This is a genomic window from Ensifer sp. 2TAB8 (assembly GCF_052115125.1).
Lineage (GTDB): Bacteria > Pseudomonadota > Alphaproteobacteria > Rhizobiales > Rhizobiaceae > Ensifer.
This window is the reverse complement of the sequence record NZ_JBFRGB010000030.1, coordinates 1-57,671: the sequence shown is the minus strand read 5'-3', so window position 1 is coordinate 57,671 and position 57,671 is coordinate 1. Positions and strand designations below refer to the sequence as shown.

Here is a 57,671-nt window from a genome sequence, read left to right as displayed (position 1 = left end):
CCGGCCATGATGATGCGCGACAGGCGGTTCTCGGGATTTAGACCGGCATACAATCCGAGCGGAACACTGACCAGGGCCGCGACGACCATCGACAACAGAACCAGCTCCAGTGTCGCCGGCAAACGCCCCAGGATAAGAGAAACCACCGGCACGCCGTGCACGAAAGACGTGCCGAGGTCACCGCGCAAGGCATTCCCGAGGAAGGTGAAATATTGTTGCCAGACCGGCAGATCCAATCCCAACCGTTTGATCAGCGCCAGACGTTCGGCCGCACTGACTTGCGGCGGCACCAGAAGTTCAATCGGATCGCCAATGCCGTACACGGCAAAGAAAACGGCAACCGATACGGCAAGGAGTACGAGAACGCTCTGAATCAATCGCTGCAGAACATATGCAGTCATGCAAGTCACCCGAATGACGCTTTGGCACTAAAACGCGGCGCATTTCATCCTGTTGGCACGACGCGCCTTCGCGCCCGGATCGCGCACTGCCGCCCGATCCATCCTGGTTCGGGCGGCATGCGGCAAGTCACTTTTCCGGCTTTGCAGACATTGCAAGCGTGAACTGGTCAGAGCGACCCGTAAACGCGATGCCGGCCTTGTATGCCCAGACGGCGCTTTCAAAGTGCAGCGGGATGAAAGCATAGTCCTTGGCGACGACCTTGGTGGCTTCCTGAAGCAACTCCGAGCGCTTGTTGTCATCCATCGTCTCGACAGCTTCATAGATCAGCTTGTCGAAAGCCTCATTCTTGTAGCCGCCATAGTTCGAGCCGCCCAGCGTTCCGGCTTCGTTTGGAGATGCCGGCCATTGGCGCAGGAACGACGACGCTTCACCGCTGGTTGACGCCCACCCGCCAATCGCGACGCTGAACTCCTTTTTCGAGCGGCGCGGGAAGTAGAGCGCGCGGGTCATGGCGTCGACGTCAGCCTTGATGCCAACCTGATTGAGATACTGCGCCACCGCCTGGGTGATCTGACTGTCGTTGATGTAGCGGTCGTTTGTTGACGACAACGTCAGCTGGAAGCCATCCGGATAACCGGCCTCGGCCAAGAGCTTCTTCGCTTCAGCAGGATCATAGCGCAACTCCGGCGGGTTCGGCAGCGTTCCGAACATGCCCTTGGGCAGATACTCGCCTGCCTGTTCTGCCGCGCCATCCATCAAGCGCGAAATGATCGCATTGCGGTCGATCGCCAACGACATGGCCTCACGAACGCGCACGTCCTGAAGCGGATTCTTTCCATTGGCTGCCTTGACGAACGGGCTCTCCTCGCGGGCGACGTCCAGCTGATAGTAGATTACGCGGGTCGTCGGCGTGATTGTCGCGGCAAATCGCTTGTCATCCTTGATGCGGGCCAGATCGCGCGCGGCCGGATTTTCGATGACATCGTAGTCGCCGGCAAGCAGGCCAGCCAGACGAGGCCCGGCATTCGGAACCGGCAGGAAGCGAACGCCTTCCCACGGCTCCTGCGCTCCCCAATACTTGTCGTTGCGTTCCAGATCGATGGCCGAACCGCGGACGTAGCTCTTCAGCTTGTACGGGCCGGTGCCAATCGCCAGCTTGCCATCGTTGAAGTCGCCGACAACCGGCCACGCACCAGTAACGCCGCAGTTGTTTGCCGGATCGAAGCTGAGCTTGTCGTGCTTGACGATCGATGAGCTCAGGATGCTCACCGTACCCATGAATGTCGCAAGCAGCGGCTCGGGCACCTTGGTCGTGATGACGACGGTCTTGGCATCCGGCGCCTCGACGGAGGCGAAGTTGGCGGTGATATCGGCGAACGAGCCGGCAACCGCGGTTTCATTTTTCAGCGTGCGACAGAAGGTGAAGATGACGTCATCCGCCGTAAACGGCGTTCCATCGGAGAATGTGACGCCCTCGCGCAGCTTGAAGGTCCACTTGTTCTTGCCGTCGTTCTCCCAGGTTTCGGCAAGGGCCGGATGAAGCTTCTGCATTTCATCCTGCCGCGTCAGACCTTCGAAGATATGGGCGGCCAGCGCGTTGTTGGGCGTCAGATCATGATAGTGCGGATCGATCGCCGTCGGCTCCGATGCCAGCGCAACCTTCAGCGTTTCCGCATTGGCGATGCCGCTCAACAGGGTTGTTGCGAAAAGACTAGCCACGAAGAGATTTTTATACATTGATTACTCCGTTCCCCCGGAACTTATGGAAATTTGATGTATTTATTTTCATAATTAACGTATATGAAAATTTATTTACGTCAACAGCGGAAACCGTCATGGCAGCTACTTTGAGCCCGAAGTCCGAGTTCGCGAGCCGAATGGCCGCTGTCTATGCGTCGTTGAGCAAATCGCATCGCAAGATCGCGGATTTTGTTCTGGCGCGCCCGCTCGACGTGGTGGCGATGTCAATCGAGGGCGTGGCGCAGGCGAGCGGCAGCTCTACCGCGACGATTACCCGCTTCGTCCGTGCCGCCGGCTACAATGGCTTCAGCGAGTTTCGGGAAAAGATCGTCTCGGACTATCAGATTGCATCCGGCGATTTCGGCGAAGGCGCAAGGGACCCTGCCGCCGCGGACTTCGCGGATTCGATGCTGCACCGTCTGTTGACCGACAACGTCCGAAACATCCAAGACGCAATCTCGAACATCGAGCCGCAAACGGCCGGGATGTTTGTGGACGCGCTGACCGTAGCAAGGCGCATCATTATTCTGGGCTCGGGCGCGAGCCACTATGCGGCCGCCTATCTTGAGGAGGGCCTGGCGCTTTACACCGAGAAGAACGTTTCCAATGTCCTCTTGAGGGGGGCGACGCAGTACTCGAACAATGTCATCCGCACGATTAGCGACGGCGATGTCGTGGTTGCGATTTCCATGCCGCGCTATTCCAACAGCACTGTCGAACTTACGAAGGTGGYGAAGACCAGAGGCGCCAAGGTTCTGGTGATAACGGATAGCCCCACATCGCCATTGGCACCGCTGGCCGATGTCATTTTCTTCGCACCGGCGAAGAGCCGACTGTTGCCCAATTCACCTGCTGCGATATTCGCACTCGCCGATGCTCTAATAGCGACTATCGCAGGGAAGCGTCCCGACATCGTCGCATCGACGTTCGAAACTCCGCCCGAAGATATTTATCTCTGAAGTCTGGCTGAATGGCCGCCGCCTGGTGCAGGAGGTGATGCGTTCGCCACCAGGCGCGACAAACTTGCCTATTGATGTGGTCGCGCGAAAGAGCCATGTGAAGGCTATGCATATGGAAACCTTTATCAGGATATCGCGGCTAATCGATCAAGCACGCTCCGTTACCCGGAGCCGGCAACACTGATTCTGTAACACCGCCACAGACCCCGCCGCTCCGGGAATCCACTTCTCAAAAGTGCGTTTCATGTCATGTCGTCTCTACGGCATGTTGACGGAGTGTACCCATGCCCGTGTTCCGAGCCCGGCTGGTTTGCATCACTTGCAACCGGCATCTTCCTCTTTCCGCTTACCGTTGCCCATGGTGCAATACCCACGCCAACGGTGCCCGCTACGCCTCCAGCGCCATGCGCGATCGAGGGGCCCATCCGCCTGTCACCTCTTTGTATGGCGAGGAGGTCCGCGAATGAACGGCGTCACCCAGAAGGACGGGTGCGCTGCCGAGCAGTGTGCACCGGAAGAGTTGCAACAAGTCGGAGTTCTTCCTTGGCGAATTCGCAAGAATGGCGACGCGAGGATATTGCTCATCACGTCGCGCAGAAGTGGACGGTGGATCGTGCCCAAGGGGTGGCCCGGGAAGGGGCTCGCGCCCCGTGTCGCGGCATCACGAGAAGCGTTGGAGGAGGGCGGAGTTATCGGTGTCATATCGAAGGCGCCGGTGACGACCTACCGCTACATGAAATGTCTGGATGACGGCTCACGCGTTGCCTGCCGCGTGGCGGTGTTCGGTATGAACGTGCGCGGGACGCTGGTTGATTGGCGGGAAAAAGGACAAAGGACGCGGCGGTGGTTTTCGCTTGCCGCGGCGGCGGACAAGCTGGATGACAGAGAACTTGCCACGTTCCTGCGCAGCCTGAGTGCCGCATCTGAACGTTCGGAGTCACCGACCGACCTGATTGGGCAAACGTCTCCACTCGATGAGATTCTGATGTTGAGGCGCTAGCGCAGTGCCGGTTTTCCCGCCCGCCGCAAAGCGTCTTCGGTCGGTTCCGTCCACCTCCAGCCACAGGATCAGTCCCGCACGCTGATTGCCTGGCGTCACTACCTGCGATGGCAAGAGTGGCGCCAGGGGTCTCGCCGAGATTGAACCCTCGAATGCTGAGCCGACGGACGATCGTCGGCCAATCAACTCATGCCGAAAGAAGAAGCAATGCGCTTTAGATACAGTCACACCTTGCCGATCAGCGGTCCAAACAAGCTGCCCCGTTTCAAGCAATGGGCCGCCGAGAACATCCCGGATGTCGCCTTGTCCCTGCCTCCCCAGGTGCCGGTAAAGAGTACAGCCTTGACGGTGCGTCTCAGGTCTATCGAGGATCGTGCTACCCTGGTGGCGAAGCTTGAAGGCGTAGATCTCGACAACCGGAAGGCCGGATAGCGGTCTTATGGGCGGTTCAGAGACTGCGTCGGACGGCACGCGCAGACTTTTCCTGCCGACGCCAGTCCTTAAGCGGCGCCCGAACCGCCTGATATGTCGATGGCTTGCCGTAGCTCTCGGGCCGCGGCAAGCCGGAAAACCAGCCGAAGTGGACCGGCGCACGCCCTGAACGCGTGCGTCGTCGAGCAAGAAAGCAAGGAGACGACATGACGGACCCAACCCGTACGGGCCTCGAACGCCAGAGGTGACGAAATCAACCTTTAGGAGGTGTTAAGTAGAGATCGCACGGCCCGTCGGGGCCAGCGAGGAAATCGAGTTCTGTGAACATGCCACATCGGTCACCGATGCAAGATCGACGCTGGCGGCCCTCAGTCGATGGACTAACAGCCCGGCCCGCGGGAGTCGGGGTATTCCTCTCCGAGACTTTTACGAGCGACTTCAAGGCCAGTTCGTCTTCGAGGCGCGGGGCGCGATCGAAGTCAAGGGTAAGGGGAAAGTGGAGACCTGGCTCCTCAGGCTCTAGTGAGCCCGCGGTCATGGCATTGACCGAGCGAAGGCGTCACGTCCGCGCACGACGAGATGTCGGGCCTCGTACTCACGGCGTCGGTTCATCTCGTTCCTTTGGCGGAACAGCGTAAGGTTTTCCGGCGACGACCCAATCGCTTGGTGCGATCTCCGAAAATATCACCGTCGTACCGTTCGGGTGGACGCCGGCCTTTTCCTCGAGCATCTGCGTTATGGCCGTGGCGATCTCCATCTTGAGATCGTGACTGCGGCCGGGGAAAAGTTCTATTCTCACGATTGGCACGAGAGGTCCTCCAAGGATGGCATGTTTCCGGGGCACGGTCGTTCGCCGGGCCGCTGACGCCCTGACCGCGCGACAAGGCGACAGTTAGTCTCGGCTCAGGTCTTCGATCTGCCGTATCAGTTCAGACGGGACTTCGACCCCGCTTCGATGGCTTTCCAGCCGCGCCGCATGGCGACGGGCTGACGGTAGCCGAGCCCCGGGCTGTGACGTCGCTTCATTGAAAAATGTTTCGCCGATCGTCCTCGCGTCGCTGCCGAAGGCGGCGGGATCGATAACGACATAAAGTTCCCCGCCTGGAGGCGGGCCGCCGTCGGTTATGCCCAATCTCGCGACTTCACGACTGGTCTTCTCGCGGATCAATGGGCCGGCGATCAATTCGACCATCATCGAAAGCGCTGAACCCTTGTAGCCTCCAAACGGCAAGAGCGCGCCGGCCAGGGCCTCTGCCGGATCCGTGGTCGGGCGGCCTTCCGCGTCGACACCCCAGCCCTCGGGGATGCGTTCGTTGGCCAGACGCTTCAATTCGACTTCGCCCCGTGCCGCGGCACTCGTCGCAAAATCGAAAATGAACGACCCGCCATCGGGGCGCGGCCATCCAAACCCGATGGGATTGGTTCCCATCAACCGGCTTCTTCCGCCATGTGGCGCGACGGCGCACTGGCCGACTACGAAGCACCAGGCCACGAGGCCGGCATCGACGATCGGTTCGAGATCAGCCCATAGAGCTGAAAAATGGTGCGTGTTCCCAAGGGCCATCGCAGCTATTCCCTGGCGCTTGGCAACCGCAATCAACTCAGAGCGGCCCGCTTCGGCGGCGAGCGGCGCAAATCCGCGATCGCCATTCACATAGAGGACGCTTGCGGCTTGATGCTGAACCGAGGGGGTGGCGTGCCCGTTCGCACGTCCGGAGCGCACTGCCGAAACATATCCCGGCACGCGGTAAAGCCCGTGCGACCTGCAATGGTCCGCTTCCGCTCTCGTGACAACCTGTGCCACCGCCCGGGCCTGTTCTGCGCTGAAGCGAGCACTGTTGAAGGCACGCAACGACAGTTCATGGATGTCGTTGAGCGACATGTTGATGGTGGTCACGATGTCTTCCTCGAGCTGTTGCCATCACGAAGCCTGACAAGAATACAGAAAAAATACAAGAAGTATTTATCGTGAGCCGCGCTTCTTGATGCGGCGAGCTGGTAACCCCCTCTCGATCAAGCAGGTTAGGTAGCCAATTCGTAGCTGCCATACCCGCCGAACAAAGGTGGGAAGTGTCGGGGCCACTGCGGATCCTGCTTCCGTCAAAGCAGGGAGCGGGAGGACGCATCCGCGCAAAATTCCAGTCCATTCGACGACGAACTGGCTGCTATCGATGGGTTGTCAGGCCATCGATAGCAGCCAGAGCCTCCAAGTACTGGCGAGCAATATAGCGGGTGTCCAACAGGCACGAAGCCGGGGCTCGGCAATATCAACCTATCGGCTTGTTGCCGTGAGATCCTGGGCAGGCATGATGATAGTTGTTGGCAACTGCCGACGTTGCCATGCCAGCCTCCAAGCAGGCACCGATAAACGCATCCCGCGCGACCGCCGCCGGAACAGAGCGATTGAGCGCAGCGCGGCAGGTTATGACGGCCCGCTCATAGCCTTGTCCGTGACGTATGGGCCATTCATGTTCCAGAAAATCCAGCGCGTCGTACACCGAGGCGAAAATGCGGTTTGATCCTGACTGCAAACGAACAGACAACGGAACGACCCAAGGTATCTCAGGAAGGCGCATTGTGTCCTCCTTCCGCAGGTTAACATAATGAAAATATTAATAAAATAATACAACGACGGATCGCGTCGTTCAACAACGATGGAGCCTTCGCCGCGATGGCGAGGATAGTCATTTCGTCGTATCGGGCATGCGAATGCGGTAGAGACCAGGCACCGCCAATAGGCCAAGCATCTCGATGCCGCTCCTACCGTGGGTTCGCCTCCTMATCCCCGGGTATTAGCGCCACTCGTTTCCGATTGGCTCGCGAACGTACCGCTCTCGTCGCAGCAACGCGGAGGGTTTGCGTCGACGGAGCAGGCGTTCTTCGTTCTATACTCTGCCGGGGCTGGTATCATGGGCCTGACGGTGGTCATCGCGCGCAATCCCGTCCATGGCGCACTGGCGCTGATGTTTGTTCGCCTGCTCACCGCGCATTTGGACGCCCGACACGTTTAGCCGGGGTCGTCGCCGCAGTCGTTCCGATAGCCGGAGTGCGCTCCCGGGTGAGGAACGGAAACCGGAAGCACCGTGATCGATTTTCATTCCGCAATGCGACGACGACACTGTGCGAAAGCACGCTCAGGCGTCGATGCCCTTGAGAGAGTTGCCGAGGCTCACTGCGATACCGCTAGCGGACGCCGAGCATAATACAGCACTTGCGGCTTATTGAGCGATATTGGTCAGCAAGACCTTTCCTCATTCGCCTGGGCAATTATTTCAGCACAGACGCAGCGAAACCGCACGGAGATTTCGATGTCCTTGTTCATTGTGCACCATCAGCACTCACCCGACAGCTGCCCCGCGCGTGATCCGGCCAAGGGAGCTCTGTTACTGAACCATTTGAGCCGGCCGAATGCCGCTCGCCACGGTGTTGTGATCAGGGCCGAAGCCGTCGCAAGGGGCTCACATTCACTGTTCTTCATTGCGGAGGCGGCGGATGAGGTCGTTCTCCAAGCGTTTTTGGCGCCATTCCGTGAAGTCGGGGAGGTCGAAGTGACCGCTGCGACGACTTGCGCCGCGGTCGTTTCGAGCGGCGGGTGCGATGCCAATATTGTTGAAGGTTCTGGCGCGTTGGTCGACACGGCAGATGCTTGCCAGGATGCAATCGAGGCTGGGCTTCTCATACATCGTGTCAATCCGCTGAACGGCGAGACCTCGGTGCCGGACCTCGCGGGTGGTGCCGTGATGCCCAACGGGCGGTTCTACTTACGCAACCATTTCGATATTCCGCGCCTTGACGACGACGGCTATAGGCTTTCGATTGGCGGGTTGGTCGAGAGGCCGCTGAACCTGAGCATGACGGAGCTTCACAACCTCCATGCCGAAAGCCTCGTTGTGACGCTGGAATGCGCTGGCAATGGCCGCAGCTTGTTCGAACCGGCCGTGCCTGGCGAAGCCTGGGGTCTGGGGGCCGTCAGCACAGCCGAGTGGACGGGCGTTCCCTTGATGGAAGTGCTTGAGCGAGCTGGCCTTCAGCCCGGTGCGAAGGAGGTCACATTCCGCGGTGCGGACAGCGGGATCGTCGACGAGCATGGCGCGCCCGTTCGTTTTGAACGTGGCCTCAGTATCGAGCAGATCCGCGAAGCCGACGCCCTCCTTGCCTACGAGATGAACGGCGAGCCGCTGCCCTTACCTCATGGCTACCCTTTGCGGCTGATCGTGCCGGGATGGTACGCGGTCGCATCCGTCAAGTGGCTGACCGCGATCATCGTTACCGACCAGCCCTGCGCGGCACACTATCAAATGGAGAAGTACTGGTACCATTGGGTGCGGGAAGGCCAAGACGAGTGCGCGCCGGTGAAGCTGATGAACGTGCGAGCGCTGATATCTTCGCCTGACCAGGGAGAAAACCTGCCGCGTGGCGAGACGGCGATCCGTGGTGTCGCTTGGTCGGGCGGCGGGAGTATATCCAAGGTCGATGTAAGCCTGAACGGTGGCCCGTGGCGCGAGGCGCGGCTCATTGGTGAGCGGCGGCGGTCTGCCTGGCAATGGTGGGAGCTGATCACCAGACTTGAGCGGCCCGGCCCGCTCACCGTACGGGCGCGCGCCACCGACATGGCGGGCCGGAGCCAACCTGAACGCGCCGAGTGGAACCGTCAGGGCTACGGCAACAACTCGATCCACACGGTCGCGGCACAGGTAGTCTGAACGTTGCCGAGCAGTAGAGAGAAACGTGCGGCAAGGACGGGCCTCCTTCGATGGAGGCGGGCATGACAGTTCAGCCGCTTCCGGGCACAACGCTTTCATCGTCGTTGTCGGGCAGCGAACCGGTGCCCGGGGTTTTACTCTTGTCGGTGAGCCTGTCCTTGGCGTGAGGCCCGGCGGTCGGAAGATGCTCGCCGCCCGCAGACTCCTTGCCCGTTTCCTCTATCGCCTCTTGGGCTTTCTTGTCCTTGCTCATTCGGGAACTCCTCAACTCGCACAGGAGCAATCCCCGACTGGTGAAATGGTTCCGTTCACTGCGTGTGGCGTTTTCCCGTGTGGTCGACGCCGCTGCCGTCGGCGGTGTTCGGCAATGTGATGTCTACGCAGCCGTTCTGGAGGAAACGGAATGCCTTCGTCTCGCTGAGGCAGCTTACAAACCCGCCCGGTCAAATGCTTCCAGCGGCAACCTTAACGAAGCAGCAGGAAACCCAAGGTGCAGTCATTCCGGCAATCCGGCCATGCGATAGCCTTCGATGAATCGCTGGACTATCTGCGGGTCGCGGGCGGGCTGCGCGGCAGCCCAGTGAGCGATGGTGAATTTGGGGGCCATCGCCATAAAGAGAGCTGCTTCACGCATCGCCTCATCTCTGCGTCCGAGTTGGGCAAGGCTCGCTGCCAGTATGCGGCGCGAGGGACTGCGATAGATCGCCTCCATGCGCAGAATCCTGACGGCCTCTTCATATTGGCAGGCCGCGTAATGGGCGAACCCAAGCTGCCAATAGTACCACCCGGGCGGATGCGGGTTCATTCGGAGCGCTCTTTGGGCCAGTTCGATTGCTTCCGATGCACCACCTGCGAACGCCACAAGCTCCGAACGGATGGCGAGCGCATCTGCATTGTTCGGTTCCAGTCTGAAGGTGGCAGCGAACGCGGCATCGGACTCGGGCCAGCGCTTTTCATAGGCAAGCAAGTATCCGATAAACCAATGACTGGCGGCGTCGTTCTCGTCCAATGCCACTGCCTTGCGGGCCAGCTCAAGGGCTCGTGTCCGGTTCGTTCCCGTGGGTTCGATGCCCTGAGCCCACAATTGCCAGTGAACAAAAGCCAGCCAACGAAAGGCTTCCGCATACCCGGAATCGATGGCAATGGCCCGGCTCAATACGATCTCGGCCTCTCGAAGCGCTTCCGGGGAACTGTTGAACGCGGAGATCAAGCTTCGCCCGCGCACACAAAGATCATAGGCTTCAAGGCTCTTCGGGCGTTTCCGTGCGGGCGGTTGCGCAAAGCGTCCCACGAGGGCCTCGACGATCTTGTCCCCGACTTCGTCCTGAACGGCGAAGATGTCTTCGAGGTTTCGGTCGAAGCGTTCGGCCCAGAGGTGATCTCCGCCGGCAGCATCGATAAGCTGCACGTTGATGCGCACACGCCCGCCGGCGCGGCGCGCACTGCCCTCCAGGATATAGCGAACGCCCAATTCACGCGCGACCGATCGAAGGTCGGGTGATTTTCCCTTGTAGGCAAAGGTCGAATGCCGAGCGATGACGAAGAGGCCGGGATTTCTTGAAAGGTCGGTGATCAGGTCTTCCGTCAATCCATCCGTAAACACGTCCTGTTCGGGATCGCCACTGAAGTTGGTGAAAGGCAGTACCGCAATTGACGGCTTCGCAGGCAGCGGCAGCGCGGATTGTCCCTCGCGGCAATTCGGGGCCGATTCCGAGCAGAGGCGGTAGACATGAACCGGTTCCGCGATGTTCTTCAGGGACGTTGGTCCGAGGTCGTCAAAGTTGAGGACGAGCTTGCGGTTGACCTGATCTCGTATCGCCGCCGACACATAGATGGCGCCCGGGTCAGCGAGGCCTTGTAGCCGTGCGGCGATGTTGACGCCGTCGCCATAAAGGTCGCTGCCGTCTATGACGACGTCGCCGAGATTAATGCCGATGCGCAAGACGATACGCCGTGCGGCGGGGAGGGAAGCGTTGGCATCTGCCATCTTCCGCTGCAATTCGATTGTTCCTGACAAGGCGTTGACCGCGCTTGCGAACTCGAGGAGGACTCCGTCGCCCATCACTTTGACAATGCGGCCGCCATGAGCCCTGACGAGAGGCTGAAGAATCGTCGCCCGGCGCTCTTTTAGTATTGCCAGCGTCCCGACCTCGTCCTCCTCCATCAAGCGCGAGTAACCAACGACGTCTGCGACGACGATTGCAGCAAGACGGCGCTGGATGCGTTCTTCGGCCATTTAAGCGGCGGGCCCTAAACGGATTGCAATGCGCACGAGCTGAGACGTTTGCGTCCAACCCCCTCACATGGAAGCATACGCCTGCTGCAATCGCCGCGACAAGCGCATGCAGGAGGCGCCCGGGAGCCGGACACCGACCCAGTTGGTTTGTCGTCAGGGGGCGGGTCACGCAACTGTCACGCGCAGACTGTGCCAAATGCTGCTAATAAGTAGAATGCGATGCCGTTGTTCGAGTAGAAACATGCACCGATACCTGTTTCACGTTCACCTGCTTGGGCGGATTACCCGTGACTGCGTTGGATCTTTTCACGCCAACGACAGTCGTGCCGTGGCCTGTGGCAGGTCGTTTGCGGACAAGATCGCAGAAAACGACGGGCATCAAAGCGTGATCGTAACAGTTGAAAGAGCAGGTGGGCCCGTCCTCGCGCGTGTTACGGCAAGAAAGGGGATGCCTCCTTGGCAGTCCGCAAGCTCTCGGTTCGAACACGCCTGGAGGGAGCTTGCTGCCAAGATACCATCCAGCTTCCGGGCAAGGGTCGACTTTTGATTGGTGGGATGTGAGGCTGAAACCTGCCTCTTGCGGCACGATCGAGGTGCCTTCAGCCTTCCATGTTACGTGATGAAAAGACCTCTCCCGTTCAATCTGGTAATCGGCGGCGCGCTGGGTGGCCTCCTCGTGGCGACTGTGAGCCTCGGTTCAGTCTGGCACCCTTCGATCCGCTGAAGATCGATTTTGCCAACAAGCTGCAGCTGCCCGCGTGCTTCAGCCGCGGGCTTTGGCGATGGCGTTCTTCAGCCCGTCTTCATCCAGAACGCCTGGAACGATCGCGGACCCGATGATGAAGGATGGCGTGCCGGCGAAATTGAAGGCGAGGGCCTGACTGTAGTTGCGGTCGAGCAGCCCGGAAATCTTGGCGTTGTGCGTGTTCACGGCCGCCGTTAGCTCCTTCATCGAAAGACCCGCGTCCGTCAGGGCCTTTTCGATATCGTCGTGCGAGAGCCTTGCCTTGGTTTTCATCAGAGCCTCCATCGCCGGCCGATATTTGCCGATCTGGGCGGCTCCAAGCACGGCCTGTGCGGCGAAGACGGAGGCTTCGCCCAAGATCGGCCAGTCCTTCAGTACCAGCCGCACGTTGCCGTCGGCCTTGACCACCTTTTCGACCGTCGGATGTGCTTTCTTGCAGTAGGGGCACTGATAGTCGAAGAATTCGACGATGGTGACATCGCCCTTCGGATTGCCGAGGACGGGCGCGTCCTTGTCAAAGAATACCTCCTCCTTGGTCAATTGCTGGGCGAAGGATGATCGGCCTCCGACAAGCACGGCGGCGGCGGTTGCGACCGTGGCGGTCAGAACGGTTCTGCGGGTGAGCATCAGATTTTTCCTTGTGCGAATGGATTGGGGCCGAGAGCGACGGCGCGGGCGGCGATGGCGAGGATCATGCCGCGCAGGCAAACGGCGAAAGTCGGAAAGACCGGGGCTGTCATTCTGTCTGCTTCCTGTCCTCAGATGGAAAGGCGGCGAGCCGCTCGGCGATTGTCTCGCGGGAGATTTCGCCGAGATGGGTGGCGGCGAGCGTGCCATCCGGGTTGATGAAAAGCGTGGCTGGCAGGCCGATCGCGCCATAGTGCCGGGATAGGTCGGAAAAGGGGTCGACAAGGATGGTTTCCAGGTCGACGCCGGTTTGGCGCAGATAGGCTCCTATCACCGCACGGCTTTCGCCCTGGTTGGCGAAGAGAAAGTCGACCTCCGGATTGCTTGTGGCCATCTCAGCCATCATCGGCATTTCCCGCCGGCAGGGTGGGCACCAGCTTGCCCAGAGATTGAGAACCGCCGGGCGGCCCTTGCGGTCAGCGATGGCAAGGGTCTCGTCCCGTGCAAGCACGGCATAGGATGTGCCCGGGGCACGGGGTGCAGTCCCGCTATCGGTGAGGGTTGTAACGACGACCCAGACGAAGAAGCCGGCAGCGAGCGGCAGGATCGCCCAAGGTGTGGCTTTAGGTGCCTTTCGCCAGAGCAGCACGGCCGCGAGGAGAACGCCGAGGAGGCCGCCTGTCGGGGAAAAGCCGCCCTGCCAGATGGCGAGAACACGCAATGGCTCCTGCAGGAAGCTCTCGGCATGGACGAGCACATGCCCCGCCCGCGCGCCGGCAATTCCGAGAAGCGCCGCAGCTGTCGTAAAGGTTCCGAGCCGGTTGTCGACGCGGGCGGCAAGGAGGGAGCCGACCAGCATGAAGACGATCAGCCCGGCGATCACCGAAAATCGATCGGCGGAAAAGGCGAAGGGACCTATCGCGACGGCATTCATCGCACGCCGCCCTTCGCAGTCTGTGCCGCGTCCGCAAGCGCGGCGGGTGTGATTTCGCCGACAAGGCGGGTCCCGGGCGCCTCCTGCTTGCTGCTGTCGAAGAAGATCATGGTCGGCGGGCCGACGACGGCCAGTGAACGCATCAGTGCGCCATTCTCCCCATCGAGGGTGCTGACATCGAGACTTGCCAACTGGACCCCTTCAAGACTGGCAGCGACATCGGGCGCCTTCAGAACGGATCGTTCGATCGTGCGGCAGGTGACGCACCAGTCCGCGGTGACATAGACGAGGGTGGCTTGCTTGTCGGCGGCTGCTGTGTCGAGGAAGCTGGAGAGCCCGACGACAGAGCTGACCTTTGTGAATTCCGACTTCTGGATAGTGGCTTGCTGGCCAATTCCCGCCGCCCCCTTGAGCGGGGTGAGCGGATCGCTGGCCCCAAGGCCGAAACCTACCAGTAGGAGACTGCCCCAAAGGAGGGAGAGGACGGCACCTGAGCGTGTCAGCACCCCATAGCCGCGCGTGCGCCTCAGCCCTTCGAAAGCGCCCGCGTAAATGCCAAAAGCGAGGGCCAGTACCGCCCAGGGCAGGAGGAGGAAGCGTTCCGGTATCAGCGGCGTCGCCAGCCAAATTGCCGTTCCCAGGAAGGCGAAGCCGAAGACGTGCCGCACATTCTCCATCCACGCGCCGGCGCGCGGCAGTGCCCTGCCGCCGATCGTCGCCATGACGACCAGGGGGATGCCCTTGCCGATGCCGAGGGCGAAGAGGGCGAGTGCGCCGACCGCAACGTCGCCCGTCCGGGCAATGTAGAGAAGGGCGCCGGCAAGCGGCGCGGTCACGCAGGGGCCGATGAGGACGGCGGAAGAAAGGCCGAGCAGGGCGGCGGCGCCGACCGAGCCACCTTTTTTCGGGCCGCCGTTCAGGCCGTTGCCGACCGCTGCCGGCAGCTTGATTTGGAAGAGCCCGAAGTTGGAGAGAGCCAGGAGGACGAACAGTGCTGCGACCACGCCGATCGCGACAGGCGATTGCAGCACAATCTGCAGGTTTTGCCCGGACCACGCTGCCGCGATGCCGAGGAGACCGAAGGCGGAAGCGAGGGCCAACACGTAGGCGGATGCAAGCACGAAGCCGCGTCTTGCCGTCAGCCCTTCTCCCTCACGGGTGAGCATGGCCGCGACGATCGGGTACATCGGGAAGACGCAAGGGGTAAAGGCAAGCAGCAGGCCGAAACCGAGAAAGCCGGAAAGAAGCAGGGCAAGCCCGCCGCCGGTCATGAGCCGGTCGACTGCCGTTGAGCCGCCGTCGCCGGCGATGGAGAAGCCACTGGCGCCCACTTCGGCCGTGCTGGCATCCTTGGTCGGTGTAAAGGCAAAACCGCCGCCGCCCGGCTTGCTGATGGTCATTGCGGCGGTATCGATCGTCCGGGTCGTCGGCGGATAGCACAGCCCTCCATCCTGGCAGCCCTGGTAGGTTAGGCGAATGGTCTTGGGCACGTCGGAAACGGAAGCCGCGGCCTCCTTGTAATAGACTTCGGTCGTGCCGAAGCCCGGATCGTCCTTGATCTTGCCAGGCTCCGTCTGAAGAACCAGCGGCCGATCGTCGCCACTCACTGCTGAAAGATAATCCCTGTAGAGATAGTAGCCGTCGGCGATTTTCCAGGTGATCGTCAGCCGGCCGTCATCTTTCCTCACGACCATGGGCTCGAAGGCTTCATCCATCGGCAGGGGCGCTTCGAGTGCGCGAGCCGGCAGGATTGCAGCAATCAAAACCCACATGAGTGCCAGAAGGCCTGCTTTCCGCATCGTGGTTGTGTCCTCGTCTTCCATCGTCGGCGGAGCGATCACGCCGCAGCCTTAAGGCAGCCTTAAGATGATTGGCCGGCGGAGGATGCAGCAAAGGCCCGCGGAATCTGGTGCGTATTCGGATGGCCGAAGAGGATGTGATGCAGGCGACGTTCCATGCCGCCGAAGATTGTCGCTGGATTGGAACGGTAGTCGGGCGACAACCTAAAAACCGCTTTTCGGGAATGAGGAAGATCCGACCGCGTCACCGGACGACATCGTCGACATTGCGGTCATTGGCGCGGACGGGCCGGTAACGGGAGGGCAGGGAAGTGCGGCGCTTCCTCCATTGCGGACAGAAGTGTTGCACGCATCTCGAGGGCAACCTCTTTCAAAACCGAAGTGAATTTTTCGGCGGCCGTTGACCCCGCCTTGCGCGTCGGGCGCCATACGGCGAGCGAATAGGGTACGCCAACGCTGAATCGCCTCAAGACCACGCCCTTGCCCACATAGTTCGCGGCAGTCAACGGATTGATGATCGACACGCCCACCCCGGCTGAAACCATCGAGCACACGCTTGCTGCCGTCGTCGTTTCGACGGCATAGCTTCGCGATACGCCAGCGGCGAAGAAGATGTCGTCCAGCTTTCTTCGGTACGGATCATCCTGCGAGAAATAAACGAACGGCGCATCTTCGAAATCGGTCGGTTCGAGAATTCTCTTGGCTGAAAGGGAGTGTCCGACGGGCAGAACGCAAACCAGGTCTCCGACATTGATGCGTTGGGAGACGACCCCCTGATATTCGAATCGTCCCTCTGTGACCCCCAAGTCGAAAACGGTCGTCGCCATTTCGTGTTGCAGCGACAATTCCTCCAGGGAATGCAGAGAAAGATGAACGGCCGGGCGTAGCTTCAACAGCCGCTGTGCCACCCGCGGGATGATGGCCTCGGCATAGGCGGGGATCGTTGCGACCCGGCAGTTTGCGGCATTGTGCATCCGGATCGCCGACGCGGCCCGGCCGATTTCCTCCATGCCAACGAAGGCACGGCGTACAACCTCGTGCAAGAGCAGCGCCTGATTTGTCGGCGTCAGGCGCTTTCCGAAGCGAAGGAACAGCTCGAAACCGATCCGCTGCTCCATTTCGCGTAGCTCGCGACTGATCGTTGGCTGCGATGTTCCCAACGCCGCTGCAGCCGCGATCATGCTCTTGTTGATCATGATGGCGTTGAAAATTTCTAGTTGTCGTTGATTGAGCCGCATCGTCCAGTCTCGCTCATTTCCATTCGAAAGAGCCACATAATACGGGCCGAAAATGCCGCCCAGCTTTTATATCAAATCTGAATAAGACAGCCGAAGCAATTATTTCCCTCTCATCACAAGCTCTGAAATCATCGCGCTAAACGTGCAATGCTAATATTCGTGATGGGCAAATGACATGCGTGCAGAAGCGATGAACCGTCAGGGCGGTAACCGGAAGTGGCTCGGCTATCGGGCAGGCAGCCTGCATGTCGAGGACGTCTGTCTGAGCGCGGTCGCACATGCCGTGCCGACGCCCTTTTATTGCTACTCCGCGAATGCCATCCGCTCCACCTACGCGCAGCTTGCAGCCGCCGTCCACCCTATCGGGGCTTCCATCTGCTTTGCGGTCAAGGCAAACAGCAACATCTCGGTGCTGCGCCTGCTGTCCGACCTCGGTTGCGGCATGGACATTGTCTCCGGTGGCGAGCTGGAGCGCGCGCTGGCCGCAGGGGTGCCGGCATCGAAGATCATCTTCTCCGGTGTCGGCAAGACCCGTGCTGAAATCGCCCGTGCCATCGAGGTGGGTATCCATCAGATTAACGTGGAGTCGCCTGCCGAAATCACGGCCGTCGCCGAGGTGGCACGTTCCCTCGGCAAGCGCGCACCCGTCGCGATCCGCGTCAATCCCGATATCGATGCCAAGACACACGCAAAGATCACGACAGCCACGAAAGAGAGCAAGTTCGGCATCGCGATCGGTGATGTGGCGAACATCTACGCCGAAGCTGCTGCACGGCCCGAGCTGGAACTGGTTGGCGTCGCCGTTCACATCGGATCGCAGATCCAGGATATGACGCCGTTTCGCAAAGCCTTTGCGACGATGGCTGACCTTGTAACGTCGATGCGCGACCAAGGCCTGGCTGTCCCTCGCCTCGATCTCGGCGGCGGCATCGGTATCGCTGACGATGGAAAAGCTGGTCCGGACATCGCCGAGTATGCCGCGATCATCCATGAGACCGTCGGCAATCTCGGCTGCAAGGTGACTGTCGAGCCGGGCCGCTGGCTGGTGGGGCGGGCGGGGTTGCTCGTCACTGAGCTGCTCTATCTGAAAGACATGGCGAACGGCCCCATGGGAATTCTTGATGCCGGGATGAACGATCTGATGCGCCCGGCGCTCTACGACGCACACCACCCCATCCTCCCGCTTCGCGCGCCGCAAGCAGGTGAACAGGCTCCCGCCTACAGCCTCGTCGGCCCGATCTGCGAGAGCACCGACAAGTTCGGATCCTATGAAGGGCTTGGCACGCTCAACGCGGGCGATCTGCTCGCCTTTGACTGTGCGGGAGCCTATGGCGCTTCGATGGCATCGACATACAACTCCCGCGATCTCGTCGCGGAGGTCCTTGTCGAAGGAAATCGCTTCAGAACGGTCCGCCATAGGCAGGATATCGACGAGATGCTGAAGCTTGAGCAAGCGGGGGCATGGCAGGTTGCTGGCCCATCGGCGGGCGCGCACGAGCCGACGATGGCCCGCAGTACAGGCTGAACCGGACACTGGTCCGACAATGAGACCGCCGGGAAAGGACGCCGCGATTGTCGTGGCCGCCGACCCGGATGGGGAACTAAAAAGAAGGGAACGAAAATGCTCAATAGGGTCAAATTTCTGATGGCAACGGGGCTTGTGACGCTTGCCCTGACCTCCAGCGGCCTAGCGGCCGACCACGTACTTCGGATCGCCTACCAGGAGGATCCGAAGACTGTCGACGTTCAGATGACGCAGGATTTCTATACGCTGCCTCTCAACGTCTACGATCGCCTCGTGGAAGCAGAGACAAGCGGCCCCGGTCAGACGCAGCTGGTGCCCGGCCTCGCCGAGCGTTGGGAAGTCTCCGAAGACGGCAAGACGTACACATTCCATCTTCGCCAGGGCGTGCTTTTCCACAATGGCGAGGAACTGACGGCAGACGACGTGGTTTATACGTTCGGGCGCATGCTTGATCCCAAGACCAAGGCCCTCAGCACCGACATCCTCAACTTCGTCGATGGCGCCGCGGAACGTTTGGAAGGCACCGCTACCTCGGTTCCCGGATTGCAGGCGGTGGACAAGTACACTGTCAAGATCGTCCTGAAGGAACCCTACGCAGCCTTTATCGCGCTGCTCGCCAGCCCGGGCGCCTCGATCTACAACCGGAAATTCACCGAGCCGCTCGGCGATCAATATGGACTGACACCTGAGACGACCAACGGCACCGGCCCCTTCATCCTGAAGGAATACAACCTCAACGACAACCAGATCCTCGAAGCCAACGAAAAGTATTTCAAGGGCCGTCCGAAGCTCGACGAAATCATCATCCGGGTCGTTGCCGACCCGGAAACGCTGCGCCTCCTGTTTGAATCGGGTGAACTGGATGTTTTCGACATCGATTATGCGCCAACGCAGCTCCCCTACTTTATCGGGAGCGATCAGTGGAAAGACCAGGTTCGGTCAGGCCCTCGCGTCGGCATGTACTACTACCACATCAACCAGGCACTGAAGCCCTTCGACGACGTTCGCGTCCGCAAGGCGTTCCAGATGGCGATCAATCGCGATGAAATTCTCCAGAAGAATTTCTACGGCAAGGGTGCGATCGAGAACGGCGTCATCCCGCGCGGCATCAGCTGCTACACCGCTGCCACACCGATCGAATACAACCCGGCAAAAGCCAAGCAGCTTCTGGCAGAGGCGGGCTACCCCAATGGTGTGGACATCAACCTCACACAGGTCAGCAGCTGGTCCTCGAAATGGTCGGACATGAACCAGATCATTCAGGCCCAGATCAAGGAGGCCGGGTTCAACGCGCAGATCAAGACGATGGACGAGTCGGCCTACTTCGCCAGCCGCAAGGCTGGCACGGTCGACAACTACACGCAGAACTGGTCCGCTGACTTCAACGACCCGGACAACTTCTTCTACACGTTCTTCAGCAAGAGCGGCACGGCAGTTCGCGGTTACAACAACAACGACGAGGAGGTCTTCGCAGCACTCGACAAAGCGCGCTCGATGACCAATGCCGAGGAGCGTTGCGCGCTCTATCAGAAGATGACCGACCGGATCGTGCAGGAAGATGCCGCCTGGGTACCGATGTTCAGCCTCGACCATGCCTATGTGGTCCAGCCGCGGGTGAAGAACTTCGTGGTGCCGTGGAACGGTTGGAGCGATATGAGCTACTACAAGATGGAAGTCGAATAAGACGTTTCTACTGGCGGGCGTTGGTAACCCAACGCCCGCACACTCGTTTCCCCTTCTTGTAGGACCAACCTCCCTGCGCCTGCGGTGCGGCGAGGCTGAGTGAAAGATTTCTTTCGATGCTGACCTTCGTGATAAAGCGTATCGCGATCTCGATCCCTGTTCTGATCGGCATCACGGCGCTGCTTTTCATCATGCTCAACGTGATTCCCGGCGACCCCATCGCGCTCTTGATGAAGGAGCATGCGAGCGCAGACGTTATCGCGCGCGTCCGGGCCCAGATGCACCTCGATGATCCGCTCCTCACGCGGTACTTCCGGTTCCTCTTTGCTGCCCTCCAGGGCGATCTCGGTGTTTCGATCAAGCTCAATCGAGACGTGACGACGCTGATCCTGAACGCCTTCCCCAACACCCTCATTCTCACCATCTGCGCGGCGCTCGTTTCGTGGGTGATCGGTATCCCCGTGGGTGTTTTGTCGGCGGTGCGGCGCGATTCCCTCGTCGACCACCTCTTCATGGGCTTTTCGCTGGTTGGTGTATCGATGCCGATCTTCTGGTCGGCTCTGCTGATGCAGTACGTCTTCGCCCTGAAGCTGAAGTGGCTGCCCGTATCAGGGTTCTACGGCTACCAGTACGTGATCATGCCGGCCATCGTTCTTGGTTGGAGCTCCGCCGGTGTGATCGCCCGTCTCACCCGCTCCAGCCTTCTTGAAGTGATGCGCCATGACTACATTCGCACAGCGCGTGCCAAAGGCCTGCGTGAACTGCTTGTCATCCGCCGGCATGCGCTCAAGAACGCTCTCATCCCGGTTGTCACCATCATGGCGATCCAAGTCGCGGGGCTTCTTTCCGGCGCCGTTATTACCGAGGCGATCTTCGGTATTCCAGGAGTGGGCCGCATCTCCGTCAGTGCCATTCAGGCGCGCGACATGCCTCTTTTGCAGGGCTCCGTGCTTTTCGCCACCGTGCTCGTCATCCTGGGCAATCTCGTCGCAGATATTCTCTATTCCGTCCTCGACCCCCGCATTCGCAATGAAATGAAGGGAGGCTCGAAATGACAGAGATCACTGAGGGCAACGTGGACGTCATCGACGATGGCGGCAACGACAGCTTCCTGCGCGACGGCATCAGGGTTTTTGCGAAGAACCGCATGGCGATGGTCGGACTGATCCTGGTCGGCCTTCTGGTCTTCGTGGCGCTTTTTATTCCGTTCATAAGCCCCCACGATCCCTATCGCGTGGCCATGGACGAACAGTTCTTGCCGCCCTCCGCCACGTTTTGGCTGGGAACGGACAACTTTGGCCGGGATCTTTTGACCCGTATTCTCTACGGGGCACGGATTTCGCTGATCGTCGGCATCGTCCCGAGCTTCATCTCTTTGATGATCGGAGCTGTTTTGGGCATCATCAGCGRCTACTTCGGCGGTCGGATCGACTTCATCATCATGAGGCTCGCCGATATGATGATTGCTTTCCCCTCATTGTTGCTCGCGATGGTGGTGATGTACACGCTCGGGGCGAACCTCTTCAACATTTTCATCGCCTTGAGCCTCGTCGGTTGGGCCGGTGTCGCCCGCGTCGTGCGTGCCCAGACACTTGCGGTCAAGGAGAAGGAGTTCATCGAGGCAGCACGCGCCAATGGCACGAGGAAGGTGAAGATCATGAGCGGTCACATCTTCCCCAATGTCGTCCCGACCCTGATCGTGCTGTTTTCGCTCAGCATCCCCGAGGCGATCATGTGGGAATCGAGCCTCAGTTTTCTCGGGGTGGGCGTCCAGCCGCCGGAGGCGAGTTGGGGACTTCTGGTGGCCAAGGGTAAGGAGTACATCTTCTCGGCTCCGCTTGTTGCCATCATGCCGGGGGTGGCGATCCTGATAACGGTGCTGGCATTCAATTTTGTTGGCGACGGTCTGCGGGACGCGCTCGATCCCTACATGAAAGATTGATGAGCGCGATGATGACAGATCAGGCTAACTTGCTGAGCGTGCGTAACCTTCGCACCGAATTCAAAACACAGATCGGACCTGTGCGGGTCGTCGACGGCGTTTCGTTCGACGTCGGGCGTGGCAAAATCGTCGGCCTCGTCGGCGAGTCCGGTTCCGGAAAAAGCATGACGGCGCTGTCGCTGATGGGGCTCGTGCCCACTCCGCCGGGAACGGTGAACGCCGACAACATCATGCTCAACGGAACCGACTTGGCGCGACTGAACAGGGACGAGATGCGCCGCTGGCGCGGCCGGGAAGTCGCGATGGTGTTTCAGGAGCCCATGACATCGCTGAACCCGGTCAAGACCATGGTCCAGCAGGTTGGCGAGCCGCTCGCCATCCACACCAATCTTGGCAAGCGCGCCATCCGCGAGAAGGTTCTGCGCATGTTCGAGACTGTCGGCATTCCGGAGCCTGCTGCACGGCTGGACGTCTATCCGCATCAGCTGTCGGGTGGTCTCAGGCAGCGGGCGATGATCGCCATGGGTCTTATCTGCGAACCGCAGCTCTTGATTGCTGACGAGCCGACGACGGCGCTCGACGTGACGACCCAGGCACAGATCCTGCGGCTGATGATGGCGCTTCGCGACAGGGTCGGTACAGCGATCGTCATGATCACGCATGACCTCGGCATCATTGCCGAGATGTGCGACGAGGTGAACGTCATGTATGCCGGCCAGATCGTCGAGCGTGCCAACGTTTTCGACCTCTTCGATCGGCCTTCACATCCCTATACCAGAGGTCTGCTTGCCTCGATCCCGATGGCAACGGAAAAGCGCACGGCCACGCGCATGAACAGCATTCCGGGCGTGGTGCCCAATCTCGCGAAGCTTCCCACGGGCTGTCGATTCCATCCGCGCTGCGCTGACGCGATGCCGATCTGCAAGCTGAAGTCGCCTGAACTGACCGATCTGGGCAACGGGCATCAGGCCCGCTGCTGGCTGCACGACAAACAAGGAGGAAAAGCGTGAGCGAAGTCCTCATTTCAGCCGAGGGGTTGAGCAAGCACTACCACATCGGCTCTGGTTTCTTCCGCCCGGAGCGGGTGGTCCGTGCCGTGGACGGCGTCGATCTCGAAATTCGCGAAAGGGAGACCTTCGCACTGGTGGGCGAGTCGGGCTGTGGCAAGACAACGCTCGGCCGCGTGATGCTGCGTCTGATCGAGCGGAGCGCCGGCACTGTGCGGTATCGCGGCCAGGACCTGCACACGCTGGACGAAGCTGCAATGCGGGCGATGCGCAAGAAGCTGCAGATCGTCTTTCAGGATCCCTACGCTTCGCTTAACCCCCGCATGCGGATCAAGGACATACTGGCGGAACCACTGCGCGCGCACGGGTTCGGGACTGAGGCCGAGATCGAGAAGCGCTGCGGCGAACTGCTCGACATGGTCGGACTGCGCCGGCAGCTCCTGCGCCGCTACCCCCACCAGTTCAGCGGCGGGCAACGACAGCGCATCGGCATTGCACGCGCACTTGCCAACAGCCCGGAGTTCGTTGTCTGCGACGAGGCCGTCTCCGCACTCGACGTCTCGATCCAGGCGCAGGTGCTCAATCTCTTGCGTGACCTGCAGGAACAGCTGAAACTCACCTATCTGTTTATCACGCACGACCTCAGCGTCGTGCGCCAGTTTGCCGATCGCGTGGGAGTGATGTTCCTCGGGCGGATGGTGGAGGTCGGAACGACCGAAGAGATTTTCTCCAATCCCCGCCATCCATACACGATGTTTCTGATCTCGGCGGTCCCACGCCCTGATCCGCATCAGAGAAACCGCGAAAGGCCGATGCTGGTCGGCGACATTCCAAGCCCGATGAACCTGCCGTCAGGATGTCGCTTTCATACGCGCTGCCCCTACGCCCAGGCGATCTGCAGAAGCGAAGAGCCGGCGTTGTCACACCATGGTGGCCGGGCCGTCGCATGTCATTTTCCCCTGGATCGGTGATCGGGGTGTTTCACGTCAAGGAAGGAGTTCGGGCTTGGATTTGATCGTATCGCGAAACGGGGACGGCTGGCAGGCCTCCTATGGAGACAAGCACTGGCGCTGCGCTATTGGCCGCGGCGGTATGCGCGCTGCAAGCGAAAAGGTCGAGGGAGACGGCGCGAGCCCGATCGGGCGTTGGCCAATCCGCCAAGTCCTTTACCGTGCTGACCGGATCGCCAAACCGGAATCGCCGTTTCGCACAGGTGCCATCGACCGCTTGGACGGCTGGTGTGACGCCCCCTCGCATCCGGACTATAATCGCCAGGTAAAACTGCCCTTCACCGCAAGTCACGAAGAACTCTGGATGGATGACGATCTCTACGACATCGTCGTCGTTCTGGGCCACAACGATGACCCGCCGGTCGCAGGCGCGGGGAGTGCCGTTTTTCTGCACATAGCCCGTCCGGACTACACGCCTACGGCGGGATGCGCGGCGCTTTCGCGGGATGATCTGCTAACGTTCCTGACGCTCGCCGGGCCTTCAACCCACCTGGTATTCTCTGACGCGGCCTGATGACAGGCGCCGTCGCCGTCGAGCCGTGGCTGCAAGCGGCGGCCCGGCGGTCTTTCTCTCGTTCCTGATACCATGCGCTCGGTATGGTGTTCCCAACACAGATCTCTTCATCATGACAGCCATTGATGCCGCCGCGCTCGATCGAATGCTCAAACTCCTGCCGCGCCGATACAAAGGGCCGGGCGGTGTCGCCGGGGTGGTCAAGGATGGGCAGGTGATAGCCCGCCATGCCTGGGGATTTGCCGACATGTACCGGCGGCTGCCGATGACGGCGGCTACGCGCTTGCCGATCTGCTCGCTCTCCAAGCAATTCACCTGCGCGCTGCTGTTGGACCAGTTCGAGGATCCGGCCGCGCTCGACCTCCATGTGAGGGACTTTATTCCCGACTACCGTGATACGCTGCCAACAGTGGAGCAGCTCTGCCACAACCAGTCAGGTTTGCGCGACTATTGGGCGTTGACGGTCCTTCAAGGCGCCGAGCCGGAGGCGGAGTTCACCCGCGAAACGGCGCTTCCGCTCATTGCCCGATCGAAAGCCGGCCATTTCCCGGCGGGTAAACTTTACTCCTACAACAATGCCAACTTTCGAATGATTGGCGAACTCATCGAGCGGGGAACGGGCCGCGCGTTCGGTGAGCTTCTGGCCGAGCGCATTTTCGCGCCAGCTGGTATGAAAACCGCGGAACTCGCCGCAGACACCCGTTTTCCGCTCGACGGCGTGGTCGGTTATGAGGGTAACGACGACGTCGGCTTTCTGCCGGCGCAGAACGGTGTCTTTTGGTTCGGCGACTCCGGTATTGCCGCATCGCTCGACGATCTGCTGGCCTGGGAACTGCATATTGACGCGACCCGCAATGACCCCCGCAGTCTCTACAATCGTCTGTCGGTACCGGTCACCTACGCAGACGGATCGCCGGCCAGCTATGGCTACGGGCTTCGCCGCGACACGGTCGGAGGCATCAAGATCACCGGGCATGGCGGGGGCCTGCGGGGTTTCAGCTCCTTCCGGCTCCATGCGGCGGAGGAACGACTTTCTGTCGTGGTCATGTTCAACCATGACACCAGCACTTTCACAGCTGCCACCGCCCTTCTAAGCGCTGCGCTCGGTCGCGACGCTGCCAGCGACACCATGCGTCCCGAAAATTGGGATGGGCTTTGGCTCGATGAGGAACAGGGCCTCGTCGTGCGGACCGCCCAGGACACGACTGGCGTCAAGCTGTACTACGCGCCGTCGGCGGCGCGGCTCACGGTTTCGGCCGACGGCGTCGCCCGTGGTCACGCGGTCAGCTTGAAAAAGGATGGCGAGCTGCTGGTGATGCAGCGCGAAAATGAGAACCTCCAGGTGACGGCCCGTCCCCTGGTCCCCATCGAGTGGGCCGATGGTTTTGCTATTGCGGGGTGTTACTGGTCGGACGAGCTAGAGGCTCATCTTGAGATCGAGGCTCGCGACGGTGCCGTGCACGCCCTTTTCAGGGGAATGCTCGGCACGGGGCCGATGGAACGCATGTATGTTCTGGCCGAGGACATCTGGATCATCACGACAAGGCGTTCGATGGATGCCGCTCCTCCCGGCGATTGGACCGTCCAAGTGGAGCGCAACGCCGCCGGTATGGTTGCAGGCCTCACAATTGGCTGCTGGCTCGCTCGTAAGATCAGCTATCGGCGCATCAGTGCCGGCGACGAGCCCGGCCAATCGCCGGCGCTTCTCCGATCGGCGGGATGAGGTCTCGCGCCCAACGGCATTTTTGGCGTGCTCGCTTTGGACGGTCGCCTCAGTGCTTGACCGAGACGACCTTGCGCTGTCGCCTTCCCGCTATGCTTGGTCCGCTGCTATCGCCCAATTGTGGAGGCACCGATCGAGGCCGATAGCGATCTCGAGAACGAGGACGTCGTGCTCGCGCGTTGCGCCGCCTTTCGACCGGGAGACGAATTTTCTCGGAAAGTCGGTCCTGCGTGAGATTGAGCAGACTTCCATCCATTTGAAGCCATTGTCGATCTCGACATCCATCGTAACCTTCGAATAGCTCGGGAGCCGGTCGGATTCAACGATCCGCGTTGGAAGGTTGATCACCGATGCAATCATCCTTCGGACTGGTTCCAGGCATGCCGCGTGGTAGTCCATGCCTGTGTCGGCGGTGAAAGCTGCTTGGAACTCCATCTGCCAGAATTCCTTCAGGCGCATGTGGGCGGTGGTCTGCTCTTGCTCGCGACGATAGGAGCGGCCGGCCTGCCAGACGCAAAGGGGCAGCTTCGCCCCTGAGTGGGTGTCGAGGAGGTGGGTCATGTAGGCGTAGGTAGACGGTGTCGTCTCCGGTCGGAGGACGAGCTCTGTCTCGGTCCCTGCGATCCTTTCCTGAGCCCAGATGTCGGTGTTCTCGTAGGCATCGGAGATCATGTGGCGGGGGATGAGCGTCGGCGCTTCGACGCGGCGCATGTCCCATGCGGGATTGATCGAGCGGAGGAAGGCTCCGACCTCTTCCGAGAAGTGGCGGATGAACGCTTCGCGCCGGAGGATTTCGCGTTCCTCCCAATGCACGAGCGAATTTACATTCAGAATGCTGAGCATGGCCTACTCTCCTGGTAGCCATTGAAGGATGAGGTGAATGCTTTACGTCCAGTCGAGCGCGCATAGACGCGCGGCATCACGACTGGACGCGAAGACCTCGTCCGCCGCACACGCACACGAAGGCAGTCCGCAGGTTGCGGCCTTTCCTCATGGATGGTGCGGGCAAGTTGCTCATGGTGCGAATAGATGCACTAGGGGTTGCTGACCGTCAACCCTCTTGGCGCACGGACTTCTACAACCGGTCAAGCCGCGCCGGCGGGCGTCGGCCGCGGTCTGATGGCGCTCAAGACGGCACATCACATCGAACAGCGCGTCTGGATACCATTCACGGCGGCGTCGGGAATGAGTTCCTTGATTTCCGGATGGAGTTTCACTTCGGCCGACATTTCCGCTGGGGAGTGTACGAAGAACCGGCCGAGACGAAGTCGATCTCAGGTTCGGAGCTGGGATTGCTTGGATGGGTGGACCCCAGAGCGCTTGGTCGATTGGGACCGGGGCGAGCGCTCTGGGATCACTAGCGCCAATGGACGGAGGGCAGTCCGATGCTCTTTGGCGCCTGGACAGCATGGCGGCTGGTTTCCGAATGGGCAATGCAGCTAGGACCTTTGCCAGTCCACCTCGGACCTAAGTCCGAGGTCTTTTCCCTTTTCATCAGCAGACGGGCTTAGCAAAGAGGCACGACGGGTTTTGGTCTTGCGGAACAAACGCGCCCAGATTTCGCCTTCGCAAAATGCCCCCGAGTGAACAACGCCGGGGGCTTTTGTCGTTCAAGGAGGCCAGCATAAGGCTGATGCTTGCCGCCACTTTTCAACTGAACAGGCGCCATTTCCGATCGGAGCCTACGGCCTGCGGACAGGCCAGGGCGATGCATCCCTGTCGCGGCATTACCTTCGTTTTGATTGAAATATGTATCCTGTATTGCGTTATTTATGCATGCGATTTGTTTCGATCATGAGGCCAGGAACGTTCGCAATCATCGCCTCCTTCGTCGAGCTTCACCGCTGGGACCCGCATGGAGATAGCGAATGGATGCGCTTTTCCATTCGTTATATGCGGATTTCTCCATCAGAGTCCGAAATTCCATGAGTTACATCGTCAGTTAATTGACAGGAAAATTGTATACGTTATAAAGCTGACATAGCCCGAATGGGTGCGGGTCTGCGAGGAGTGCGGGCCGGAGGAGGAACAGCAATGGCAGAGGAACGGCGGCCAACTGGCCCCGATGGCGCCCGCGCGCCTATGTGTCGGGGAGGGGTCTGATGCAGGATCCAACCTTCCTGGAACTCGTCGGCTTTGGTCCCGATGGGTGGGGCGCCGCGCTCCTGATAGCGACCGGAATGACGCTTGCTGTCGCCACCGGCGGCTTTGCAGCCGGTTCGGTCATCGGTGCGGGCGTCGCCGGCGCAAAGATCTCCCGCAGCAGGACGCTGCGCATATTCGGCGACGGTTACACGACCGTACTGCGCGGCATTCCTGACCTTCTCGTCATCTATCTCTTTTACTTCGGCGGCAGCGCCGCGCTCGGTGTTGTGGGGCAGCTCTTCGGTGCAGACGGCTTCATCGGCATGCCTGCCTACCTGACTGGTGTACTCGCCATTGGCGTTGTCTCCGGCGCCTACCAGGCGGAAGTCTTTCGCGGCGCGTTCAACACGATCAGCCGCGGCGAACTGGAAGCGGCGCGCTCGGTGGGCATGGGTACCGCACTTCGCCTGCGGCGCATCATCGTTCCGCAGGTGCTGCGTTATGCCATTCCCGGCCTCGGCAACACATGGCAGCTCGTGCTGAAGGAATCGGCGCTGATTTCCGTGACGGGCCTTGTGGAACTGCTGCGCCAATCGCAGATTGCCGCCGGGTCGACGCGCCGGCCCTTCGACTTCTATATCACGGCCGCCTTTCTCTATCTCGTGATCACAGCAGTCTCTTCCTACCTGTTCCGCCAGGCGGAAGCGCGCTCGCTGCGTGGCGTCAGGAGGGCATGATGGATTTCGCCTTCCTTTGGGGAACTTTGCTGCAGCTCCTGTCCGGGGTGCCCCTGACGCTCAAACTGGCCCTGGTTTCGACTGCGCTCGGTGGCGTGCTCGCCGTACTGCTGACGTGGATGCGCCTGTCGTCGTGGCGTCCCGCCAGCTGGCTGGCGCAGTTCTACGTCTTCATTTTTCGCGGCACGCCGCTCCTCGTGCAGATGTTCGTCATCTACTACGGCCTCGGCCAGTTCCGGCCTACGCTACAGACCTGGGGGCTGTGGGGGTTCTTTCGTGAGCCTTACTGGTGTGCGATCTTCGCCCTGAGCCTCAACACGGCGGCCTATGCATCCGAGATCCTGCGCGGCGGCCTGCAGGCCGTGCCACGCCAGCAGGTCGAGGCGGCGCGTGCCTGCGGGCTGTGGGGCCTCCTGCTCTACCGTCGCATCATTTTCCCGATCGCCTTCCGCCAGGCACTGCCGGCCTATGGCAGCGAGATCATCCTGATGGTGAAGGCAACCTCGCTCGCGTCCGTCATCACGATGCTGGAAGTCACCGGCCTTGCCGCCAAGCTCATCTCCCAGTCCTACAGGGCCCTGGAAGTCTTCGTTGTTGCCGGACTTCTTTACCTCGCGCTGAACTTTGTCATCACTCGTCTCGTCGCGCTCGTCGAATGGTGGCTGACGCCCGACCTGCGCCCCGCCCCGTCCCCTGCTTCCGGAGCCGCGTTGCACCATGCTTGATATTGCATCCACCACGCCTGCCGTCTCCATCCGAAACCTGCGCAAGAGTTTCGGCGCGTTCGAAGTGCTGAAGGGCATTTCCTTCGACGCGCGGGAAGGCGAGGTCATTTCCGTGCTCGGCTCGTCCGGTTCCGGCAAATCGACGATGCTGCGCTGCATCAACATGCTGGAAGTGCCGAGCGAGGGCGAGATTCGCATTGAAGGCGAGGCGATCCGGCTGAAGGACAGTCGCCATGGCCGACAGCCTGCAGATGCCCGACAGCTAAGCCGCCTGTGCAGTAATGTCGCCATGGTGTTCCAGAGCTTCAATCTCTGGTCCCACATGACGATCCTCGAAAACCTCATGGAGGCGCCGGTCCATGTGCAGAAGCGGCCGAAGGCCGAATGCCGCGACGAGGCACTGGCCCTGCTCGCCAAGGTCGGCATTGCCGATAAGCGCGACTACTACCCGGCGCATCTCTCCGGTGGTCAGCAGCAGCGTGCGGCGATCGCCCGTGCGCTTGCGATGAAGCCGAAGGTGATGCTGTTCGACGAGCCGACTTCGGCACTCGATCCCGAATTGGTCGGCGAGGTCCTGCGGGTTATGCGGGGTCTGGCTGACGAGGGGCGCACCATGCTCGTTGTCACCCACGAAATGGCATTTGCGCGGGATGTTTCGAACCGCGTCATCTTCCTGCACCAGGGGCTGGTCGAGGAGGATGGCGATCCGGCCGAAGTCTTCACGGCACCGCGCTCTGAGCGCTTCCGCAAATTCATCTCGTCCCATGGCTAGGTCGATGGGCGCGGTCACGCCGCTACTTCTGTCCCCGGGAATAGCCGACAAAGCTCTCGTAGAGGTCAGCAACGCTGTTCAATCGCGCCTCGACCGAAGGTCCGCGGTGGGCGAACACGCTGTTGAGCAGCAACTGCATCAGCGTCCACATGCCGGAGGTCGCGTCCCAGAAGAGATTGAGGTCCGTCGGTACGGCGAAGACTTCGTCGCCATAGCTCGCGGCCCAGTCGCAATAGAGATCGGTGATGATGGTGATGGGGATGCCTCGCTCGGCTGCCTTTGCGGCCAGCAGTTCGCACTGGCGGGAGTAACGCCGCGCATCGATCAGCACCAGCGTGCAGCCGGCAGGCTCCGTCAGCAGAACCTCTGCGAAATTACCGCCGGCAATATCGACCATCTGCACGTTGTCACGCAGATACCGCAGCATGTGGACGAAGGCCTCGGCAAGGCCGCGCTCGGTCTGGAAACCGGCAACAAACACCCGGTCGGCCTCCGCGATGCGCTTGGCCGCCCGGTTCCACGCATCCGTATGGGCATGTTCGTAGACGCGCACCACGGAGGCAACTGCGAGCTCCAGGCTGCGTGCCAGCGTGTCGTCGGCGGCGCTCTTTTGCTGCAGATCGCGCAGCCGGTCACCGAGCAACCAGGGACTGTCGCTGATGTCGTCCTTGAGCGACTCCTTGAGCTCCTTGAACCCATCGTAGCCGATCGACCGGCAGAAGCGGCCGACCGTCAGCTCACTGACGCCCACCTTGTCGGCGACGCTGCGCGATGTCTCGAAGGGCAGGGCGCTGATATTGGCGAGCATGAAGTTTGCCAGCGCTTTGCCCGAGGCCGACGCTTCCGTCAGTGCCTTTGTGAGCCGCTGGCGCACCGAGCTGTTGTCCATCCAGTTCTGGTTTCGCATTTGCCCGCCGTCTGCCTCCCGTCGTTCGCTCGGTTCCCGGATAGCGCCGCGTGCACAATGCTCCAGCACGGCAGGCCTCCGATCGATGCTCCTCGAGGGGTGTTATATAGCTGACATTGTTGGAATTAAAGTTAGAAAACAATCATTTCATTCTTGTCGATCCGGATTACAGCCTATGCCTCAGAGCGCCAGCCCAGCAAAAGATGTACTCGTCCTTGGTGCCGGAATTGTCGGCGTATCCATAGCGCTTCACCTGCAAAAGCGGGGAAAAACCGTGCTTCTGGTCGACCGTCGCGCACCCGGCGAGGAGACGAGCCATGGCAATGCCGGCCTCATCGAGCGGGCGAGCGTCATCCCCTATGGCTGTCCGCGGGATATTGCGACGCTTCTGAAGTATGCGACGAACCGGTCTGCCGACGTGCGGTTTCGCTGGACGTTTTTGCCGACACTGCTGCCCTGGATCGCCCGTTTCTGGTTCGAGTCCTCCAGCCGACGCCTGCGGCGGGCCGCGGTGGACATGCTGCCACTGATCGAGCGTTCGGTCGTCGAGCATAGGGAGTTGATGGATGAGGCTGGCATCCTCAGCAAGGCTCGCCATTCGGGCTGGATCGAAGCCTATCGCACGGAAAAGGCGTTTGCCGCAGCCAAGCTTGCCGCGCGTGCACTGGACGAGTTCGGAATCCGCTACGAGTTCCTGGGGCCGCAGGACCTTGCGGCGCGCGAGCCGCACCTTGCCGGCCGCTTTGCCGGCGCCGTGCATTGGCTCGATCCGGCGACAGTCGCCGATCCCGGCGGGCTGGTGAAGGACTACGCCGGACTCTTCGTGCGCAAGGGCGGCGAGATCCTCGAGGCCGATGCGACAACGCTTGTCCAGGACAAGAACGGCTGGAGCATTCGGGCGAATGCCGGCGTCGTTCACGCGCGGGAGGCGGTGGTGGCCCTCGGCCCATGGTCGGACGCGATCTACGGTCGCCTCGGATATCGCGTGCCGCTCGCCGTCAAGCGCGGCTACCATGTGCATATCGAGCCGGCAGGCGAAGCCGTTCTCAACCATCCCATCGTCGATGCCGAGCGCGGCTACCTGCTGGCTCCGATGACCAAGGGAATTCGCCTAACGACCGGCATTGAATTTGCCTCAAGAGACGAAGCGCCGACGCCCGTCCAGATCGACCAGACGGAGCCACATGCCCGCACGATCTTTCCGCTTGGCCGGCGTGTCGAGGCGACGCCGTGGATGGGCGCGCGGCCTTGCCTGCCGGACATGCGCCCCATCATTGGCCCGGCGCCGCGCCACAGGGGCCTGTGGTTCGCCTTCGGCCACAATCACCACGGGCTGACACTCGGCCCGGCCACCGGCCGGCTCCTTGCGGAGATGATGACCGGCGAAACACCGTTCGCCGACCCTTCGCCCTACGCCATGAGCCGGTTCGGCTGATTTTTCGGAATATTGGAGATACCGATGCAGGAAGAGTTTGTTCTCATCAATGTGCGACCGAACGGCGAGGCGGCGAAAGATGTCGTCGTCCGTGACGGCCGCATTGCCGAGATTTTTGTACACGGCGCCCGAAGCTTCGAGGCGATGCGGGTCGTGGACGGCGAGGGGCTGCTGATGTTGCCCGGCCTCGTCGATGCCCACACCCATCTCGACAAGACCCTGGTTGGCATGCCCTGGTATCGCAACGATGTCGGTCTCGAACTGATCGATCTGATCGAGAACGAGCGTCGCATGAAGCGTGTGCTCGGCATCGATCCCACCCGCCAGTCAGCGGCCCAGATCGAGCGGTCCGTCGCCAATGGCACGACCCATATTCGCACCCACGTCGATATCGACACGGAATATGGCCTTGCCGGCCTCGAAGGCGTGATGGCTTCGCGCGAGCGCTATCGCGATATCGTCGACATCCAGATCGTCGCCTTCCCGCAGAGCGGCATGCTGATCCGCCCCGGTACGGTGGAACTGATGGACCGGGCGATGCGCGAAGGCGCTGACGTCGTCGGCGGCCTCGATCCCTCCGGTGTCGACCGCGACCCGAAGGGGCATCTGGACACGGTCTTCGCCCTTGCGGAACGCTACGGCAAACCGGTCGACATCCACCTGCACGAGCCCGATGCGCTCGGCGTCTTCGCAATCGAACTGATCGTGGAGCGCACGAAGGCGCTCGGCATGGCACAGCGGGTAACGGTCAGCCACGGTTTCTGTCTCGGCATGCTCGCCGATAAGCCGCTTGCAAGGCTTGGCAGCATGATGGCGGAGGCCGGCGTGCACCTGATGACCAAGGGCGGAGCGGCAAGCCCGCGCCCGCCGGTACTCGACCTCAAGGAAATGGGCGTCAACATCTGCTCGGGTTCCGATGGCGTGCGCGATACGTGGCAGCCTTTCGGCAACGCCGACATGCTCGACCGTGCGGCGATCGTCTCGCAGCGCAACGATTTCATCAACGACGTCCATATCGAACTGGCGCTCCGGCTCTGCACCGACGGCGGCGCGAGAATGATGGACATCGACGCCTACGGCCTGGAGCCCGGCTGTGCGGCGAGCTTCGTGCTCGTGCGGGCAGAGACGCCGGCCGATGCCGTTGCATCCCGCCCGGTTCGCCGGGCGGTCTACAGGAAAGGCGTTCCGGTTGCCCGGGACGGCGCGCTGGTTGCCGCCTGAGGCAAGCGGTGAAGATTTTCGAATATAGGCTAGGAGGAGCTGCCATTATGTTGAAATCACTTGGTAAAACAATCATCGCTCTTGGGGTCGCCCTGGGAGCATCTGCAGCGCAGGCCGAGGAGCGCACGATCACGATCGCGACGGAGGGCGCCTATGCGCCTTGGAACTTCACGGAGGCCGGCGGCAAGCTCGCGGGTTACGAGATCGATATGCTGGAGGACATTTGCCCGCGCATGAAGGTCAAATGTGACATCGTCGTGCAGGACTGGGACGGATTGATCCCGTCGCTCAACGCTGGCAAGTTCGACGCGATCGTCGCTGGCATGCTGCAGACTGAGGAACGTGAAAAGGTCATCACCTTCTCGCGCAACTACGGCACCGGGTCGGCCGCCTTCCTCGTTCGCAAGGATTCGCCGCTCGCGAAAATGCCGGTCGGCAAGCAGATCGACATGGGCAAGGACAAGGAGGGGGCAAAGGCCGCCGCCGCGGAGATGCTACCCTTCATGGACGGCATCGTCATCGGCGTCCAGGGTTCCACCACCGCGGGCCAGATCATGACCGAACTGTTTCCTGGCGTCGAATTCCGCGAATACAAGTCGACCGAACAGCACGATCTCGACCTCCAGGCCGGCCGCATCGACGGCGTAATGGCCTCGCCCGTCGCGCTCGACCGCACGTTGGAGAAGATCGGTGCCGACCAGGTGGTGTTTGCCGGCACCGAGTTCACCGGCGGTCCGCTGGGTGGCGGACAGTCGGTCGGCCTGCGGGACGTGGATACCGAACTCAAGGCCAAGTTCGACGACGCGATCAATGCCGCGATCGCCGACGGAACGTTGTCACGCCTCGCCATCAAGTGGTTCAAGCGGGACATTTCGCCGAAGAAGTGAGCCGGACCATTCTGGCCGCACACCGCAGATTCTCGGAGCCGCGCGCGAGCGCGGTTTCGTCGTGATTATTTGAACGATGGGCAACTGCTATGACGACACTTCCAGCCTCCGGCCGCATCGACGGCCCGGTCCTTCTCTCCGCGCGATGGGTTGTGGGCCATCACGACGGCCACCATGTGATCTATGACGACGGCGTTGTCGTATTTCAAGGCAGCGAGGTCGTCTTCGTCGGCCATGACTATCCTGGCGAGGTTGCTCAGCGCATTGACTACGGCAACGCTATCCTCTCGCCCGGTTTCGTCGATCTCGACGCGCTTTCCGATCTCGACACGACTGTCCTCGCCTTCGACAACCAGCCGTCCTGGAAGAAGGGCCGGGTCTGGCCGAAGAGCTACATGGACCGCGCCTATGAAATGTATACGCAAGACGAGCTTGCCTTCCAGAAGCGCTACGCCTTTGCCCAGCTCATCCGCAATGGCGTGACGACGGCGCTGCCGATTGCCTCGCTGTTTTATCGCGAATGGGGCGAAACGGATGCGGAATTCTCTGCTGCAGCCGACGCCGCACACGAGCTGGGCCTGCGCGTCTATCTCGGACCGGCCTACCGCAGCGGCAACAGCTATGTCGACGAGAACGGCAAGATCGCCTTCCATTGCGACGAGGAACGCGGCTTCCGCAGCTTCGCTGAATCGCTGGCGTTCGCCGAGCGTATCGAGGCAAAGGCCTCGCCGCTGGTGCGCGCGATGCTGGCGCCCGACCGGCTCGAAACCAACACACCCGAAATGATGCGCCGTACGGCGGCGGCCGGCCGCGACCTCGATATCCCGATCCGGCAGCATTGCTGCCAGTCGGAGCTCGAGTTCAACCGCATCATCGAGACCTATGGCATGACGCCGCTCGAATGGATGGATTCTCTCGGTGTGCTCAACGAGCGCATGTTGTTGCCGCATGGGGAACTCGTCGCCGGCACCCGCAATGTCGATCGCTCCGGCCGCGATATCGAGATCCTCATGAATGCGGGCGCAACGCTGGTCCATTGCCCGGTCGTCTCGGCCCGCCATGCCGGCGTCATGGATAGCTTTTCGAAGTTCAGGTCGATGGGTATCCGTATCGGCCTCGGCACGGACACCTGGCCGCCGGATTTCATCCAGAACATGCAGGTCGGCGTGCTGCTTTCGCGCGTGAGGGACGGTTCGATCGACAGCGTGCGCTCGGAACACTATTTCGACGCGGGAACGCTCGGTGGCGCGGACGCTCTGAGAAGGCCGGATCTTGGCCGCCTGCAGCAGGGCGCGAAGGCGGATATCATTGTTATCGATATGGGCCATGATCGTATCGGTCATGTCATCGACCCGATCCAGACCCTGATGATGAGCAGCTCGGGCCGCGATGTCACCGACGTCATCATCGACGGCCGCTTCGTCATGGTCGACGGCAAGATTCCGGGTTTTGACGCGCAGGCGGAACAGGCGCGGGCGCAGCACCAGTTCGACCGCCTCATGGCCCGCTATCCGGAGCGTACATACGGTCATCCGCCCGTGGAGGAGATATTCTCCTCAGCCTATCCGCGTCTGCGCCGCAAGGCATGATGGCCGTTGGGTGGGCGCCAGCCGATGAAGATGTCGCCCACCCATTCCGCATCATTGATGAATCTGAAATATAGGTTCATGCGCAATACACCGACTTAACCAACAATCCTGCCAGCGCTAGATTTCGCCAAGCGCCACCATGGCTCAGAAGCGCTGGTGGCGCGTGTCGTCACGAGCGTCTGCGCCTTTCCGACAACGCAGGAGGACAACATGCAAAAACGCAAGCTTGGGCAAGGATTGGAAGTTTCAGCGCTCTCTTGGCTGCATGGGCTACGGCAAAACGCGCGACATCCCCGACCGTCCGCAGATGATCGACCTCCTGCGAAAAGCCGTCGATCTCGGCATGGACTTTTTCGACACGGCGGAAGTCTATGGACCGTGGACCAACGAGGAAATGGTCGGCGAAGCCCTTGGCGCCGTTCGCGGCAGGGTGAAGATCGCCACGAAATTCGGCTGGAACGTCGACCAGGCAGCCGGCGAGCACCTTGGCGGCGTCAACAGCAGGCCCGGTCAGATCCGCAAAGCGGTCGAGGGCAGCCTGAAGCGGCTCCGCACGGACTATGTTGATCTCCTCTACCAGCACCGCGTCGATCCCGAAGTGCCGATGGAAGAGGTTGCGGGCACGGTCAAAGACCTCATCGCTGAAGGCAAAGCTCTGTACTTCGGCCTCTCGGAAGCCGGTGTTACGTCGATACGCCGTGCACACGCCGTTCAGCCGGTCGCAGCCCTTCAGAGCGAGTACTCACTGTGGACGCGTGAGCCGGAAGCCGATGTCATTCCCACGCTTGAAGAACTGGACATCGGTCTCGTTCCTTTCAGTCCGCTTGGAAAGGGATTTCTGACAGGGACCATCGGCGCGACCACCAGCTTTGAAGCTAACGATTTTCGCGGGCAGATTCCTCGCTTCACCGCGGAAAACAGAGAGGCGAACCAGACTCTCGTAGAGCTGATCTCTCGGGTGGGACGGCGCAAGAATGCAACCCCGGCTCAGGTGGCGCTCGCTTGGCTGCTGGCCCAAAAGCCATGGATCGTACCGCTTTTCGGAACGAGAAGGATTGACCGCCTGGAGGAAAACCTCGGTGCGTTGGCGGTAGACCTGACTGGAGATGATTTCGATGAGCTCCGAGCCGGCGCTGAGGCAGTCAAGATTTTGGGCGATCGGTATCCCGAAGAAATGCTTCGACGATCAGGTCTTTGACCGTGTCCGAGCCTCAATGGTTCCCTAGGGCTCCGTCCAATGGGCATCTAATGGCGGCGGCGTAACGATGGATGTCGATGATCGTTGGTGGCTCGCTTTCACCGAGCGGGACGACGACCCTCCACGGCATGACGGTCGGCACCGCTACAACACTTTTGGCGCCGAACGCGCGAAATCGGGCACGCCAGAGCAATAGGCCACCTGGCGCGCGAGAATGCTGGTATTCCCGAACAGGGAAGCACCGAACTGTCAGTGACATTCGGGGAATTGCTGCGGTCAGAATGAAAACCTCTGACAGAGAGCTTCACGCTTCGTATACTGACTGCGTGGCCATCCAGGCGTGGATGTTGACTCATATGTCATAGAAGGGAGCAATTATTATGCAAAAGCATACGGTTGGATACCTGATCGGAAGCCTGGCCAAAAACTCGATCAATCGAAAGCTCGCTTTGGCGCTCGTTAAGCTTGCTCCGTCTCATCTCGAAATGTCGGAGATTTCGTTCAAGGAGCTTCCTCTTTACAGCTACGACTATGATGCGGATTTTCCACCGACCGCTCGTCATTTCAAGAAGGCGATCGCCGCGGTAGATGCCGTTTTGTTCGTGACGCCGGAATACAATCGGTCGATTCCCGGCGGCCTGAAGAACGCCATCGATTGGGCAAGCCGGCCTTACGGCAAAAACTCGTTCACGCGCAAACCCTCGGCCGTCATAGGGACATCGCCGGGTGCGATCGGCACCGCTGTCGCCCAGCAAAGCCTCCGCAGCGTTCTGAGCTTCTGCAATTCCCCGCAGATGAACGCCCCTGAAGCATACATTCAATTCACACCCGGGCTCATTACGGACGATGGCGAGGTCACCGTGCAATCGACCGAGCAATTTCTGCGTAACTTCATGGAGGAGTACGCGGCATTCGTTGCCCGTGTGCTTTCGGTCCTCCCCAGGGACGCCTGATACACAATAGCGGTACATGTCGCACCGTCGACTGGTCGGGTTGTTGACTGTGCAGTAGTCGGTTGCCGAAGGGCGCCGAAAAAGCGGTTTGTTCGGCGAGATTGGGTTGCGCGGTTCAATCTCGATAAGCAACGCTCATGTGCGCATGATACCTACTTATTTGCGCCGCAGGATGGCGCAACATAGGCTTTCCTCATAGCCCGCAGCCAAGACGGGCACTGCGACGGGTAGTCAAATCTGTCTCCAGAGAGGGTTCCATGTTCAGAACACGCATGTTGCTGGCAGCGACGACGCTTGCCTATGGTCTTGTGCTCGGTACGGCGCTCGCCGCCGAGCCGCTTTCCGTCATGAGTTTCGGCGGCGCTTATCAGGACGCGCAACGAAAGGCGGTATTCAGCGCCTACGCCAAGGAAACCGGTCGCCAGGTTTCCGAGCAGGAATACGGTGGTGAGATCGCCAAGATCAAGGCGATGATCGACAGCGGCAACACGACGATCGACGTGGTCGACGTAGACGCGCCGACCCTGCTGCAGGGCTGTGACGAGGGCATTTTCGAGCCGATCGACTGGGAGAAGATCGGACCGAAATCGGACTGGCTCACAGGCACCACGTCGGACTGCGGCGTCGGCACCATCGTCTACGCGACGGTGCTTTCCTACGACCGCGACAAGCTGAAGACGCCGCCGACGAAGCTTGTCGACCTGTTCGATCTCACGAACTTCCCCGGCAAGCGCGGCCTTTGGAAAAACCCGGCGACCAATCTCGAATTCGCGCTCCTTGCCGACGGCGTGGCGCCTGGTGACGTCTATGCGACGCTTGCCACGCCCGACGGGCTCGACCGCGCCTTTGCCAAGCTCGACACGATCAAGAAGGAGATCGTCTGGTGGGAAGCGGGCGCCCAGGCGCCGCAACTGCTTGCGTCCGGCGAAGTGGCCATGACCACGGCCTGGAACGGGCGCATCTTCAATGCCAATAATGAGGGTCGGCATTTCGGGATCGTCTGGGACAACCAGATCCTCGACTCCAACTACTGGGTCATTCCCAAGGGCGCGAAGGATATCGAAAGCTCGCTTTCTTTTATCCATTTCGCCGTTGAACCGAAGGTTCTGGCCGGCATTGCCAAGTACATTCCCTACGGTCCGGTTCGCGCGACGGCGGCGACCGAGGTCGCGCCGCAAGACGCCAAGAACCTGCCGACCAGCCCGGATAACCTCACAACTTCGCTGACGCTCGACAACGCTTTTTGGGCGGACCACGGCGATGAGATTCGCAAGCGCTTCACCACCTGGCTTTCCAACTGAAGGAGCGCCGCGATGAACACCGTGACACTGGAAAGGGGGCACCTCCATGAGGTGCCGCCACCCCTGCCCCTGACCGAGACCATGGTCGCTTTCGAGCGGGTACAGAAAAGCTATGACGGGCGCACGCTCGTCGTCGAGGAGCTGAACCTTGACGTTCGTCGCCGTGAGTTCCTCACGATGCTCGGGCCTTCCGGGTCCGGCAAGACGACGACGCTGATGATGCTTGGAGGCTTCGAACAACCAACGAGCGGCCGCATCCTGCTCGAAGGACAGGCCGTCGAGCGCCTGCCGCCGGAGCGGCGTGACATCGGCTTCGTTTTTCAGAACTACGCGCTCTTCCCGCACATGACGGTTGCCGAAAATGTCGGCTTTCCCTTGCGATATCGTGGCATCCGGGGCCCAGAAGCAAAGCGGCGGATCGACGAGGCGCTTTCCACGGTCAAGCTTGGCGGCCTTGGCGAGCGACGCCCCTCGCAGCTTTCCGGCGGGCAACAGCAACGCGTCGCGCTTGCCCGCGCCATGGTCTTCAAGCCGAAACTCATCCTGATGGACGAACCTCTCGGCGCGCTGGACAAGCAACTGCGCGAACACATGCAGGTCGAGATCCGAAGGATCCAGCAGCGCCTCGGGATCACCATGGTCTATGTGACGCACGACCAGTCGGAGGCGCTCACCATGTCCGACCGCATCGCCGTCTTCCATGAGGGCCGTATCCAACAGCTCTCTGATCCGGTGACGCTTTATGACCAGCCGGCGAACCGCTTCGTAGCCGGCTTCATTGGCGACAACAATACGTTTCCGTGCGAGTTCGCCGGAACGCAGAACGGCTTTACGGTTGTGCGGATGGCTGACGGGACGCGGCTGCTGACGACAGGGTCGTCGGGCAAGCCCGGTTCCAATCTCACCGTCTCCGTGCGCCCAGAACGGCTCACCCTGGACGACCCTGGACACAAGCGCTGCGAAAACCAAATCGCGGCCCGGGTGCTTGAACGAACCTTCCTCGGTGATCGGGTACGACTGACCGTCGAGGCCTTCGGCAGCGAGCGCCTCATTGCCAGCGTGCCGGCTGCGGAGGGTGCATCGGTCTTGCCGGATAGCCGCATAGCGCTCGCCTGTTTCGCCGCCGATTGCCGAACGCTGACGAGGTAGCCATGACCCAGATTTTATCTCTGAGCGCCCCCGTCAGGCCGGCCTGCCTTAGTGCGGCACTTCGTCGGGCGGAGCGGCCCGACCGGCTCAAGGCCTTTTCCCTGGCACTGCCGGCGCTGGTCTTTCTCATCGTGACTTTCGCCGCGCCCATTGGGCTGTTTCTTACCGCTGCCGTGCGCAATCCGGAGGTCCGTGCAGTCCTGCCGCAAACCGTCGGTGCACTCGATGGCTGGGATGGGCGCACGGCACCCGGCGAAGACGTCTTCGCGGCACTTGCGGCAGATCTTCGTCAAGCGAAGCAAGACAACACGGCGGCCGCACTCGGCAAGCGGTTGAACTACGAAGTCGCCGGGATGCGTAGCCGCATCATGTCCGTGGTTCGCCACCTCGACAATTTCGAGGAAGGTTCGCTTGCCGCTCAATTCGCCGCACTCGATCCGATCTGGGCAAGCCCCGAGCCCTTTGCGATCATCAAGCGCAATGCCGGTCCGGTGTCGCCCTATTACCTCCTGACAGCCATCGACCTTCAGCAGACCGCTTCGGGCGACCTCGAGCGGGTGCCTGAAAGCCAGGCGGTGTTTCTTGACATTCTCGGTCGCACACTCTGGATTGCCGGCCTCGTGACCGTCGCGACCCTGGTTCTCGGATTTCCCACGGCCTATGTCATCTCGCTGGCGCCGGCGCGCATCGCCGGCTTCCTGCTTCTATTGGTACTGCTGCCGTTGTGGACGTCACTGCTTGTGCGCACCACAGCGTGGGTGGTTCTGCTGCAAACGGACGGGGTGATCAACCAGCTGCTTCTGGCGCTTGGTCTTACCACGGAAAAGCTTCAGCTCATGCTGACCCGCTTTGGCACGGTGACCGCCATGACGCATATTCAGCTGCCCTTTACGATCCTGCCGATCCTCAGCGTGATGAAGTCCATTCCGGAGGGGCAGATGCGGGCCGCTCGCTCGCTTGGGGCCCCGCCGCTTTCCGCCTTCTGGCGGGTCTATGCGCCGCAGACGCTGCCGGGCGTTGCTGCGGGCTGCCTGATGACCTTCATCCTGTCGCTCGGATACTACATCACGCCCGCACTGGTTGGCGGTCCGCGCGACCAGATGATGTCGAACTTCATTGCCACCTACATCAACCGCGACCTGAACTGGGGAATGGCCGCCGCACTCGCGTGCCTGCTCCTGGTCATGACGCTTTCGATCTACCTTCTGTTCCTGCGCCTTGTCGGTGCGGAGCGCATCAAACTCGGATGAGAACAACCATGTGGCTTCCCGCTTACGCGACCCGCAGCGAACGGCTCTGCCGGCTCGCGGTAGTCGCCTTCGCCTTCGCCGTGCTCGTCTTCCTGATCGGGCCGCTCTTCGTCGTCTTTCCGCTTTCGGTTTCCAAAGACCCGTTTTTCACCTTCCCGATCCAGGAATATTCCTGGCGCTGGTATGTCGATTTCTTCGAAAATACCCGCTGGACCAAAAGCCTGCTCAACAGCCTTGTCGCGGCTCTTTTCAGCACCGCAATCGCGACATTGCTCGGCACGCTTGCGGCGCTCGGCATCAGCCGGCCCGGCTTTCCCGCCCGAAAGGTTGTCATGGCATTGATGATCTCGCCGATGATCATGCCAGTGGTCATCGTCGCCGTCGGCGCCTACATGTTTTTTGGTTCGATCGGGCTCACCAACACCCGCACCGGATTGGTGCTCGCTCATGCGGCACTTTCCATACCCTTCGTCGTCGTCACGGTACTTTCAGCGCTGTCGACCTACGACACCAACCTCACCCGGGCAGGCGCGAGCCTTGGCGCGGGGCCTGTCAGTGTCTTCTTCGCAGTCACACTGCCGCTCATTTCGCCCGGCATCGTCTCCGGCGCGCTGCTTGCCTTCGCCGTCTCCTTTGACGAGGTGATCGTCGCCCTTTTTCTCACTGGAGCAGAACAGCGCACGCTGCCGGTGCAGATGTTTTCCGGCATCCGCGACCAGATCAATCCGACCATCATGGCGGCGGCGAGCCTGCTGACCACCGTCTCGATTGCGCTCTTTGTGGCACTGAGCCTCATCCGCAGCGCGCGGAAGGCCTGATCAGCCTTCTCTTGTGTCAGCAAGAAAGGCGTCGGCGAAATGGGCTGCGAAGCTCTCCGCCACCGCAGAGCGCTTGCGATCGGAACTTAAATAGATGCCGACGACGACGTCCGCGAGCCTTGGCAGGCCGAGGGCGTCGTCGAGTGTTGCAAGCTTGGTTGGCACGATCCGGCGGGCAAGCACTGTGTTGCCGAAGCCGGAACCGACCGCTGCTTCAAGGCCGGAAAGGCTGGGACTCGTATAGACCAGATCGTAGCCGCGCCCGTCACGTTGCAGCGCAGTCAGCATGGCTCGCCGATAGAGACAGCCTTCCGGATAGCAGACGATCCGCAAATTGGCGTTATCGTCCGCCACCAGAGTACCGGCAGCGTCGCCGATCCATGCGAGTGGCTCCTTCCAGGTCATGAATGCGCCTTCCGCCGGCCCGTCCGGTGTCATCGCCACGACGAGATCGTAGAGCCCGTTTCGAAGACCCTGCAGGAGGACATGGGAAAGGTCGCAGACGACCTCGAAGCGGAAGTCGTGGCCGCTGCGGGCAAGGCGCGGCATCAGCTTTGGCAGGAAATGGTCGGCATAGTCGTTCGGGATGCCGAGGCGGATCTTTCCATGCTGATCGCGTCGCGAGAGGCGCAGCATCATCTCGTCGTTCAGCGCCAGCATCTGCCGGGCGTAGCTCGCGACCAGTTCTCCGGCCTCGGTCGGTTGAGCGCTTGCATCCTTGGCGAACAGGGAAACGTTGAGCAATTCCTGCAGCTTTTTCATCTGCAGGCTGATGGCCGGCTGGGTGCGTCCGAGTTGTTCGGCAGCGCGCGTGTGGCTGCGCAGGTCGATCACTGCCAGAAAGGTACGAAGGAGGTCAGTCGGAATGTTTCTCACGGAATATCGGCACCGCTTCCAAAAGGAAACGGGCCGATCGGGCGGCCCGTTTCAAGTTGCCCGCGGACGGGTCAGGCGGGAAGGATATTATGCTGCGGGCCGAAGGGGAAGCCGGTAATGTTCTCGCTTCCGCTCTCCGTCATGACCAGGATGTCGTGTTCGCGGTACCCGCCGGCGCCCGGCATACCGTCCGGAATTGTCAGCATCGGCTCCATGGAGACGACCATGCCCGGCTGAAGGACGGTGTTGATATCTTCGCGCAACTCTACCCCTGCCTCGCGGCCATAGTAGTGCGACAGCACACCGAAGGAGTGACCATAACCAAAGGAGCGATAGCCAAGCAGGCCGTGCTCTCGGTAGATCTCGTTGAGTTCCGTGGCCACATCCCCGCAGCGCGCGCCGGGTTTGAGAAGCTCAAGCCCGCGACGATGGACGGCGCAGTTGATCTCCCAGATCCGAAGATGCTCATCGCTGGCGTGGTCGAGGAACAGCGTGCGTTCAAGCGCTGTGTAGTAGCCGGCGATCATCGGGAAGCAATTGAGCGAGAGAATGTCGCCCTTCTGGACACGCCGTGATGTCACCGGATTGTGCGCACCGTCCGTGTTGATGCCCGACTGGAACCACACCCAGGTGTCCATCAGTTCTGCATGAGGAAAACGATCTGCGATGTGGCGGACCATAGCCTGCGTGCCGGCAAGCGCCACCTCATATTCCGGAACGCCTTCGCGCACGGCCTTGGCGACAGCAGCACCGCCGATATCGGCCGTCGCCGCACCTTCCTTGATGAGCGCGATCTCCTCCTGCGACTTGATTGTGCGCAGCCACATGGTCGGAAAGCCGATGTCGACAAACTCGACCCTTGGGAAAGCCTCCTCGAGCAGGCGACGAAAATCCAGGTTCACCTGGTCGAACTCGATGCCGATGCGCGAGACGTTCGGGAGGAGTTTCTGCAGGGCGTGGAAGAAGTTGTCGCGTTGCCAGTCCGTATAGGTGATGTTGTCGCCGAAGGTGCGCCGAAAGGGTTGGCCGGCATCAATGCCCGCCGAGACCGAAGTTGCCTTTTCCGGCGTGATGACAAAGGCGTAACGTCGGCCAAAGGAACAATAGAGGAAGTCCGAGAAGTAGCAGATGTTGTGGTAGGAGGTCAGGACCGCCCCATCGAGCTTCAGGTCTTCGAGGATGCGCCGCATCGCATTTTGCCGACGCTCCATTTCGCCTGCGGAGAAGGTGGACTTCACCCTCTCACCGTTATGCATCTCCTGCAGCCGCAGAAGTTCGTTCGGCATTCCTCGCGCAAACATGTTCATCTCACAAAACTCCTTCTCCTCGGCCAATCGCGCCGTTTGACGAAGATCAGGGTAGAAATCTTCGCGCGCGCTGGAAAATTAGAAGTTCCAATGCCGCCATAAGCGATCCGAGTGTGCTCGCCGAAGATCATGCCTGCCGCTAATGCCGGCATTAGTGAAAGAAATTATCGCCCTTCACCTCGGCTATGTATCGTTCAGTCGGCCGGTCATATCAGGCCAGCAAGCGTTTCCTTCGCGCGTTGAGGAGCAACTGATGATCGAGCGTGGAACTGGGTATGTCGTCGCTGCGAGCCGGCCGGACCGCGGGGCCGTCAACCGATCGGCCAGGCGGCTGAATGTCGGTTTCCTGCTTGCGCGCAAGTTCACAATGAGCGCGTTCGCGTTGTTTGCCGATACGTTGAGGCTCGCCAGCGATACGGACGACAGATCGGGGCGGCTCCTTTGCGACTGGGACGTGCTCAGTCCGACGTCACACATGATCCGGTCGAGTTGCGGCGTCCAGGTTTCCCCCACGTCAGGGCTCGGTGACCCCAAGCGCTTCGATTACATCGTGGTCATTGGCGGCTTACTCAACGTCGAAGAGCAGCTGTCCTACGACGCGGTGCGCTTCCTGCGTCTGGCCCAACAGAAGGGCGTGAAGCTGATCGGTGTCTGCACCGGCAGTTTCATCCTTGCAGATGCAGGGCTGCTTGCCGGAAGTCTGGCTTGCGTGAGTTGGCTTCATCACTCCGACTTCAAGGCGCGGTTTCCAGATATCCGGCTGACGTCACAAAGTCTTTTTGTCGAGGACGGCAACGTGACGACCTGTGCAGGGGGAAGTGCCGTCGCGGATCTCGCGGCTCTCCTCGTCAGAAGGCATGTCGGTGCGGCCGCCGAGCGCAACGCCATCGAGATCCTTCAACTCGATCGTCGCAGGGATGGCTCGGACCTGCAAAGCCGTACGCCCATCGCCCTTCCCGTGCATTGCGACCGCCGCATCCGCGCGGCCTTGCTTTGCATGGAGGAGAATATCGACGACAGGTGGGAGATCGAAAAGATCGCCGGTCATGTCGGCGTGTCCAGACGTCAACTGGAGCGGATCTTCCACAGCAAGACCGGCTACTCGCCAGCGACCGCATATGAGAAAATCCGCATGAAAAAGGCAGCGCTTCTTGTCGAGCGGACCTCGAAATCGATGATCGAGATCGCCCTCGACGTCGGTTTCGCAAGCAGCGCTCACTTCTGCCGACGGTTCCGTCTGAACTTCGGCATGACGCCGCATCAGCTTCGAGAAAAGATGCGAAACCGTTGCCGACCGACAGCCATGGCCGATTGACGCGGACAGTTCCTGCGCGCCACTGGCCGACAGCCCGCGGGGATCTAGGCTTCGCCGGCTATCTTCGTTATCGCCTTGAAAACCTCGAGAGGAATCTTGACGCGCTCCCTTGATCGCGACTGTCTGTTCGTTCCGGGAACATGGACACCGAGCGCTTGAAGTCGCTCGACCTGAGCGCTGGCCCGATCGATGCGTTGGTCGGGGTTCCCGCCAGGCACCATTGCGATCAGTGTCAGTCCAACGGCGGGAGAACGGGTCCCGGACATGAAGTTTCCCGCGTCCAACGACCATGAACCTCCCGAAATGCCGGCAGCCAGCATCTCGACCATCAAGGCGACGTTCGCGCCCTTGCGTCCTCCGAACGGCAGGAGGGCGCCTTTCAATGCTTCGCTCGCGTCGAGCGTAGCACGGCCTTCGTGGTCCACCGCCCAACCTTCCGGGATCGGACGGCGCTCCGCCGCCGCTGCGACGATGTTCACGTAGGCCGTTGCGCTCGAGGACTGGTCTATGACCATCGGCGACATCGGATCCGCCAACGGGAACCCGAAAGCCAGCGGATTGGTGCTGTAGACGGCCGCACCGCCAGACGTCGGTGCCAGCATCGCATTGGCGTTAGTCGCTGCGATGGAAATCAATCCGTGTCCCGCGAGCCTGCGGACGTAGTAGCCGAGTTCGCCGGTAGTATAGCTGTTCTTCTGGGAAAAAACGGCGACGCCGAAGTTGTTGGCAGCCTCGACGAAATCGTCCAGTGCGAGATCGAAACCCAGCTGCGCAATTCCCTGATCGGCATCCGACAAAAAGAATGCAGGGAACGGCCTCTCCAAGGCCGGATTGGGATCGCCATTGATGCGCCCCTGGCTGAAGCTGTGCAGGTAGTCGACGAAGTGGGGGAAGCCCACGCTTGGGGAACCGTAGAGGGCAGCCGACAACGTTGCTTCGACGAGCGAGCGCGCGGTCGGTTCGTTCGCACCGGCTGCAAGGCAAGCGCGGATTGCAAGCTTTTCGGCGCTTTCTAGATCAAGCAGGATCTCTTGCTGCATGTTCAGATCTCCAGTGCGGTTCTCCGACCTTCATAGAAGGCGTAGGGCGCCTGTCGCGGTGCCGCGCAATCGCCGATCTGGCGCGCGACGATACCTCGATCCGCGAGCCCCGGCGTCAGCCAGTCGGCCGGAGAGTTCGTCGTGGCAGTGACCAGTGCCTCCGCTTCGACGAAGCGATCTTCTCCCGTGTTGTGATCGATGATTGTCGCGCCGTTGCCATGCCATTCGGTAACGCTGGCTTCGACGATCCATGCGACGCCGAGCTTGCGGAGCGCCTGTCGCATGGGGACGTCGGCCGCGGTTCTCTGCAACTCCTTGCCGACGAAAGGGTCGGGCGTCAGGATCGTCACATCGTGGCCGTCTTCGGCCAGCTTCCAGGCGGTGCCGCAGCCGCGCCAGCCTCCTCCCTCGTCGAGCAGCAGGACGCGTTTGCCCGGCCGAGCTTGGCGCGCCATGACCGCTTCGACCGTGAAAACGTTGCCTTTTTCCAGTCCCGGCATCGTCTCGACTGTCGGCAGCGCCTTCTGGAAACCCGTCTCCGGGGAATAGGAGCCGGTGGCGACGATGACGCGGTCGAATTCGGATGGGTCGATATCCTCCGCCTCGAAATAGGTGTTGAGGCGAACGTCTACGTTCAGCTTCTCGAGCTGGCGCTCGTACCAGGCCATGAGATCGAGGATTTGCGCTCGTCTCGGCTGCATGCCCGCCAACAGGAAGTTGCCGCCGAGGCGGCTCGACGCTTCGGCGAGCACGACTTCGTGGCCGCGTTCGGCGGCCACCCGAGCGGCTTCCAGTCCGGCGGGACCGCCACCGATCACCAGCACGCGTTTCGGATCACTGGTTTTCAGAAAACGATCGCCGTTCCATTCGGCCTCGCGTCCGACTGAGGGGTTGATAAGGCAGCTGATCCAGTAATCCCGCGACCGGCGGCCCCAGCACATCTGGTTGCACGATATGCAGCCGCGAATATCGTCCGGGCGATCCTCGGCCGCCTTCCTTGCCAGGTGGGGATCGGCGATCTGGCCGCGCACGATCGAAACGAGGTCGGCTGCTCCCTCGCCGAGCACCGTTTCAGCGTTTTCCGGGGTGCGGATGTGGCTCTCGGCGATCACTAGCGCGTTCTTGACGACACCCTTCAGGACTGAAGCGAGGTCGGCGCCAAGTTTTTCCGGATAAAGGAACGTCGGCATCAGCTTATAGAAATCGAGGTAGCCGCCCGAGCCGCAAGTGACATAGTCGATGAGGCCCAGTTCGTCGTGCAAGCGGATGATTTCGGCCAATTCGTCGCGTTGGAGCGCGACCCTCACGTCCGGTTCGTCGCTGACGGCGAGGCCGACGATGAAGTCCGGGCCGCAGATCTCTCTGATCCGCGTCAGGATTTGCTGCGACATGCGCGTGCGGTTTTCCAGCGAACCGCCCCACTGGTCGTCGCGTCGATTGCACCAGGGGGTCCAGAACTGATCGACCATGCCGAGATAGGCCGCCCACACTTCGACGCCGTCGAAGCCGGCGTCCCGACATCGCCGCGCCGCTTCAACGAAGCCGTCGATCGTCTCCAGGATTTCCGCTTCGGTCATCGGATGCGAGCCGTCGCTGTCGTGATAGCTCGGCCCGCCCGAGGGCGACCAATGCGGATGGAACGAGTTGTCGGAATCTCCGTGGGCGCCGACATGGTAGAGCTGCTGGATTGCGACCGCTCCATGGCCCTTGATCGCCTCGACCACCTTCTTGAAGTGAGGGATCACGGCATCGTCGGAATGGCGGAAATTGCCACGGGTCAAAACGGCTGCGGCATGGACAGGCATCGGTTCGACGACGATCATTGCGGCGCCGCCGATTGCCCGCTCCCGGTAGTAGGCTGCGTGACGTTCGGTTGGCAGGCCCTCGACCGCCATGTTCGCCGTGTGTGCGCCGAACACGATCCTGTTCTTCAGCGTGTGGGACCGCAGTTTGAGAGGGGAGAACAGCCGGGGAAACTTCTTCGACATCAGGCGACTCCGGGCAGGGGGATCGGGATTGGAAGGCGGGCTCTCTCCGCCTTCCATGCAGTTCCGGGCGGGCCGCCCGGAGGAGAGACTGTTGGGGCGGCAAGCCGCCCCAATTAGGATGCGGCGAAGTCAGGCGGCGGTGGCTGCGATTGCGGTCGCGTGATCGTTTGCCACACGCGCATTGACCATCGCGCCCGCCAGCTGACGGAATGTGACGGTGCCGACAGGCCTGCCGGATGCGTCGATGACCGTGATGTCGCCTTCGGGGGCAGATGCAAGTGTTCGCACGGCGTCCTCGATCGTGACGCATGCCGGGATGCTCGGCCCACCCGTTGCGGCCGCACCAAGTGGCGCCATGACCGCCTCGACATGGACAACACGGCCCCGGTTCACTTCCTTGACGAAATTGGCGACATAGTCGTCGGCAGGTCTCAGCACGATATCCTGGCTGGTGCCCTGCTGGATGACCTCGCCGTCGCGCAAAATCGCAATCTGGTCGCCGAGCCTCAGCGCTTCGTCGAGATCGTGGGTGATGAAGACGATCGTCTTCCTGATCTCTTTCTGCAGGTCGAGCAGCACCGTCTGCATGTCCGTGCGGATCAGCGGATCAAGCGCCGAATAGGCCTCATCCATCAGCAGCACCGGTGCGTCGTTGGCCAGCGCCCGGGCAAGGCCGACGCGCTGTTGCATGCCGCCGGAGAGCTGATTGGGATACTTCTGCTCGAAACCTTTGAGCCCGACCCGTTCCAGCCAGCGCATGGCCGTGTCGATGCTTTGCGAACGCGTCACGCCCTGGATTTCAAGGCCGAAGATCGTGTTGTCGAGCACGCTTCGATGCGGAAGCAGCGCGAACTTCTGGAATACCATGGCCGTCTGGTGGCGGCGGAATTCGCGCAGTTCCGCTTCCGGCATCTTCACCACGTCGACGCCGTCGACGAGGACTTCGCCGGCGGTCGGATCGATCAGCCGGTTGATATGCCGGATGAGCGTCGACTTGCCCGAGCCGGAAAGCCCCATGATCACCTGGATCGAGCCCGAGGGCATCTCGATGTTGATGTCGCGAAGACCGAGCACGTGCCCGTGACGCTCGTTCAGTTCGGTCTTGGTCAGGCCGTTCCTGACGGCTTCGACATGTGTCCCGGCATTCGGCCCGAAGATCTTGTAGAGATGGCGGATCTTGATGCCGCCGAAAGCGTGATCAGCCATGGACGACCTCCCGGTGCTTCTGCAGCCTTTCGCCATAGGCCTGGCTGACCCGGTCGAACATGATGGCGATGCCGACGATGGCGAGACCGTTGAAGATGCCGAGCGTGAAATACTGGTTGGCGATCGCCTTCAGCACCGGCTGGCCGAGGCCTTGAACTCCGATCATCGAGGCGATGACGACCATGGCGAGCGCCATCATGATGGTCTGGTTTATGCCGGCCATGATGGTCGGAAGTGCGAGCGGCAGCTGGACCTTGAACAGCTTCTGCCGGTTGTCGGCACCGAAGGCGTCGGCCGCTTCGAGCACATCCTTGTCGACCAGGCGGATGCCGAGATTGGTGAGCCGGATCATCGGCGGGATGGCGTAGATGACGACGGCGATCAGGCCCGGCACCTTGCCGATGCCGAGCAGCATGACGACGGGGATCAGGTAGACGAAGCTCGGCATCGTCTGCATGACGTCGAGCACCGGGTTGACGACCCGTTGGACCCTGTCGGAGCGCGACATGAGAATGCCGATCGGCAGGCCGATGGCGATCGACAGGATCGTGCAGACGAAGATCATCGAGATCGTCCGCATCGTATCGTCCCACATGTCGAAGTAGCCGATGAGCAATAGCGTCACGAGACAGCCGGCGGCGATGCGAATGCTTCTGGTCGCTGCCCAGGCGATGGCGAGGATCAGGAGCGTGATGATCGGCCAGGGGGTCTTGGTCATGAATCGTTCAGAGGCGATCAGAAAATGCTGCAGCGGTGCGAAGAAACCTTCGATCAGATCGCCGTAGCTGCGGGTAAAACCACGAAAAGTCTCGTCGATGACCTTCTTCAGATCTCGAAGCGCGTTGTCGTTCATGTGCGGAAATTGATAAAACCAGTCCATTCGGTTCCCCTTCTCGAAAGAGCCGATGCGTTCTTGTTGTTATGTCGGCATGAACGGTGCGATGTGCTGCCAACACACCGCACCGGGCTTCGGTCGCTGATTACAGCGCAGCCTCGATCTTGGTGGCGGCTTCCGGGGAAACCCACTTCTTCCAGATATCCGGGTTTTCCTGGAGGAAGTGCTTGGCACCTTCTTCGCCGCTCGCCTGGTTGTCGGTCATCCAGGCCATCAGCTTGGCAATGGTCTCGTTGCTCCAGGAGCGCTTGTTGAGATACTCCATGACCTCGGGGCCTGCCTTTTCGGAGAAGGGTTTGGCGACGAGCGTTACGATCGTGTCGACCGGCCAGGCGCTTGGTTTAGGGTCGGTGCATTCGGCAACTGTGATGCAGCGCTTCCACTCAGCCGCGTCATAGGGCACGCCGGCTTCGAGCTGCACCATCTCGTACTTGCCGAGGAGGGCGGTCGGTGCCCAGTAATAGCCGACCCAGCCTTCCTTGCGTTCGTAGGCCTTCGCGATCGAACCATCGAGGCCCGCGGCCGAGCCGGTATCGACGAGCGTCCAGCCGGCCTTCTCTGCCTCGAAGGCTTTGTAGAGCTGTGCCGTTACGACCGTGCCGCCCCAGCCTTGCGGGCCGTTGAAGATCGCGCCCTTGCTCGCGTCTTCCGGATCCTTGATGAGGTCGGGATGCTTCAGCAGATCGGGAATGCTTTTGATATCCGGATGGGCATCGGCGAAATATTTCGGGATCCACCAGCCCTGGACACCGCCGTCGGGAAGCGGAGAGCCGACCTTCACGATACGGCCTTCTTCGGTTCCCTTCTTGACCACGTCGGGAAGCAGGTCGATCCATGCTTCGGGCGCTATATCCGGTTCGCCTTTTTCCGCCATGGAGGTGATGGTCGGCACGGTGTCGCCGATGGTGATTTCGGCGCTGCAGCCGTAACCTTCATTGAGAATGATCTTGTCGAGGTTGGAAATCACCTCGGCACTTTGCCAGTTCATGCTGGCGATGGTGACGCTGCCGCAGTCTGCAGCATTGGCGAGCGACGAACCGGCGACGGTTCCAAGGAAAAGGCATGTCGATGCAAGCAAGCTTTTCATTATCGTTCCCTCTTTTGGCGGCTTTTTCTCTGGAGCGGGGCGCCGCGGACCCTGTCCCTACGACGCTAGGAGGCTTCTCCCATGCGAACCGATTTCCTGAACGCTGCCGTCAACCCGCGCGAAACGGCGATATCGAAGCCGGCCGCGCGCATTTCCTCGATGGCGGCCGCGGTGGTGCCGCGATAGTCGAGGAAAGTCTGGACGGTTTCGGCGGGACAGTCGTCCCGCTGTTCCAGCAGCCGGCCCGCCCCCACAAGGAGGGTGTTGACGGCGCGTTTGGCGACTTCGCGCGGCAGTCCATGCGTAATGGCGTCGGCCATCATCGCTTCGGCGAGCAGCGCCGGAAAAGCGGGACCCGATCCGGTAAGGCCGGTCAGATAGTCGATCTCGGCCTCCGTGCGCACTTCATCCTGACAGCCGCAGGCATCGAAGATCGCCCGTGTGATCGTCCGATCCTCTTGTCCGAGCCCGGCCGCGGCAACCCACGGTGTATAGGACTTGCGGACTTCGGCCGCCGCATTTGGCAGAGTACGGACCACGCGGTCCGTCCGATGGTGCTCACCAAGGGTATTGAGGCGGATGCCCGCCATGACGGAGATGAGAAGCTTGCCCTCGGCAACGACGTTCAGGCTGGGCCAGTCGGCCGGGCGGACGGAGAGAACGATAACGTCCGAGCGGTCGGCAAGTGCCTGATTGTCCGATGTCCAGAAGGAGCGGTTGAAACGGTCCGGGCGCTCGCTGCGATAGGAGAGCGACAGGTTTTGAGGCTCGACGATGCCGGCGTCGAGAATGGCGTCGGCGATCGCCCCGCCCAGCCATCCGGCACCACCGATTATGCCAACCCTCAAAGGCCCGCCCGTTTCCATGCTTCTCTCACTCTGGTTTGTAGCCATGCCGGGCGAAGAAGCGATCGAGCTCCCTCTGCTGTGGTGTCTGTCCGGTGTAAATCGCGATGTATTCCGGAATGCGCTTCATGCGGAGCGCAAGATCCTCCTTGGACTGCATCGAGATGTATCCGATCTGGACCAGGTAGGTCGTTCGTGCGCGAACGTCCGCGGGTCCAGCGTCATATCCGAACCGCATGAACATGCGGCCCAGCGCCTCCATTCTCGCCTGATCGGCCTCGTGTACTTCGGCCAGTATCTCGGGCGATTGCAGCGCCCAGCTGCGAACGGCGAACTCGAACTGGGAGTCGAACAAGTCCTTGTTCACCCAGCAGTCGAAGACGTTCAGCATCGCCTCGGCCAAGGACTCCGCATAGGCTTCGGATTGCTTGACCAGATTACCGGTATTCTTCTCCCTCCAGCGCGCGACGAGGGCACTCAGCAGTTCCTCCCGGTCCTTGAAGAACCAATAGAAGCTGGTCCGGGAAAGATTGAGCCGTTTGGCCAACGGCAGGATCTTCACCGAGTCCACGCCCGACTCGAGCAGGGAATCGTAGGCGGCTTCGAGCCACCCCTCCTGAGAACCGCGCCAGCCAGTGTCAGTCATCGACTGTTCCATGATTGCCTCCTAACAAATCCAAGCGATCGTTTCAAGCAAAATGTACACGTGTGTCGAATATCCAAACTGTGGTGTTTTTCATTATTGACACTTATGTACATTTCCGCTTACCGTTGCGATAATTTCCCATAGACCGGAGCCCGTCGCATGTCGAACGATCCCCTGCTTCAGCCGTTTCAGTTGAAGCATTTGACCCTGCGCAACCGCATCATCGTCACGTCTCACGAGCCGGCCTACCCGGAAGACGGGATGCCTAAGGACCGCTACCGCGCCTATACGGTTGAGCGGGCAAGGGGCGGTGTGGCGCTGACGATGACCGCCGGCTCAGCCGCAGTCTCCAAGGACAGCCCCCCGGTCTTCAATAACCTGCTCGCCTACAAGGACGAGATCGTGCCGTGGATCCGGCAAATGACCGACGCCGTGCATGAAGAGGGCGCTGCGATCATGATTCAGCTTACGCACCTCGGCCGGCGCACCCGCTGGGACAAGGGCGACTGGCTTCCGGTCGTTGCGCCCTCGCACCATCGTGAGGCAGCGCACCGCGCCTTTCCCAAGAAGCTCGAAGACTGGGACATCGAGCGCATCATCAAGGATTTTGCCGACGCCGCCGAACGGATGAAGGCGGGCGGTATGGATGGTGTCGAGCTGGAGGCCTACGGGCATCTCATCGACCAGTTCACCTCGCCGCTGACCAACGAACTCGATGGTCCCTATGGCGGTTCGCTCGATAACCGCTTGCGCTTCTGTTTCGACGTCTTCAAGGCCATGCGCGAAAGGGTCGGAAACGACTTTATCCTCGGCGTTCGCTATACGGCGGACGAGTGTCTTCCCGGCGGGACCGGAAAGGCCGAAGGCCTGGAGATCTCCCGTCGTCTCAAGGAAAGCGGCCTCATCGACTACCTGAATGTCATCCGCGGTCATATCGATACGGATCCGGGCCTGACGGACGTCATCCCGATCCAGGGGATGGCGAGCGCACCGCATCTGGATTTTGCCGGCGATGTGCGCGCAGCAACCAAGTTCCCGACCTTCCATGCCGCGAAGATCCAGGACGTAGCGACGGCGCGTCATGCGATCGCTGCCGGCAAGGTCGACATGATCGGCATGACCCGCGCCCATATGACCGACCCGCATATCGTGCGGAAGATCATGGAAAAGCGCGAGGATGATATCCGCCCCTGCGTCGGCGCCAACTACTGTCTGGACCGTATCTACCAGGGTGGCATGGCCTTCTGCATTCACAATGCGGCGACCGGTCGCGAAGAAACGATGCCGCATCGGATACCGAAGGCCACGCTACGCAAGAAGGTAGTCATTGTCGGTGCCGGTCCGGCCGGCCTTGAGGCTGCTCGCGTCTCGGCGGAGCGGGGCCATGAGGTTGTCGTTCTGGAGGCAGCGAACAATCCGGGCGGTCAAATCCGGCTTACGGCCCAGAGCGAGCGCCGTCGGGAAATGATCAGCATTATCGACTGGCGCATGAGCCAGTGCGAAAAGCTCGGCGTCACCTTCCGGTTCAACACCTGGGCCGAGGCTGGCACCGTACTCACTGAAAAGCCCGACGTCGTCATCATCGCGACCGGTGGACTGCCACACACAGAGGTCTTGTCGAAGGGCAACGAGCTCGTCGTTTCCTCCTGGGACATCATCTCGGGGGATGTAAAGCCTGGCACCAACGTGCTCATTTTCGACGACGCCGGCGACCATGCGGGCCTCCAGGCTGCCGAATTCCTCGCCAAGGCCGGCGCGAAGGTCGAGATCATGACGCCGGACCGGTCTTTCGCGCCGGAAGTCATGGCGATGAACCTCGTTCCCTACATGCGCTCGCTGCAGAAGCTCGACGTCACCTTCACCGTCACCTACCGGTTGGAGTCGGTCGAAAAGAGTGGCAACCAGATCATCGCCCACGTCGGCAGCGACTATGGTGGTGTTGCCAAGCAGCAGACCTTCGACCAGATCGTCGTCAACCACGGCACCATTCCGCTCGACGACCTCTATTTCGAACTGAAGCCTGGCTCGAGGAACCTCGGCGAAGTCTCCTACGACGAGCTCATCGCGGGCACGCCGCAGTCCGTCGAGCGCAATCCGGAAGGTGCCTATCAACTCTTCCGGATCGGCGACGCGGTGGCGGCCCGCAACACGCATGCGGCCATCTACGATGCGCTGCGCCTGGCCAAGGATATCTGACGATGGCGCGGCTTGATGCCTTGCAAGCCTTTCTGGACGCGGCGTTTGTCGCGTTCGACCAATTCGCCGAGGATCCAAGATCACGCCTGTCCGTCACGCAGATACTTGCCCAGCTCGAAGCCTCGCAGACGCAACGCTCGGATATTGGCAAGCGCCTTCCCGTCTGCGAACGTTATCTTGACGACGTCCTGGCCACGAAGACCGGGAAAACATCGCTCGACGTGCTGATCGGGCGGTTTACGGCGCTCGAGCCCGCGCTCGAATGGAAGTGGCGTTCGGTCAACGACCATACGGCCAGCGAGAATTTCCTGATGAGCCATGCCAATGCAATGATCGTCGGGCCGGGCGGCCTGGAGGATCGAAGGGATCTCTGGCTCGGCGTGACGTTGATGGCGCCGAACGCGCGCTATCCCGATCACGACCATGCCCCGGAAGAGACATACCTCGTCCTGTCGGAGGGCGAGTTCCAGCACGGCGATTCCGAATGGTTCTCTCCGGGGATCGGAGGTTCCTTCTACAATCCGCCTGGCATCAAACACGCCATGCGTTCGGGTGAAAGACCGCTGTTCGCCTTCTGGGCATTGTTGCCCGATCGACCGAGACACTGACGAGAGGGCGTTCGGCCAAGACCGAGCGCGGGAGAAAGGTTTGCGATGAAAATACTTGTGACGGTGAAGCGGGTGGTTGACTACAACGTCAAGATCCGCGTGAAGGCCGACGGTTCGGGCGTCGAGCTTGCGAACGTGAAGATGTCGATGAACCCGTTCGACGAAATCTCGGTCGAAGAGGCGCTGCGGCTGAAGGAAGCCGGCAAGGCCGACGAAGTCGTCGTCGTTTCCGTCGGCCCGGCCAAGGCTGAAGAGACGCTGAGAACTGCACTTGCCATGGGTGCCGACCGCGCCATCCTGGTCGAGACCGAAGACCAGGTCGAGCCACTCGCGGTTGCCAAGATCGTCAAGGGTGTGGCCGAGGCTGAACAGCCGGGCCTGATCATCGTCGGCAAGCAGGCGATTGATGATGACAG

Annotated in this window: 50 protein-coding genes and 1 pseudogene (1 of these 51 running past the window's edge); 29 read left to right on the top strand and 22 right to left on the bottom strand. The window is 61.0% G+C overall.

Annotation, left to right across the window (positions count from 1 at the left end; genetic code table 11):
• Positions 1-401, bottom strand: the start of a protein-coding gene (locus AB4Z53_RS30755; protein WP_441599174.1) for an ABC transporter permease. Its footprint begins 577 nt before the window's first position; the window shows 401 of its 978 coding nt (coding positions 1-401); its start codon is at positions 399-401; the stop codon falls past the left edge of the window.
• Between the two features lie 127 nt (positions 402-528).
• Entirely contained in the window at positions 529-2,139 is a 1,611-nt protein-coding gene (locus AB4Z53_RS30750; RefSeq protein WP_441599173.1) for an ABC transporter substrate-binding protein, read from the bottom strand.
• A 98-nt stretch (positions 2,140-2,237) separates the two neighbouring features.
• On the opposite strand from AB4Z53_RS30750, the gene AB4Z53_RS30745 reads away from it, so the two are divergent.
• The 3 genes from AB4Z53_RS30745 to AB4Z53_RS30735 all read left to right on the top strand — a co-directional run bounded on the left by AB4Z53_RS30745 (position 2,238) and on the right by AB4Z53_RS30735 (position 4,533).
• Complete coding sequence (locus tag AB4Z53_RS30745; protein ID WP_441599172.1) at positions 2,238-3,101, top strand: MurR/RpiR family transcriptional regulator; 864 nt, start codon at positions 2,238-2,240, stop codon at positions 3,099-3,101.
• A gap of 463 nt (positions 3,102-3,564) precedes the next feature.
• The gene (locus AB4Z53_RS30740) at positions 3,565-4,101 is read left to right on the top strand and encodes an NUDIX hydrolase (RefSeq protein WP_113537324.1); all 537 of its coding nucleotides are present in this window, start codon (positions 3,565-3,567) and stop codon (positions 4,099-4,101) included.
• Positions 4,102-4,290: 189 nt separating this feature from the next.
• Complete coding sequence (locus tag AB4Z53_RS30735) at positions 4,291-4,533, top strand: hypothetical protein (protein ID WP_441599171.1); 243 nt, start codon at positions 4,291-4,293, stop codon at positions 4,531-4,533.
• Between the two features lie 595 nt (positions 4,534-5,128).
• On the opposite strand, the gene AB4Z53_RS30730 is transcribed toward AB4Z53_RS30735, so the two are convergent.
• From AB4Z53_RS30730 to AB4Z53_RS30720, 3 genes are all read right to left on the bottom strand, one after another.
• Positions 5,129-5,341: a tautomerase family protein gene (locus tag AB4Z53_RS30730; RefSeq protein WP_441599170.1), complete on the bottom strand. Its 213-nt coding sequence runs from the start codon at positions 5,339-5,341 to the stop codon at positions 5,129-5,131.
• An 84-nt stretch (positions 5,342-5,425) separates the two neighbouring features.
• Positions 5,426-6,430 carry an Ldh family oxidoreductase gene (locus tag AB4Z53_RS30725; protein ID WP_441599169.1) on the bottom strand — a complete coding sequence of 335 codons (1,005 nt, stop codon included), beginning with the start codon at positions 6,428-6,430 and terminating at the stop codon, positions 5,426-5,428.
• Positions 6,431-6,800: 370 nt separating this feature from the next.
• On the bottom strand, positions 6,801-7,109 hold the full coding sequence (locus AB4Z53_RS30720) for a DUF982 domain-containing protein (RefSeq protein ID WP_113537319.1): 309 nt from the start codon (positions 7,107-7,109) through the stop codon (positions 6,801-6,803).
• 732 nt (positions 7,110-7,841) lie between these two features.
• Between AB4Z53_RS30720 and AB4Z53_RS30715 the strand changes: the two genes are divergently transcribed.
• On the top strand, positions 7,842-9,236 hold the full coding sequence (locus AB4Z53_RS30715) for a molybdopterin-dependent oxidoreductase (protein ID WP_441599168.1): 1,395 nt from the start codon (positions 7,842-7,844) through the stop codon (positions 9,234-9,236).
• A gap of 70 nt (positions 9,237-9,306) precedes the next feature.
• On the opposite strand, the gene AB4Z53_RS30710 is transcribed toward AB4Z53_RS30715, so the two are convergent.
• From AB4Z53_RS30710 to AB4Z53_RS30685, 6 genes are all read right to left on the bottom strand, one after another.
• On the bottom strand, positions 9,307-9,489 hold the full coding sequence (locus AB4Z53_RS30710; RefSeq protein WP_441599167.1) for a hypothetical protein: 183 nt from the start codon (positions 9,487-9,489) through the stop codon (positions 9,307-9,309).
• Between the two features lie 243 nt (positions 9,490-9,732).
• A complete protein-coding gene (locus AB4Z53_RS30705; RefSeq protein ID WP_441599166.1) occupies positions 9,733-11,472 on the bottom strand; it encodes an adenylate/guanylate cyclase domain-containing protein in 1,740 nt (579 codons plus the stop codon).
• Positions 11,473-12,235: 763 nt separating this feature from the next.
• Positions 12,236-12,844: a DsbA family protein gene (locus AB4Z53_RS30700; RefSeq protein ID WP_441599165.1), complete on the bottom strand. Its 609-nt coding sequence runs from the start codon at positions 12,842-12,844 to the stop codon at positions 12,236-12,238.
• Positions 12,845-12,953: 109 nt separating this feature from the next.
• Complete coding sequence (locus AB4Z53_RS30695; RefSeq protein ID WP_441599164.1) at positions 12,954-13,778, bottom strand: prolipoprotein diacylglyceryl transferase family protein; 825 nt, start codon at positions 13,776-13,778, stop codon at positions 12,954-12,956.
• A complete protein-coding gene (dsbD, locus tag AB4Z53_RS30690) occupies positions 13,775-15,577 on the bottom strand; it encodes a protein-disulfide reductase DsbD (RefSeq protein WP_441599163.1) in 1,803 nt (600 codons plus the stop codon). Before dsbD ends, AB4Z53_RS30695 begins: the two co-directional genes overlap by 4 nt.
• 272 nt (positions 15,578-15,849) lie before the next feature.
• A complete protein-coding gene (locus tag AB4Z53_RS30685; RefSeq protein ID WP_113537313.1) occupies positions 15,850-16,815 on the bottom strand; it encodes a LysR family transcriptional regulator in 966 nt (321 codons plus the stop codon).
• Between the two features lie 175 nt (positions 16,816-16,990).
• On the opposite strand from AB4Z53_RS30685, the gene lysA reads away from it, so the two are divergent.
• From lysA to AB4Z53_RS30645, 8 genes are all read left to right on the top strand, one after another.
• Complete coding sequence (lysA, locus tag AB4Z53_RS30680) at positions 16,991-18,340, top strand: diaminopimelate decarboxylase (RefSeq protein ID WP_113537312.1); 1,350 nt, start codon at positions 16,991-16,993, stop codon at positions 18,338-18,340.
• A 96-nt stretch (positions 18,341-18,436) separates the two neighbouring features.
• Positions 18,437-20,023 (top strand): ABC transporter substrate-binding protein, encoded by a 1,587-nt coding sequence (locus tag AB4Z53_RS30675; protein WP_113537311.1) that lies wholly within the window; start codon positions 18,437-18,439, stop codon positions 20,021-20,023.
• 116 nt (positions 20,024-20,139) lie between these two features.
• Positions 20,140-21,078: an ABC transporter permease gene (locus AB4Z53_RS30670; protein ID WP_113537310.1), complete on the top strand. Its 939-nt coding sequence runs from the start codon at positions 20,140-20,142 to the stop codon at positions 21,076-21,078.
• Positions 21,075-21,965 (top strand): ABC transporter permease, encoded by an 891-nt coding sequence (locus AB4Z53_RS30665; protein WP_441599162.1) that lies wholly within the window; start codon positions 21,075-21,077, stop codon positions 21,963-21,965. Before AB4Z53_RS30670 ends, AB4Z53_RS30665 begins: the two co-directional genes overlap by 4 nt.
• 11 nt (positions 21,966-21,976) lie before the next feature.
• Positions 21,977-22,975, top strand: a complete 999-nt coding sequence (locus AB4Z53_RS30660; protein ID WP_441599161.1) for an ABC transporter ATP-binding protein — start codon at positions 21,977-21,979, stop codon at positions 22,973-22,975.
• Complete coding sequence (locus AB4Z53_RS30655) at positions 22,972-23,943, top strand: ABC transporter ATP-binding protein (protein WP_113537308.1); 972 nt, start codon at positions 22,972-22,974, stop codon at positions 23,941-23,943. Before AB4Z53_RS30660 ends, AB4Z53_RS30655 begins: the two co-directional genes overlap by 4 nt.
• A 34-nt stretch (positions 23,944-23,977) precedes the next feature.
• A complete protein-coding gene (locus tag AB4Z53_RS30650) occupies positions 23,978-24,496 on the top strand; it encodes a L,D-transpeptidase family protein (protein ID WP_441599160.1) in 519 nt (172 codons plus the stop codon).
• Positions 24,497-24,608: 112 nt separating this feature from the next.
• Entirely contained in the window at positions 24,609-26,219 is a 1,611-nt protein-coding gene (locus AB4Z53_RS30645) for a D-aminopeptidase (protein ID WP_441599159.1), read from the top strand.
• Positions 26,220-26,309: 90 nt separating this feature from the next.
• Here AB4Z53_RS30645 and AB4Z53_RS30640 read toward each other — a convergent pair whose 3' ends face one another.
• Complete coding sequence (locus AB4Z53_RS30640) at positions 26,310-27,062, bottom strand: aminoacyl--tRNA ligase-related protein (RefSeq protein ID WP_441599158.1); 753 nt, start codon at positions 27,060-27,062, stop codon at positions 26,310-26,312.
• Positions 27,063-28,321: 1,259 nt separating this feature from the next.
• Here AB4Z53_RS30640 and AB4Z53_RS30635 point away from each other — a divergent pair.
• The 3 genes from AB4Z53_RS30635 to AB4Z53_RS30625 are packed head-to-tail and all read left to right on the top strand — an operon-like array spanning position 28,322 to position 30,538.
• Positions 28,322-29,041, top strand: a complete 720-nt coding sequence (locus tag AB4Z53_RS30635) for an ABC transporter permease (RefSeq protein WP_291162363.1) — start codon at positions 28,322-28,324, stop codon at positions 29,039-29,041.
• Entirely contained in the window at positions 29,041-29,766 is a 726-nt protein-coding gene (locus AB4Z53_RS30630; protein ID WP_441599157.1) for an ABC transporter permease, read from the top strand. The genes AB4Z53_RS30635 and AB4Z53_RS30630 overlap by 1 nt, the downstream gene beginning before the upstream one ends.
• Positions 29,759-30,538 (top strand): ABC transporter ATP-binding protein, encoded by a 780-nt coding sequence (locus AB4Z53_RS30625; RefSeq protein ID WP_441599156.1) that lies wholly within the window; start codon positions 29,759-29,761, stop codon positions 30,536-30,538. Before AB4Z53_RS30630 ends, AB4Z53_RS30625 begins: the two co-directional genes overlap by 8 nt.
• Before the next feature lie 22 nt (positions 30,539-30,560).
• On the opposite strand, the gene AB4Z53_RS30620 is transcribed toward AB4Z53_RS30625, so the two are convergent.
• Complete coding sequence (locus tag AB4Z53_RS30620; RefSeq protein WP_441599155.1) at positions 30,561-31,445, bottom strand: MurR/RpiR family transcriptional regulator; 885 nt, start codon at positions 31,443-31,445, stop codon at positions 30,561-30,563.
• A 175-nt stretch (positions 31,446-31,620) separates the two neighbouring features.
• On the opposite strand from AB4Z53_RS30620, the gene AB4Z53_RS30615 reads away from it, so the two are divergent.
• From AB4Z53_RS30615 to AB4Z53_RS30570, 10 genes and pseudogenes are all read left to right on the top strand, one after another.
• On the top strand, positions 31,621-32,880 hold the full coding sequence (locus tag AB4Z53_RS30615) for an NAD(P)/FAD-dependent oxidoreductase (RefSeq protein WP_441599154.1): 1,260 nt from the start codon (positions 31,621-31,623) through the stop codon (positions 32,878-32,880).
• 24 nt (positions 32,881-32,904) lie between these two features.
• Positions 32,905-34,101 (top strand): amidohydrolase family protein, encoded by a 1,197-nt coding sequence (locus AB4Z53_RS30610; protein WP_441599153.1) that lies wholly within the window; start codon positions 32,905-32,907, stop codon positions 34,099-34,101.
• A 47-nt stretch (positions 34,102-34,148) separates the two neighbouring features.
• Entirely contained in the window at positions 34,149-34,988 is an 840-nt protein-coding gene (locus tag AB4Z53_RS30605) for a transporter substrate-binding domain-containing protein (RefSeq protein WP_441599152.1), read from the top strand.
• Positions 34,989-35,077: 89 nt separating this feature from the next.
• Positions 35,078-36,577: an amidohydrolase family protein gene (locus AB4Z53_RS30600; RefSeq protein WP_441599151.1), complete on the top strand. Its 1,500-nt coding sequence runs from the start codon at positions 35,078-35,080 to the stop codon at positions 36,575-36,577.
• 210 nt (positions 36,578-36,787) lie between these two features.
• Positions 36,788-37,775, top strand: a pseudogene (locus AB4Z53_RS30595) (aldo/keto reductase).
• Positions 37,776-38,155: 380 nt separating this feature from the next.
• Positions 38,156-38,728, top strand: coding sequence for an NADPH-dependent FMN reductase (locus AB4Z53_RS30590; protein WP_113537298.1), 573 nt, complete (start codon positions 38,156-38,158; stop codon positions 38,726-38,728).
• 257 nt (positions 38,729-38,985) lie between these two features.
• Complete coding sequence (locus AB4Z53_RS30585) at positions 38,986-40,029, top strand: ABC transporter substrate-binding protein (RefSeq protein WP_441599150.1); 1,044 nt, start codon at positions 38,986-38,988, stop codon at positions 40,027-40,029.
• Between the two features lie 12 nt (positions 40,030-40,041).
• Entirely contained in the window at positions 40,042-41,178 is a 1,137-nt protein-coding gene (locus tag AB4Z53_RS30580; protein WP_441599149.1) for an ABC transporter ATP-binding protein, read from the top strand.
• A 2-nt stretch (positions 41,179-41,180) separates the two neighbouring features.
• Complete coding sequence (locus AB4Z53_RS30575) at positions 41,181-42,428, top strand: ABC transporter permease (RefSeq protein WP_441599148.1); 1,248 nt, start codon at positions 41,181-41,183, stop codon at positions 42,426-42,428.
• An 8-nt stretch (positions 42,429-42,436) separates the two neighbouring features.
• Positions 42,437-43,246 carry an ABC transporter permease gene (locus tag AB4Z53_RS30570; RefSeq protein ID WP_291163614.1) on the top strand — a complete coding sequence of 270 codons (810 nt, stop codon included), beginning with the start codon at positions 42,437-42,439 and terminating at the stop codon, positions 43,244-43,246.
• On the opposite strand, the gene AB4Z53_RS30565 is transcribed toward AB4Z53_RS30570, so the two are convergent.
• Positions 43,247-44,122, bottom strand: coding sequence for a LysR family transcriptional regulator (locus tag AB4Z53_RS30565; RefSeq protein WP_113537293.1), 876 nt, complete (start codon positions 44,120-44,122; stop codon positions 43,247-43,249).
• A 71-nt stretch (positions 44,123-44,193) separates the two neighbouring features.
• Positions 44,194-45,408, bottom strand: coding sequence for a M24 family metallopeptidase (locus AB4Z53_RS30560; RefSeq protein ID WP_441599190.1), 1,215 nt, complete (start codon positions 45,406-45,408; stop codon positions 44,194-44,196).
• Positions 45,409-45,796: 388 nt separating this feature from the next.
• On the opposite strand from AB4Z53_RS30560, the gene AB4Z53_RS30555 reads away from it, so the two are divergent.
• Entirely contained in the window at positions 45,797-46,744 is a 948-nt protein-coding gene (locus AB4Z53_RS30555; RefSeq protein ID WP_441599189.1) for a GlxA family transcriptional regulator, read from the top strand.
• Positions 46,745-46,788: 44 nt separating this feature from the next.
• On the opposite strand, the gene AB4Z53_RS30550 is transcribed toward AB4Z53_RS30555, so the two are convergent.
• The 7 genes from AB4Z53_RS30550 to AB4Z53_RS30520 all read right to left on the bottom strand — a co-directional run bounded on the left by AB4Z53_RS30550 (position 46,789) and on the right by AB4Z53_RS30520 (position 54,463).
• The gene (locus AB4Z53_RS30550) at positions 46,789-47,784 is read right to left on the bottom strand and encodes an Ldh family oxidoreductase (RefSeq protein ID WP_441599147.1); all 996 of its coding nucleotides are present in this window, start codon (positions 47,782-47,784) and stop codon (positions 46,789-46,791) included.
• Positions 47,785-47,786: 2 nt separating this feature from the next.
• Complete coding sequence (locus tag AB4Z53_RS30545) at positions 47,787-49,772, bottom strand: oxidoreductase (protein WP_441599146.1); 1,986 nt, start codon at positions 49,770-49,772, stop codon at positions 47,787-47,789.
• Positions 49,773-49,901: 129 nt separating this feature from the next.
• Positions 49,902-50,978 (bottom strand): quaternary amine ABC transporter ATP-binding protein, encoded by a 1,077-nt coding sequence (locus AB4Z53_RS30540; protein ID WP_441599145.1) that lies wholly within the window; start codon positions 50,976-50,978, stop codon positions 49,902-49,904.
• Positions 50,971-51,858 carry an ABC transporter permease gene (locus tag AB4Z53_RS30535; RefSeq protein ID WP_113537287.1) on the bottom strand — a complete coding sequence of 296 codons (888 nt, stop codon included), beginning with the start codon at positions 51,856-51,858 and terminating at the stop codon, positions 50,971-50,973. Before AB4Z53_RS30535 ends, AB4Z53_RS30540 begins: the two co-directional genes overlap by 8 nt.
• A 100-nt stretch (positions 51,859-51,958) precedes the next feature.
• Positions 51,959-52,960: an ABC transporter substrate-binding protein gene (locus AB4Z53_RS30530; protein ID WP_113537286.1), complete on the bottom strand. Its 1,002-nt coding sequence runs from the start codon at positions 52,958-52,960 to the stop codon at positions 51,959-51,961.
• A 65-nt stretch (positions 52,961-53,025) separates the two neighbouring features.
• On the bottom strand, positions 53,026-53,826 hold the full coding sequence (locus tag AB4Z53_RS30525; protein ID WP_441599144.1) for a pyrroline-5-carboxylate reductase family protein: 801 nt from the start codon (positions 53,824-53,826) through the stop codon (positions 53,026-53,028).
• Between the two features lie 7 nt (positions 53,827-53,833).
• A complete protein-coding gene (locus tag AB4Z53_RS30520) occupies positions 53,834-54,463 on the bottom strand; it encodes a TetR/AcrR family transcriptional regulator (RefSeq protein WP_113537284.1) in 630 nt (209 codons plus the stop codon).
• A gap of 147 nt (positions 54,464-54,610) precedes the next feature.
• Here AB4Z53_RS30520 and AB4Z53_RS30515 point away from each other — a divergent pair, with 147 nt between their 5' ends.
• The 3 genes from AB4Z53_RS30515 to AB4Z53_RS30505 form a co-directional block, all read left to right on the top strand.
• Positions 54,611-56,647 (top strand): NADH:flavin oxidoreductase, encoded by a 2,037-nt coding sequence (locus AB4Z53_RS30515; protein ID WP_113537283.1) that lies wholly within the window; start codon positions 54,611-54,613, stop codon positions 56,645-56,647.
• Positions 56,648-56,649: 2 nt separating this feature from the next.
• On the top strand, positions 56,650-57,255 hold the full coding sequence (locus AB4Z53_RS30510) for a dimethylsulfonioproprionate lyase family protein (protein ID WP_441599143.1): 606 nt from the start codon (positions 56,650-56,652) through the stop codon (positions 57,253-57,255).
• Between the two features lie 45 nt (positions 57,256-57,300).
• Positions 57,301-57,671: electron transfer flavoprotein subunit beta/FixA family protein (locus AB4Z53_RS30505; RefSeq protein WP_441599142.1), on the top strand; the 371-nt coding region annotated here is incomplete at its 3' end.

Excerpts from the sequence above, each read along its gene's own strand:
- AB4Z53_RS30750 (WP_441599173.1), bottom strand. The coding sequence starts at position 2,139 with ATGTATAAAAATCTCTTCGTGGCTAGTCTTTTCGCAACAACCCTGTTG.
- AB4Z53_RS30740 (WP_113537324.1), top strand. The coding sequence starts at position 3,565 with ATGAACGGCGTCACCCAGAAGGACGGGTGCGCTGCCGAGCAGTGTGCA.
- AB4Z53_RS30735 (WP_441599171.1), top strand. The coding sequence starts at position 4,291 with ATGCCGAAAGAAGAAGCAATGCGCTTTAGATACAGTCACACCTTGCCG.
- AB4Z53_RS30720 (WP_113537319.1), bottom strand. The coding sequence starts at position 7,109 with ATGCGCCTTCCTGAGATACCTTGGGTCGTTCCGTTGTCTGTTCGTTTG.
- AB4Z53_RS30715 (WP_441599168.1), top strand. The coding sequence starts at position 7,842 with ATGTCCTTGTTCATTGTGCACCATCAGCACTCACCCGACAGCTGCCCC.
- AB4Z53_RS30710 (WP_441599167.1), bottom strand. The coding sequence starts at position 9,489 with ATGAGCAAGGACAAGAAAGCCCAAGAGGCGATAGAGGAAACGGGCAAG.
- AB4Z53_RS30705 (WP_441599166.1), bottom strand. The coding sequence starts at position 11,472 with ATGGCCGAAGAACGCATCCAGCGCCGTCTTGCTGCAATCGTCGTCGCA.
- AB4Z53_RS30700 (WP_441599165.1), bottom strand. The coding sequence starts at position 12,844 with ATGCTCACCCGCAGAACCGTTCTGACCGCCACGGTCGCAACCGCCGCC.
- AB4Z53_RS30695 (WP_441599164.1), bottom strand. The coding sequence starts at position 13,778 with ATGAATGCCGTCGCGATAGGTCCCTTCGCCTTTTCCGCCGATCGATTT.
- dsbD (WP_441599163.1), bottom strand. The coding sequence starts at position 15,577 with ATGCGGAAAGCAGGCCTTCTGGCACTCATGTGGGTTTTGATTGCTGCA.
- AB4Z53_RS30685 (WP_113537313.1), bottom strand. The coding sequence starts at position 16,815 with ATGCGGCTCAATCAACGACAACTAGAAATTTTCAACGCCATCATGATC.
- lysA (WP_113537312.1), top strand. The coding sequence starts at position 16,991 with ATGCGTGCAGAAGCGATGAACCGTCAGGGCGGTAACCGGAAGTGGCTC.
- AB4Z53_RS30675 (WP_113537311.1), top strand. The coding sequence starts at position 18,437 with ATGCTCAATAGGGTCAAATTTCTGATGGCAACGGGGCTTGTGACGCTT.
- AB4Z53_RS30670 (WP_113537310.1), top strand. The coding sequence starts at position 20,140 with ATGCTGACCTTCGTGATAAAGCGTATCGCGATCTCGATCCCTGTTCTG.
- AB4Z53_RS30660 (WP_441599161.1), top strand. The coding sequence starts at position 21,977 with ATGACAGATCAGGCTAACTTGCTGAGCGTGCGTAACCTTCGCACCGAA.
- AB4Z53_RS30645 (WP_441599159.1), top strand. The coding sequence starts at position 24,609 with ATGACAGCCATTGATGCCGCCGCGCTCGATCGAATGCTCAAACTCCTG.
- AB4Z53_RS30640 (WP_441599158.1), bottom strand. The coding sequence starts at position 27,062 with ATGCTCAGCATTCTGAATGTAAATTCGCTCGTGCATTGGGAGGAACGC.
- AB4Z53_RS30635 (WP_291162363.1), top strand. The coding sequence starts at position 28,322 with ATGCAGGATCCAACCTTCCTGGAACTCGTCGGCTTTGGTCCCGATGGG.
- AB4Z53_RS30630 (WP_441599157.1), top strand. The coding sequence starts at position 29,041 with ATGGATTTCGCCTTCCTTTGGGGAACTTTGCTGCAGCTCCTGTCCGGG.
- AB4Z53_RS30625 (WP_441599156.1), top strand. The coding sequence starts at position 29,759 with ATGCTTGATATTGCATCCACCACGCCTGCCGTCTCCATCCGAAACCTG.
- AB4Z53_RS30620 (WP_441599155.1), bottom strand. The coding sequence starts at position 31,445 with ATGCGAAACCAGAACTGGATGGACAACAGCTCGGTGCGCCAGCGGCTC.
- AB4Z53_RS30615 (WP_441599154.1), top strand. The coding sequence starts at position 31,621 with ATGCCTCAGAGCGCCAGCCCAGCAAAAGATGTACTCGTCCTTGGTGCC.
- AB4Z53_RS30610 (WP_441599153.1), top strand. The coding sequence starts at position 32,905 with ATGCAGGAAGAGTTTGTTCTCATCAATGTGCGACCGAACGGCGAGGCG.
- AB4Z53_RS30605 (WP_441599152.1), top strand. The coding sequence starts at position 34,149 with ATGTTGAAATCACTTGGTAAAACAATCATCGCTCTTGGGGTCGCCCTG.
- AB4Z53_RS30600 (WP_441599151.1), top strand. The coding sequence starts at position 35,078 with ATGACGACACTTCCAGCCTCCGGCCGCATCGACGGCCCGGTCCTTCTC.
- AB4Z53_RS30590 (WP_113537298.1), top strand. The coding sequence starts at position 38,156 with ATGCAAAAGCATACGGTTGGATACCTGATCGGAAGCCTGGCCAAAAAC.
- AB4Z53_RS30585 (WP_441599150.1), top strand. The coding sequence starts at position 38,986 with ATGTTCAGAACACGCATGTTGCTGGCAGCGACGACGCTTGCCTATGGT.
- AB4Z53_RS30580 (WP_441599149.1), top strand. The coding sequence starts at position 40,042 with ATGAACACCGTGACACTGGAAAGGGGGCACCTCCATGAGGTGCCGCCA.
- AB4Z53_RS30575 (WP_441599148.1), top strand. The coding sequence starts at position 41,181 with ATGACCCAGATTTTATCTCTGAGCGCCCCCGTCAGGCCGGCCTGCCTT.
- AB4Z53_RS30570 (WP_291163614.1), top strand. The coding sequence starts at position 42,437 with ATGTGGCTTCCCGCTTACGCGACCCGCAGCGAACGGCTCTGCCGGCTC.
- AB4Z53_RS30560 (WP_441599190.1), bottom strand. The coding sequence starts at position 45,408 with ATGCCGAACGAACTTCTGCGGCTGCAGGAGATGCATAACGGTGAGAGG.
- AB4Z53_RS30555 (WP_441599189.1), top strand. The coding sequence starts at position 45,797 with ATGAGCGCGTTCGCGTTGTTTGCCGATACGTTGAGGCTCGCCAGCGAT.
- AB4Z53_RS30550 (WP_441599147.1), bottom strand. The coding sequence starts at position 47,784 with ATGCAGCAAGAGATCCTGCTTGATCTAGAAAGCGCCGAAAAGCTTGCA.
- AB4Z53_RS30545 (WP_441599146.1), bottom strand. The coding sequence starts at position 49,772 with ATGTCGAAGAAGTTTCCCCGGCTGTTCTCCCCTCTCAAACTGCGGTCC.
- AB4Z53_RS30540 (WP_441599145.1), bottom strand. The coding sequence starts at position 50,978 with ATGGCTGATCACGCTTTCGGCGGCATCAAGATCCGCCATCTCTACAAG.
- AB4Z53_RS30535 (WP_113537287.1), bottom strand. The coding sequence starts at position 51,858 with ATGGACTGGTTTTATCAATTTCCGCACATGAACGACAACGCGCTTCGA.
- AB4Z53_RS30530 (WP_113537286.1), bottom strand. The coding sequence starts at position 52,960 with ATGAAAAGCTTGCTTGCATCGACATGCCTTTTCCTTGGAACCGTCGCC.
- AB4Z53_RS30525 (WP_441599144.1), bottom strand. The coding sequence starts at position 53,826 with ATGGAAACGGGCGGGCCTTTGAGGGTTGGCATAATCGGTGGTGCCGGA.
- AB4Z53_RS30520 (WP_113537284.1), bottom strand. The coding sequence starts at position 54,463 with ATGGAACAGTCGATGACTGACACTGGCTGGCGCGGTTCTCAGGAGGGG.
- AB4Z53_RS30515 (WP_113537283.1), top strand. The coding sequence starts at position 54,611 with ATGTCGAACGATCCCCTGCTTCAGCCGTTTCAGTTGAAGCATTTGACC.
- AB4Z53_RS30510 (WP_441599143.1), top strand. The coding sequence starts at position 56,650 with ATGGCGCGGCTTGATGCCTTGCAAGCCTTTCTGGACGCGGCGTTTGTC.